Raw genomic sequence first — 55,868 nt, 5'->3', positions numbered from 1 at the left:
GCCTTTTGGCAGACCGCCAATGCCGAGTGCGATGTCCAGACCCAGAGAGCCGGTGGAGATAGCCGGGATCGCCTGACGGTCCTGATCGCCCATACGCATTACGGCACCCTTGCCGAATTGACGTTCGATCTGACCCAGGGCCGCAGCCAAGGCTTTCTTCTTGTTGTCGTCCATTAAAGTCCTCACGTAATCAATAAGGCCTGACGGCCAACACCTGTATAAGTAGCCAGTATTATTCCACAGCGTTCGCGGATCGCCTACCCCTGATTTTCGATTTCTCGTGCCGCTAGTCGCAACAGCCCCTCTAGCGCGGCCTTCACCGTTTGTCGGCGGACTTCATCGCGGTTGCCGGGGAAGTGCTGAACCTCACTGGAAACCGCATCGCCCACGCCCCAGGCCAGCCACACCGTGCCCACCGGTTTGTTCGGTGTACCGCCATCGGGCCCCGCCACGCCGCTGACTGCCACGGCAAACCGCGCCAGGCTGTGCTTCTGTGCGCCACGTACCATCGACTCAACGACTTCGCGACTGACTGCGCCCACCGTGCCGAACAATTCGGCGGGTACATTCAATTGCCGGGTCTTCTGCCGGTTGGAGTAGGTCACGTAACCGGCCTCGAACCACGCCGAGCTCCCGGGAATCCGCGTGATCGCTTCGGCAATTCCGCCACCGGTACACGACTCGGCCGTGGTGACGTGGGCGTTGAGCAACTGCAAACGTCGGCCAAGCTCGGCAGCCAGTTGAGTGATCTCTTTCACGGTGCGCTCCGGATCGGGTGGAATGACTACCACCGTACACGACCCGGTTGCGCTTTCAATACACAGACTCATTCAAAATGTTCGGGCGCCAGCGCTCTGACATAGGCCTGACAGGCCTGTAAGGCAATCAGTCCGCGATCGCCGGTGTCGGTGATGGCGATAATTCGTTGAGCATGCGCCGGGTCAAGTCGGGCGCGTACGGCTGCATGATCCACGCCGCCGGGGCCGGTGGCGGCTGGCACCCCGCAGCCTTGGGCAGCGTCGCCGGCGTCGATGAGGACTGACAGGCGCAAATCAGCAGTGGCAAGACGATCGCGCAGGCGATCCTGATCACGTTGGGCATCACTGAGTGCTCGATAGTGGGTTTGTTCACTGGCCGCGAGGCGTTGCTCAAGGGCCAGACGTTTATCCTGCTCGACCTGCTGCGCGCTGGCTGCGGCCACATTCAGCTGATTGAGAGTGTCGGCGTTTAACCGCGCCTGCTCCGCGAGTTGTCGCCCGTAACGCCAGTCCTGAAACTGCCAGGCCAGCGCAGCGCCTCCCAAGGTCAGTAACAAAAAGCCGGTTAAACGCCAGGAGACGGACATAGCACCGCCCTCGCCCGCGTCCAGATGTCGAGCCGATCCTGCAGGCCATTCAACCCGCCGTTGATTCGGCGGGTGATGCTGTTGAACTGATCGCGGTCGGCCAGATCGTTCAGGCCGTTCTGTTCCCAGAACCATGCCGCCGATTCCGCTGCCCATTGCGGTTGCTCAAGCAATTCCGGCAAGGACAGCAGACGTTCATCGCCGAACAGGCCGAGACTGCACTGCCGATAGTTGCTGCGCCCGGTGATCTGGATCAGCCCGCGACCGCGGTATTTCTGCCCGTCGCCGTCGGCCTCGGGCGTGTTGCCCAGACGCAGCGCCAGCGTGCCGGTGTCGTATTTGCTCAGGTACTGGTTGTTGCCCAGTTCGCGCACGTATTGCAACTGGCCCGACTCGTGGCCGATTTGCGCGAGAAACGCGGCGACGCGTTTTGGCGAGTCGATATGGCGGCGAGTCATTGCGTTATTCAGTGCAGAAACAAAAACGCCCGCTTGGGAGCGGGCGTTGGGCATGATGGTTTTAAGGTTGTCTTCAGTTATTTGCATAATGTTTGATCCTCCCTGGATGCTCCGATTGAATCATGGATAAGAGCGAATGCTTGCCAGCCATTTTTTTCCGGAGTTTTCAGGCAATAGTGCCTTTAATCAGTTGCTACTGTTTCATCCTGCAGCAGCCAACCACCCCGGAGCCACCGGTCGGTGCTCGCTGAACGGAAAGAAAGATCCTTGCGGCCAGTCTCGCAGCGCACGACGATAAGCCTGCAATTGAGCGTACTGCTCGGTGGTCAACGTGGTGCCGTCGCCATCCTCAAGTTCATCCCGGTCGCGCGCCACCAACCAGTCAGAGGCGACCAATTGTGCCGTGCGCCAAGAGCGCTCGGCTGCAGCGGCTTCATCCGACGAGGGCGGCGGCGGGTCAACCAGAATCGGAAAACCATTGTCGGCACGCACACCAATCATTTTTGGAGTGACTGCCAGCTGCTGCAGCAGGGAAATCCAATAGCCCTGAGGAATTTCAATAACGTCGTCAGGGATGTCCGACGAGTTGATACCCGGCACATATGCGCTGCACGTGCTGGCGCTGAACAAAACATTGAAAGTGTTCATTTAATAACCCTTTGCAAAATAGTTCACGGACCAACCCACACTCACTTGACCGGCAGAATTACGGATTTTCAGCGTGCAGCCCTGCTGGCTGAACGCGGTCACTGCGACCATCGCCGCGTCGCCCCCCGAATGGGTTGCCACAACTGAGAAGTAGCCTCGCGGAAACGGGATCGGAAATGTCACATACACATTACCGTCAGCATTCGATACTCCCGAGCCCCACTGATCGATATTCCCACTGGCGTGTTTCTGATACCCAGGGTTACTCACAAGCCCGGAGAACAGCGCGGCATATTTCAGGCTTGCCGTTCCATAAACCGTCCAGATGCCGCTCTCTTTGACAAAGTTGGCACTTTCTCCGCTGTTCATCACAATCGAAGTCAAATAGGAGCCTTGTGGACTGATCTGTGCTCCGGCTTTGCTGGCAACGGTGACCGGGGCACTGTTGCGACAGTGCAGGCCAATCGTCGCGCCATCCGGTACTGAGGCTGCGTCAGGTAAGGTAACGGTATAGGCAATTGTTCCTCCCATTCCGATCGTGCAACCGATATCAGCGACCGACAGTTGCGTTGCGGTGGATATTCCACGTGCACTTGCGTAACTGCCCAATGCACGTTGAACAAACTCAGCAGTGGCTACTGACCGACCTTTATCAAACTGGGGGGCGGTCAAAAACAGCGCTGGACTGCGAAGTGCGCCAAGCAGTTGATCATTGGCCGCCTCATCCGGCGTAATACCCGCTGCCTGCACGACACTCAAAATCTCCTGCGTTACTCCATTGCCCCACACGGCGGGAATCAACGAACCCGGCGCTCCGCTTGTAGGGTTTTCATCCACGAACCTGCCGTTGACCAGTCCGATATTGGGCACACTCTTTGGATAATCCATTTTTGTCTCCGGCTATTACTGAGTCGACGCCGAGTCGCGCACACAACCTGTCCTGTCCCTTGAACGCATTTGCAATAAGCAAATTTCATTGGCGACTTGCATACAGTTTCCAGGCCTGACGCACTCGGCTCCTGCACAAAAGCATTCAATCAGGCTGCGGTGGCCAATCGATCGCACGAGGGAAAGTGGGCTGAGTTTCGACCCTGGAAAGCAGTACCCGGTACTTTCTCCAAAGATCCAGTTGTGCCTGAGTCGTTGGCAATTGCGTGACTTCTGCGTCCGTTGCCATGCCCAGTGCCACGGAGTCCTGAAGCGTGTTCACGTCACCCTGCAACTTCGTGATCATCGACGAGGCCAATGCTGAAAGTCCGGAGGATTTCATTCGTACTGCATTTTTCAGTGACTCTTGATCAGGTTCGGCGATGTCGCCGTATTCCAGCGTAATCGCTCGTTCAAACAACTCTCGACCGTGAGGTTCAGGATCTTTCGGGGAAGCCGTAAATGGCACTTCACCCAATGAGTCCCTGGTCTCTTCGAAGGTAACCAACAGGTTTAGCGAGGTATGTTCCACGTCGTTCCAGCAAGGCTGACGTGCACTCAGAATTGTCATCATTTCAATAAACTCTCAGGCATAGAGTGGTGGAGTCCGGACTGGCACCGTCCGCGTTTCGGATAGCGCCCATAATTCGCCAAGTGCCGGCAGGTGCTCCGCCCCAGGCAGTACCGTCGGTGGCCGTGAACCGGCAATTGACACCGGCAGCGAGCCCCCCCGTGCCTGTAGCACCACCACCGCCAACGACCAGCAAGGCATAAGAGCCGACCACCCCGGCCTCTGCGGTCGATTGCGCGGCAACCGCTTTGGGATTACCGATACCATCGGTCCAGATGCTACCCAGATCGGTAGCATCGACCTGTGCGCGCAGAGAAGTACCATCAGCCGCCCAACCAATCATTACCGTATTGGTCGACTGGAAGTTTCCGCCGCCTTGGCGAACCGGCGTAAACCCGAGACGAGGTTGCAGCAGATAAACACCGTTATCGGAAGTCCGCCGCATATAGGGCTGATTCGGGTCGTTACTGGCAAACCCTGCCCAAGTAATGCCATCACTCAGAACTCGAGCATTGACTTGTCCGGTGATCTCGGCACGGGTCATGCCATCTGTGATGCCATAGCCAGCCAGTGTCGAGGCAGTTTTCGCCAGCATCACAACTTCGTTGTTGTTTTTGTTTCGCATATACGGCGAAGCGGAACTACCACCTGCAAAACCGGCCACCGAACACGCATCCGAACCGATCTTGGCGTCCAGCAAGGCATTTGTTGCCCCCTTGCTGTAAACGTCCGACACGTTGGCCTTGGTGCCTGGATCAAAGTTGGCCGAGCACCACAGGTTGCCAAAACTCGTGGCATCTACCTGGATCAGGATGTTCTTGCCATCCCAGCCAATGGAGACCGAATTGCCAAGTTGCCCGGCACCAGTGCCTTGTTTCACAAAGGCACTATTGGCAGCCACTTTGGTATAAGCATCCGCAATTCCGTATCCATCAAGCGTGGTCGGATTAGAGCCGGCAGTCACCTGCCCGCGTGCATTGACCGTGACCTTGCGGTATTCGCCGGATGCAACCCCGGTGTAACCCGCCAGTAATTCAAACGTCAGCGCCGTGGTTCCGACCTTGATTGGACCCGGCGTGGTCAGTTGCCAAAGACGGGACTTGTTCACTACGCCGTCATCGGTCGCAATGATAAAACTGCTGGTCACTTGATAGTCTTGAGCCGCATCCACTGCACGCGACCATGAGCCGACAGCCACCACGTAAACACCATTTTGCGACGCATTGGGCTGATCCTTGACCAGCACTCGATCGGCTACGGCAAGTTGTACTCCGTCGATGTTTTGCAAGCCGCTGAGGGCAATCGCTCCCGTTGTCGCGACCCGCACCGAGTTTTTGAAATCATGCGCAGCAAAACTCTGGATGGCCTCCAGCAACTGCGTTGAAACATCTTCCTGTGGCTCCATCCCCGCCGCTTTGATCACGTTCAGGATCTCTTGCGTAACGGCATTGCCCCAGGTCGCCGGGATCAACGACCCCGGTGTTCCCGCCACCGGGTTTTCGTCCACAAACTGTCCATTCACCAGCCCGACACCGGGGGTGTTTCTTGGGTAATCCATACTTCTAACCTCTATTCATAGTTGATGTGCACGTGGGTATGCGCAGGTGCACTTCGGTGGATAAGGCATTCCAGGGCACTTCCCGGGTTCACGCCAAAGCGCTCGCCCCAGTAACTGGCGCCAAAACGGCGGCCGATGAATTGCCGCCCGCCGGTATTGAGGGTCCACATGAACTGCGCCTGCCAACTGCCAAAGTGCCCGATACCAAAACGTGAGCGCCCCATTCGCGGCGCCCTCAACTCAGTAACACTGGCGTTGGGGTAGCCTTGACTTCGGGCAATTTCAACGAAATAGCCAATGGTCTGGCTGCCGACTGCGAGCAATCGTCGGCGCACGGCCAGACGCCGATCGTCAAACAACGGTTTCTGTCCCAGGCAGGGGTCAGGCAAATTCATTACCCGCTCCCAGTCCGGTACCAGCTCGCTGACTCCGGCAGGATCCATTTCGTTCTGCAGGTCAACGGCGCGGGCGTCCAGGCGTGCCAGCTCCTGAGAAATGCCCTCAAGCACTGCATCCAGTTCTGGTACTCGCTCTGGATCCCAGGCCGGACCACTCGGCATTAAGTTGCGCAACTGGGCCTGATATTGCGCCGGAGTTCTTATGCCTCCCATACGCAGCCCCCGAAGGTCAACAATTGGTTGGCGGTTGGTACGACATTGCCGACGGGAGCAAACAGTTGGTGGTCGTATTCGCCGGTGGCACTGCTGATTGCTTCGCGGATGTGACTTTGCAGCAAGGTTTCGCCCAGACCGGCTTCCCGGTTGTGCAAGTCGCGTAGCTGCGCTTCCACAGCCGCGCGCACGGCGCTGGTATCCGGGTTCAAACGCATTTTGTAGGTGACGGAGACTTGCTCCGGTGCCAGCACGTGCAACTCGGCTGTTACCGGACGCAACGGATCGATATAGGCCTGAACTTCGGCCAGTTGTTCATCCCCGGGAATCGGCTGGGGATCGTCATCGCGCATGATGAACAGGCTGACAATGCCCAAACCACCATCCCCGCCACGACACCAGGCCCGCGTCACACCCGGCACTTCCAGCGCCCAGGTTTCGTAGTCGCTGGCCGAACCGCCGTGGGGGATCACGCGATAAGAGCGGATCACCCGCGAGCGCAACGACTCCAGGCTTTCTCGCGCCACGCCGCCACTGAGGCCGGGCGCGAGCACCACAAAACTGTTGCCGACTACACCGGCGATCGGCTGCACCGGGTTCAGCGCCAGACCGGCGTCGGCATTACCGAGGCTGCCAGCGTCGAGCGCAGCAATCGTGGTGGTGTTGCTGCCATTGACGGTGGTGCGCGCGGCGGTGACTTTGTAGGTACGGCCATCGCTCGCTTGCAGCAGCGTGTCGACATCCAGCACCGCACCGGCGGTCGCGGTAAAACTGACGCTGCCGGTGGCGACTTGCGCCGGTTTGCGTGGCTGGTTCAGGCGCAGCGCGGCGATGCGTTCCAGGGTCGATTCGTCGGCCTTGTCCGGCAGGATCTGCTCGGCGATCCAGTCGAGATAACCGTACAGACCATAAGCCGCGCCACCGAGTGTGCGGGCCAGCACTTGCGCATCGGACTGGCGCAGCGAATCGCCGGCCAGGTCGCTTTGGGTGCGCTTGATCAGCACCGGCAGCGAAGGGGTTTCAAACGGCATAGATCACCTGCCAACTGTTATCGGGGTTGATGTCCAGACGTTCGCCATCGGCCAGGGTCAGGACCGTGCGCAGGTTCAGGCGCTGGGCGTCGAGGCGTTCGCTGATGATGTCGATGGCGCTGCAGTGGCCGTCGTCGATCAGCCATTGCAGGGCTTCGCGGGCATAGAACTCGGCGTCCATCTGGGTCTGTCGGGTGAGCTTGACCCGACGCAACAGCCACAGCCGCGAACCGATGCGATCGTCGGCGACGGTGGGAAAGCTGTCGCCCCACCAGCCGAAGCGCTCCTCGTCGTCGAGGGCGTCGTCATCGGCGGCGCGGCGCCAGGTGAACAGGCTGATGAGCACGGCGCGAGTCAGTGCGGCGTGGAGGTTCTGGCTGACAAGCATTATTTGCCTCCTGCCGGCGCACCGGTCTGGCCGCTACCGGCCTGCACGCCGACGTGCACGTGTTTGATCTGGCTGATGCCGCCGGCGAGTTGGTCGCCGGTGGAAACGATCTTGCCGGTCTGGTTGATCACCGGCGTGTCGAAGTTCACCGCGCTGCTGGCGCGGATGTTCAGGGTGGCGGTTTCGATGTCGATGATCCGCCCGCGCTTGAAGTGAATTTTGTCGCCCTCGTCGGTGTAGATCGCCACTTCGCCAGAGGCCAGCGACTGCAAGCGATAGCGGCGGTCGGCGACCACCAAGGCGATGGCGTGAGACCGGTCACCGCCGAGAAACGTGACGATGCCTTCGGCGCCGGCCAGCGGGTTGCTGGTGAAACCATAGGGTTCGAAGTGCTCCATGTCGTCGTTCACCTCGCCGGCGGTGAGGCGCATTTGCAGCGATTGCAGCTTGGATGCCGAATGGGCGAGCACGACAGTGCCGCGCGCCAGCAGGCGTGTCAGTAGGCTCATGAATTGTCCTCAGGGAGCAGACCCGACACGGACAAAATGTGGGAGCGGGCTTGCTCGCGAAAGCGGTGGGTCAGTCAATGGGATGTTGGACCTGCCGACGCTTTCGCGAGCAAGCCCGCTCCCACAGGGAATGGGTGTCAGGCCTGGTTTTTTTTCGGTGGGATGGGATCAGGATCGAAGGTATGCGGTGGCGCCACTTGCAGCGTGGTCACCGAGCCCTGCGCCGAGAGCGAATACGTGACTTTGGAGATCAGCATGTCGCCGTCAAAGCCGAGTACCGGATCCGTGACCTTCACCAGCGTGTTGTGGCGCCACAGATCGCCATTGGCCTGACGCCAGCCCTGCACCTGATAGGTGGTGGTCTGCGCCCGGCCCATGCGGGTGGCGCTTTCCCATTGGGCGCGTTGCTGGGCCAACTCGAACGTCAGCGCGGTGCCCTCGTTGATGATCGTGGTGCGTCGGCGCTTGAAGCTCAGATCAGCCGCGCTGGATTGAACCTCGCTGACGGCCGCCCCGCTCTTATTGTCCGAGCCTTTCTGCTGACTGATCACTCGGTATTCAGAAAACACCTGGCTCTGATCCATCGGCGCGTTCGCCGACAGAATGTTCTTGCCCAACTCCAGCGCGTCACTGGCCCGACCACCACTACCGGGCTTGGCCAGCACCAGCCGGCCCTGCTCGTCATCGGTGGAAAACACCCGGAACAGCGAGAGCAATCGGTCGATCGACTGGAACACTGTTTCGCCCGGCACGATGGTGTGTTTGGCGAGCCGCGCGGTCTCGGGAATTTCGTTGACCACGTACAGCGAGTATTCCGCCGCCAGAGCCTGGACGATGCTCAGCAGCGGTTGCTCCTGCCATTGGTTCGGCCGGTTGGTGGCTGCGCAATCGACCAGATCCTGAGTCTTGGAACTGCCCTCGATACTCAAGCTGATCTGGCGTCCGTCATAACTGATCGGCGCCTTGAACACGTAGCCGGTGAGCACCAGGTCCTGGCCAATTTTCACTTCGCACGGGTCACCCGGTTTGATCCGTTGATCCACCGTCTGCCCCGGCCACTGCCAGGTGATGTCGAGTTTGAAGGTGCGGAACTGGCGCTCAAGATCGGCGGTGATTTCCACACTTTTCCAGCCACCGTATTCCATGTTGTTGACGGTCAGCGTGACATGGTTATCCATCTCGCTCATGACTCACTCCCTGGACACTTTTACGTCGTTGGGAGAAAAGCCCGGATGGTTCATCGCGTTGCTCTGCGTCACTTGAGTCACCCGTGTGGCATCGGCAAATTGCTTGTAGGCCACCACCAGCGCCGGCAGGCTTTCCTGAAACGATTTGGTGACCTGGCGCACACCGGATGACGCCACTGCCTTGAGATGCGCAATCAGCGCTTCCTTCACATCGTTAATTGCCTGGTGATGTTTGGGATCGGCCTTGTCCAGCATCGGGTCAATTGCCACCCCGACCGCCTTCTGCAGTGCTTTCATTTCTTCGGTCACCGGCACTTCCTGACGAGTCACCGGTTGATCCGCCTGATGCGCCACCGAAGGTGTCGACGACAGCTTCACCGCCGGAGTCGCCACCGGCATCGACGCCACCCATTGCGCGACTTTGACCAGCACCGTGTCCTGCACCAGATCGGCCATGGCTTGCGCCGCCGCGTTGGTGTCCTTACCGGTGGTGATCTTCGGCGCATCTGCCTTGCGGATGGCTTCGAGTTGTTGGGACACGTCGGCAATCACGCCACGGTAGCCCTCCTTCGCGAATGCCTTGAGCTCCTTGATATCGCCGAGCAAGCCCTTGAACTCCGCTGCCACTTCCTTGGGCAACTCCTTGACCGCTTTGACCAGTTCGGTGATCTGCCGATACTGCTCGATCAGCGGTTTGAGCTGCTCTTTGATCACCTCATACACGCCGGTCAGGCTGTTGCGCAGATTGGCAATGCCAATCCGCGCAGCCTTGATCAACGTCATCGCCTGCTCAAAGCGCGCCACCGCCGAACCCAGCAAAGTGTCAGCCTTGGCCAACAGAACTTTTTGCGTACTGACCGTGGCAGTCGGAAACGGCAGCGGCCGGTCCGGGTAAAACTTCAGACTGAACGTCACCAGCCCGCCGTCCTGGCGGGTGTGGGTCATGTCGCATTCGCCGACCTTGACTTGCAGGCGTCCGAGCCACGGGTGCACCAGTTCACCACTGCCCGCCTCCAAGGCCTTCAGCAGCTTGTCGCGCTGCTCCAGGCAATCGGCGCCGATGATGAACGCCGTCAGGTCGTGGGTCTTGGCCTGCTGGCCGAGATCCTCGAAATACGGCAGGTCGCGTTGCGGGTATTCGTGCAACTGACCTTTGCGACCGACCGGGGTTTTCGCCTGATCGATCCAGAATCCGACACCGCGAAACGATGCCGGCAACAAGCGGTCACGCCAGTTCATTGGAACCTCCTGCCGACAGCGAGCGATAGCCGATGCGCGAAGACAGCGCCAGGCCCGGTTGATTGCTTTGTGGTTGATCGGTGCGCAGCCCCGCCGGTGCATTTTCGAAGCGCACGGTCAGGCCGCCTTCGAGTTGCGTACGGTTGTTGGCCGCGCTTTGCTGGATCAGGGCGCTGGAGGTTTGTGGCAGCGAACTGCTTAACTTCGGGGCACCGGCAGGCGCTGCCGGGGCGGTACCGGTGAGGGTTGCAAAGACACCGGAGAAATTGCCACCGAACAGTTCTTTAAGCTGCCCGAAAATCCCTTGCAGGTTTGTCCACATGTCGCTGAACCAGATCAGTACCGGCTGCCATTTCTGCTGGATCGACTCCAGCGGCGACTGGCTGAACAGATCGCCGAAGATGCTCTTCACCACTTGTGCATCCGTGGTCAACGATGCCCACAGACCGGAGAAGTACGCGCTCACGCCATTCCACTTCGCCATGACCGCTTCCACAGGCGCGCTGCCAAACAGGTTTTGAAACTCGTCTTTCAACGGCTGGGCTCCAGCCCTGAGTACGTCCCACAGCGCGAAAAAAACCGGCGCCAAGGGTTGCCATGCCGATTCAATCATCGCCACCGGCGATTGCGTGAAGATCGATTTGACCTGCTCCCACTGCGCCGCGGCGTTATCGGCAACACCGCCAACAAGATTGCCAAACACATTGTTCAGCGAACCCCAGGCGTCAGTAATCGTCTGCACTGGCGACCAACTGAACTTCGCCTTGAGCGCGTCCACACCGGCAGCAGCTTTGGCCTGTGCGCCAGCGAAGAAATCACTGACGACATTGCTCGCGGTTGCAAAAGCCTTGCTCATCACTTCACTCGGCGAGAAATCGAATTTCGCCCTGAGCCTGTCGATACCCGCTTGCGTATCCGCCATGGTGCCAGCGAAGAAATCACTGACAACGCTACTGGCCTTCGCCAACGCCTTGTTCCACACCTCACGCGGTGAGAAATCGAACTTCGCCCTGAGCTTGTCGATCCCTGCTTGTGCATTCGCCATGGTGCTGGCGAAGAAATCACTGACAACGCTGCTGGCTTTCGCCAACGCCTTGTTCCACAGCTCACGCGGCGAGAAATCGAATTTCGCCCTGAGCTTGTCGATCCCTGCTTGTGCATTCGCCATGGTGCTGGCGAAGAAATCACTGACAACGCTGCTGGCTTTCGCCAACGCCTTGTTCCACAGCTCACTCGGCGAGAAGTCGAAAGCCGCCACGAGCTTGTCAGTGCCTGCCTGCGCTTTCGATACCAAGCCGTTGTAAATATTGACGACGCTGTCGACGCCGGCAAAAAATTCCGCGCTGATCTCTCCCCACGTTTTGCTGATCAATGCGCCCATCGATTCGATTGCCTGCGTGGTCGCCGCAACTCCAGCGTTGAATTTCGTCGAAACGTAGTCCCACATCCTGCCGAAGAATCCGGAAATCGACGCCCAGTTATTGGTAATCAACCGTGCGCCAATCACGATGATGGCCACCGCTGCCGCGATAGCCGCCGCAATCAGCCCGATGGGCGAGGTCAGAATCCCCAGCACCGCGACCAGCCCCATCGCCCCGACCGTGACCACCGTAAACGCTACGGCAGCGGCCGCCAGCCCTTCGACCAGATACGGATTGTTGGCGACAAACTGGCCAATCGAAGTCATCACCGGTGTCAGCGCCGTGACGATGCCGTTAACCGCCGGCAACAACGCCTGACCGATTTTCAGCGAGATGTTATCCAGCGCCTTGTTGAATTTTTCCAGGTTGGCCGAGGTTTCCCCCTGGACCACCTTCGGCACTTTAAGGCCCTTGAGTGCCCTGGCTTTCTTCGCCAGCGCATCCTGCGCTTCGATGGCTTTTTTGATGCCGTCCTGAAACGGCTTGAGCAAACCACCTTCGGCAATAAAACCGGCCACGTCCAGCGGCTCGAGGCCGCTGTCTTCCATGCTTTTCTTGAATGCTGCGACCTTGCCGCGCAGCCCCTTCATCTCGGTCTCCATTTTCTCGGCGCCCTTGAGCACCACGAGCATGTTGACCGTGACGGGAAAGTTCTGCGGGATCAGGCTCAAATTTGTATTCGCCATCACTGCACCTGCTGCATCGCATTGATCCGTTGCGCGTGCTCCAGCGATTCGCGGAGCACATCCAGTGGCCTGGCCATCATCTGTTCGGGGTCAACCTTCCAGAACCAGGCCAGGTCATAGGCGACTGCGATCAGGTCGGTGATGGCTCCGACGCCGCACTCATGAAAAAACTCGCAACGGCCCAGCTCAGCGCGTTGAGGTCAGCCAGATCGAGCTGGTTGACCGACGACGGTGGAATACCGGCGCACACGGCGATGTATTTGGCCGCCACGTCCATGTCGAGGCTGACTTCTTCGCTCTTGTCGATCTTGTACGGCAGCGCCTTGATCGCTCGCACTTCCTGCACCGTCGGACGGCGCAGGACGAGTTCGGTCAGAGGCTCGCCGTGAGCTTCGATCGCAACCTGAAGCTTCACGGCGCCGCTCATTGCCAGGTCCCCTTGATGCCTTCGAATTTCAGTTCGATGGTGGCGTCATCGCCTTTGGAAACCGGCTCTTCGACCAGATAGGCACCGGCCAGCACGTAGACTTTGCCGTTGCTGAATTCGCAGGTGACGGTAATGTCGGTGCCTTCGATCAGCTTCTTCAGCGGGAAGTCGGCGGTGTGCAGCGCGGTCACTTTGAACGACGGCGCGACGTCGGTTTCCTTGTAGAAACCCGGTACGACGGTTTCGCGTTTGACGGCCATCAGCGGGGCTTCGCAGCCGCCGTTGATAGTCAGTTGTGCACCGTCGACTTTGACGTAGCAGGTGCCTGCAATCACTTGACCCATGGTGTTACTCCCTTCAAATAAAAAAGCCCACCGGAGTGGGCTGAATGCTTACGGCCAAACGCGGCGATCAGGCCGCGTCGTCGTATTGCAGACGGAATTGGTTGAGCAGTGCGAACACGCGCAGACCGTTGATGTAATCCGGCGGGAACAGCACGTTCACGCGGCTCGGGTCCTGCACGTCGCGCTCGACGATCAGGTGCTCGGCGAACAGCTCGGCGTTCTCCACGTGGCCTTCGAGTTCCAGCTTGGCGTACTGCGCGATCAGCTCGCCGCGAATGGTCGCCGGAGTGACGATCGGCTGGCCGGCGCCGAAACGGGTGCCGTCGGAAGCCAGTTTGTGGCGGCCATACTTGCTGGTGATCACGCTTTGCAGACGACGCACGATGAACGCCGACTGGTGCATGGTTTCGCTGTCCAGATAGGAGTTGTCGGCCTGACCGTAAGCGTTCTTCTGGTAGGTGGTGATCGAACGCTGAATGCGCACGTAACCGCCTTCGTAGTAGGCAGTGGCGATGCCGTAGTTGAGCAGCGACTGCCGCTCGGTCAGGGTGAATCGCTCGCTGGCCGGCGCCGGATCAACACCCGGCAGGCTGCCGCTTTGGGTCGGACGGCTGGCGTCGGCGGAGATGAACACCGCGGTGCGCGCAGCCAGTGCTGCCGCCTGGACCCAGAACGGTTGCGGTACGCCCGGCTCCAGCGCCTGGATGGTCATGTGCTGATCGTTACGTGCCTGGCCAGCAGCAACCAGGGTGCCGACGGTACCGCGCTTGGCGCTGTAGACGTGACCGAACAGTTGCTTGGCCCAGGACCAGCGACCGGTGCTGTCATCCATCACTGCTTGCCAGGTATTGAGGGTCGACAGATCCGACCACGGCAGAGCGATGAACTCGAACGGCTCGTCACCCAGTGCAGCCACGGCTGCGACTTGGTCCGGTACACCGGCGCCGCCGGTCATGGCGGTGATCGCAGTGGTCAGGCCGGCCGGGGTTTCTTCGCCGTTGCTCTTGCCCAGGCGATTGAACTGCAGGCTGATGTCGTTAGCGCTGTCGCCGGTCCATTTGGCGGTCAGAGTGACCACGCCTTCAGCAGCCGCAGCGCTCACCGGCAGATCGGCGGTGGCGTTGATTTTCTGTGCCAGTGCGGTAGCCGCTTGAGCAGCGGTGGCACCGTTGACCACGGTGGCCTGCACACGCACACCAGCGACGTACAGGTTGAGCACGCCAGCCTGAGTCGCAGTGCCAGTCAGGGTCAGCACGCCTTTGGCGATGGCGCCTTCAGTGTTGTGCAGTGGCAGGCACCAGATCTCGCCGATCGGGTCAGCCTTGCGGAAGGTCTCGTACATAGAGGCGAGCATCGAGCCCTGACCGCCGATGCTTTTTGCCAGCGCGACGCTGGAGACCAGCACCAGTTTGCCGACTTCGGTCGGGGCGATGTTGTCGTTGACCTGAGCGACGATCAGACGGCGCATGGCCGAGGTCGCGCTATTGGCGGCCGAGTTGTCCATTTCGGCATAGAACAGCGGTACACGAATGTCCGCGGGGATGTTGCTGAATCCGATCGCCATTATTTGGCTCCCTGTGCTTTGACTTTTACGGTTTTGAGAGTGATATCGCCGTCGGCCAGACGTCGGCGCCACCAGGCGCTGTCCAGCACTTCACGGCCTTCTTTGGGCAGCAGATCGCCCGCTTCCGGGTCAGGCACGGCACGGCCAGCGGCCGGCAGTACGGTGATGCGATTGCTCATGGGGTTACGTCTCCAGAGAAAGTCAGTTCCACGCGCCCGTCAGGGCCCGGGTGTTTCAGATTGGGGTCGGCCGGGTCGATCGCATCGACCCGCACGGTGACCCCGGTAAAGGACGACAAACCGTCCAGTTCACGTTCGTGCCAACTCTCCGCAGGCTGACTCGGCAGATTGCGGCCGAGCTGGAACTCGGTAAAAAAGCACAGCCGATAGAAGGCCCGGCTGCTGTTGATCGAGACCATCTCGCCGCCGTCGTAGACGATGGCGCTGTAGTCATTGCCCGGTTTGAATCCCACCAGCGCGCGCCACAGTTCGGCGCGCAGGTCGTGCAACAGATCCAGCGCTTTTGTGCTGTCGCTGGCGTCGAGCGCCAGGACGATTTCGAAGCGGTCGCGGATCGGTTGCGCGGTGAGGTTTTGTGCGGTGCTGGTGCTGGCGAGATCCGCCAGGGGCAGAACATGGGCCGAGGGTGTCGGCAGATCAGCATTGCCTTGCAGCAACGCCAGATCGACACCCACCGCAATGTGGTTGGCAAGGCTTGGGCATTGCCCACGCAGTTGCGTGAGGATCGGGGTGATCTTCATGGTGGTGTTCCAGAGTTGAAATGAGGTGCAGAAAACACCGCGAATCCACTGTAGGAGTGAGCCCTGCTCGCGATGGCGGTGCCACATCCACAAGCAATGTGCCTGACACACCGCTATCGCGAGCAGGCTCACTCCTACAGGGGGCTCGCGGGCTGTGAGATCAGTCTTTGGACTCGGCTTTGGGATCGAGGCATGCGGCATCGATCACACAGCGATAGCTGTTCTCGCGATTGCCGCTGGCGGTGACTTTTTCGATCGACCAGCGACCGCGCATGAAGTCTGGCCAGGTGTCATCGAGCAGCACAAGGCCTTCGGCGGCCAGCAGTGGATTGCCGGGGCAGGTGACTTTCACCTTGTACTTCTGCCGGAGCATCTTGCGCACTTCGCCCTCGCCGACGGCGATCGCATCGGCTTCGCTGGGTTGTTTCTGGCGGAGGGTCTTGAACGGTGCAAGTCCCGTTTCAACCCAGCGCAACACACCTGCAGCACCATCCCAGAAACAGGTCTTGCAACCCTTGGTCTGCTCGCGGGCAGACTCCTCCAGCGTGGCGCTGACGAACGCGTGATCGCCGGGACGGTTGTTGCTGGTCACCGACAAGGTCACGTCCGCCAGCACCTGGCCCGACAACGATTTGGTCTGGCCGGGACGGGCCAGCACGTACACGTCGTTGTAGGGTTTGGTTACCGCGTTGTACTTTTTCGCCAGGCGCGTCAGAAAGCTCATGTCGGTTTCGTTGGACTGGTCGACGTGCTCGATCCTGATCATCGCCACCTCGGGCGCAACGCGCGGTGAAAAGCCATGGCTCGAAACCAGTTTGCGAAACAGCGCACCCAAGGTGGTCGGGCCATGACTGGCCGTGCGGCGTTGCTTGAAGCCTGTCTCATCATCCTTGCTGAACGGCGCCGCCGTGGCCACCAGCGTCAGGCGGAACGGGAACAGCGTCGGCGTCAGGCGCGTCACTTTGAACTGGCCCTTGTCGACCATTCCCGATTCCAGATAACCGACCTCAAGGCCGATTTTCCCGCCCAGATCCGGCAGCCCTTCGAGGCCTTCAAGATCGATCGTCAACGTCAGCTGATCGGACTCGAAACCGGCTGCATCGATGTGTTCCCAACTGATCAGGCGTTGATTGAGCAGGGCCGAATGGGCCCCGTAAAGTCTTACCGCCGGGGTGAAACCCAGTGCCATGCAACCTCCTTAATCCCAGGCCGTGAGCGGTTTGATCGTGACCGGTTTCGAGTCGAGTTCCGGCAACGTGACCCAGACGCCCGCAGGCAGGATCGGGCCGTGTTCGGCCAGGGTCGGATTGAGTGTCCACAGAGCTTCTTCGGCGGCGTCATCACTGCGCCCGGTTTCGCGGTAGAGCAGCAGATTCACTGAATCACCGGCCACGCTTCGTACCTTACGCATTGTTGAACTCCGTTAATCCGACCACCCACTTGATCACCATCGCGGTACCGTCATCGATGACCTCGCTCTGGTTCTCGTCGATGCTGTTGATCCGCCACAAACCCCAGTTGCGGCCGATGCCGTCAATCAACGGCAACGGTGTACGCAGTGCTTGCAGCGCACGCAGTTCATCGAGCCGTTCCATCCCCACGGCATACATCGAGGTGCCGCTGATGGTCAGCGATTCCGCTTTCTGCCCGGTCTGACTGGACTTGGGTTTGCTGGTCAGGATCTGGATGTCGCTCCAGCCACCGTCGGACTTTCGCGCCAGCGTGCTGTAGGCGAAGTTGCGCGACAGGCCGAAGATGAAACTGCCTAGAGCCATTTGTTGTTTCATCAGTCGACTCCATCGGTCAGGGCTGCGTCACGGCGGGTGGCGAGGCTGTTGGTGTTCATCAGTGGAATGAATTCGTTGCTGAATTGGGATCTCAGGTGAAAGTCGACCAACTGACCGATCTTTTCCACACTGCCCGGGTCGCTGCAATACACCTGAACAGTGGGCGCATAGGGGGCTGGCACCGTGGGCGCCTGGGCGCTGGCCAGCGCCTGACTGACCTGAGCCGGTGCTGCAAGTTTGTCCGGTGGGGTACTGCCGAGTTTTTCACCCAGAAGGGAACCGCCCTCACTGCCCAGCCAACCGCCAAGCAATCCACCGAGAAGGCCGCCTATGGCCATGCCGGGTGGGCCACCCACGGCTCCGAGTGACGCACCGAAAGCAGAGCCTGCAAGAGCGCCGGCCATTCCACCGCCCGCTGCGCCGACGCTTTTGGCTATCTGGGTTTCGTCACCAGTGGCCACCCCGGCCGCCAGGCCTGCGAGGGCAGCGACGGTTTTTACAGGCCAGGGCATTGCGCGTGACAGAGGGCGCATGGCAGCGGTGGTCGACTCCAGGAGCGGAGCCCGCACCCGCGAAGTTTGCTCGAGGATCTTCAAACCGCTGCCAGCAGCGGCGGCCCCCGCTGTGCCGGTGGCGGCGCCGGTGAAAACGGACAGGCCCTTATCCACGACTTTCTTGCCAACCCGGCCTTTGATATCGCTGCCAATGGCATCGAGCGCTTGATCGAACAACGGTTTGAGAAACGCGCTCACCGTCAACACCACGCCAGCAGTTTTCGGATAGGTTTCAGTCAGTTCACTGAGCTTGTCGACCCCGGCAGAGGCCAGCGAATCGCTGGTGGGTGCCAACGCGTTGCCTTTGGCGACGGCCAATCGTTCGCTACGGGCATTCAGAATATTCAGCTGTCCTTGCTGAGTACCGGAAAGCGCCAGGGCAGCCTGTTTTACCGACCCTTTCTCGCCCAGCTCCGACGTCGCGTATCGCTGCTTGTCCTTGACCTGCCAGAACGTCTCATTAACCTCGCCGAGGTTTTGCGAGAGCTTCTGCGCAGCATCACCGCCATCGGAGAACAACGTCCTGGCCAACACTGCGCGTTGTTCTGGCGGTCTGGCGTTCAATGCGGCCAACACTGTCAGCAACGCACCTTGCGCATTGTCCTTGTTCGGATCACGCATCGCCGCAGACACGGCCTTGGGATCGAGCCCCAGTTGTTTCCACGCACCCTGTTCGGCGACAGAGACCTGGTCTCCCTTGCTCAAGGCTGTGGAAATGCTCTTCAACGCGACGCTTGCTTCACCTTCTTTCGTTCCGGTGTTCAGCAAGGCTGCCGACAACGCTGCGGCTTGCTCGGGTTGCAACCCCGCAGCAATTGCCGTGTCGCCGGAATGCTGCAACACCGAGCCGATGTCTGCCGCGTTTACATCTCCGGGCATTTTGCCCAAGTGGTGAGCCGCATCTGCCAGATCGATGGCCTGATCACGGGTCAGTTTCATCGAGGTACGCCAGGCCGCCATCATCTCGGCGACTTGTAGCGCAGGCACCTTGAATGCTGACGCGGTGAGCGCAGCGTCATCGGCAAACTTCAGCAGTTCGAACTGCTTGTCCGAGGCATTGGGCAAGTCGATGCCAATCCCCGCCTTGGCACCCAACGCCGCGGCATTGAGCAATTCAACCCCGGTGGTTCCTCCGGCAGCCACCAACGGCGCACTGGCCGTGATCAGGCTTGCCTGAGCCATTTCCTTGCCCTGAACCGGAGTCAGTCGAGCGACTTCGCTCAGGTTCGCAGCGGCTGTGTCCATCGCGACAGCGGCTTTGAGCAACTCGGGAGGGGCGGCGCCAGCTACCTTGTCTGCAGCCTTCTGCGCGGAAGATCCGCCGTCGCCATTGACCGCGCTCTTCGACAAAGAACGTTGGGTCGCCAAGGTGAGGATCAGCGAATCGATGGCTGCAGTCAGCGAAACGATTCGGTCACTTGCCGTGCTCAACGCTTGCCTCAGATCGGTGACCTTATCCCGATCCAGGCCTGCTGTAGTCGTGCCCGTTGCTGCAGTGGTCAAGCCGATATTGCGGCTCGCGGAATCCGTGCTCTCACCGGCGTACATGAGCGCGTTTTTACTCTCTGCCATGCCGCTCTACTCCTGTTTCACGCCAAGGCGAGTGATCGCTATGTCGTAGCGGCGCAACGCCTTTTCGGCGTCCCATTCCAGAATCTCCGCTTCACTTACCGGGTAAATGAGCGGGACGATATCGAGGATTACTTCGATGTCGCGTTCCGAAAGTAGGCCGCCGGCTGGTTTAAAAAATCGTCGATGCGCACCTGCAATTGCGTCCAGTCAGGCACGCTCAGCTGGGCCAGATCGGGGATCATCAGACCGGTGCAGTGGGCAGTGATGAACTCGGCGCGTTCCTTGGCCGTTTTCAGTTTCTTCATCACTTTGGTGGCGCGCAGTGCCGGCATTTCCAGCGACAGCGAGGTCACGGTGCGACCGGTCACGGCGAGCGGTTGCAGCAACTGCACTTCGTCAGGATCGGCGGGCTTTTCAGCGTCCTCGACCTGCTCCAGAAAGTACGACGCCGGACGGGTCGACATCTCGTGCACGTACTGGGCGATGCTCACGTAGTCCGGGCGTTTGAGCTGGTCGAGTTCCTTGACCGACAGGCCGGTGGCGAGCAGCGCCAGTTCGAAGAACTGATCGTCTTCATCATCGCCGGCGCGTTCCAGCGCTTCTTTCTGTGCGGCGTAGAACAGTGGCTTGAGCTGAATCTGCTCGATCTGCGCGCCGTCGTCGCCGGTGATCGGCGACAGCAGGTCATGCTTGGGTGGCATCCACGACATGTATGAATTCCTTGGTGATTCTTTTTTAGGGGGTGTCGCTATTCCCTTGTAGGAGTGAGCCTGCTCGCGATAGCGATCTTTCAGACACATTGATGTTGCCTGTGCTGACCTCATCGCGAGCAGGCTCACTCCTACAGGGTTTGTGGTGTATCGAGGGTTACGGCATCAGCACCGCACGGCGCGCATCACCAAGGATGTCGACGCCGTTGAGCACGAACTTCTGGGTGCGCACGTCGATGTCGATCACCGGGATGCCGTTTTCCAGGCGGTTGTAGGTGCGGCAGGAGAACTCCAGAGTCGTCAGGGCTTTGCCGCCCATCTTGATCGCGTCTTCACCCATGGTTTTGAGCTTGCCGCCGATGGTGTGATAGGTGAACCAGGTGTTGCCGTCCTGATCCTGACCGGCTTCACGCACGTTCAGCAGGATGTCGTCGCCCAGCTTCACACCCATCGCCAGCAACACTTCTGCACCGGTGCCTTGCAGCTTGAGCGTGGCGTTCAGCGGCTTGGCGCTCTTGGCCATTTCCTCAACGATGAAGCGCCCGCCCGTCATGCTTTCCATGTCGAAATCGATTTTCGGCGGGGTGAACTCCTCAACGGTCGCCGACAACGGCAAACCTTGCAGGGTGGCCGCGATGGCCTGTCTTACGCGGTTGGTAAACATTAGAGAACGTCCTCCAGGAACTGCTCGATGATTTCATCGCGGGCGTTGAGTTGATAAACCATGTGTTCGTTCGGCGCGTAGCGGCCGTAGTCGATGACCACGTACCAGGTGCCGTTCTTGTACTTCTCGACGCTGTTGAGTTCCGGGTGCAGATAGACGCTGCCGCCAGGAATGGTTTCGTCGGCGACCAGGGTCTGCAGCCAGTCGTTGATGCGTTTGACCTCCTGATCCATGAACGACTTGGTCAGGTTCTTGGCCATGGCTTTCTGGCCGGCCTTGACCAGCTTGCGGCTGATCGCATCTTCGAGGCCGACGTAGCTGATGAACTTGCCGGTGATCGAGCGGTTACCCAGCAGCGAGAAGCCGCCCAGCACGGTGCGGGCGTAGTAGCTGACGCCGTAGCGGTTGAGCAGATCGCCCTCGGTGGAGGTATCGAGGATGTTGTACTCAACGACGCGGGACACGTCTTCGGCGTAGGTCACCTGGTTGCCCGGGCTCTCCCACTGCTTGACCTTGGCCAGCGCGGCAATCGCCAGGCTGGACGGCGCGAGGAAGACGTTTTTCTTCGCGGCTTTCGAGTACACGGCGGGCATGTTGTGCACCACCAGGCAACGGTCGAAACCGAGGTCGGCACCGCCCAGTTCCTGGCTGTAAGTCACTTGATCAGCGACCGAGGCGTCCTTGCCATCCAGTACCACACGGGCCTTGATGCGTTTGCCGAACGAAGCGAACTCGCCGGCCACCGCTTTGGTGCCGGTGAAGCCCGGCGCGCCGATGATGGTCAGGTCTTCCGGGACACTGCCCAGTGCGGCCAGACCGAGCTTGCGGCCGGTGGTTGGATCGACACCGCCGATCACTGCGTTAACGGTGTCGGCCGGAGTTGCGCCCGCTTCGACGATCACCACGTAGACCGGCACCTTGACCACTTTGAGGATCTGGTAAACCGCGTGGTACAGGGTGCCCTCTTCGGCGCCGGTCGGATCGAGCAGCGCGTGGGTGGTGAAGCTGTTGATGCGGAACGGTGCGTTACGCGGAATCAGCGGATCAGCCTTCGGCGCGGTGCCGACCAGACCGATGACGTTGTCACCCAGGCCACCCATGGCCTCGGGGGATTCAGTGGCATTGACGGTAATGCCGTTGTGCTCGAAGTTCAAAACCTCAGCCATGGTTAGTCAGCCTTCTTGGCAGCGGCCTTTTTGGCCTGGGTGGAGGGTGTTTTCAGTTCCAGTCGACCGGCGCTGTGCAGCGCACTGGCCTCGACGTCGAGCAGATCAAGGTCTTGACCGACGCTCGACCAATGCCCACCGCCGGTGGGGAATGGAACGAGCACGGTGTAGGTTTGGCGGGTTGCCATTTTTCGTTTCTCCATAAACGGGAAAGCCCCTCGTGGGGAGGGGCTTGGCGGGTAAGAAAACGCCCCGACGGTGCTGGGCGTTTATTGAAGCGTCACAATCCGGGCTCAGGCGCTGGTGGTACATCCGGCCAGCCCTCAGTCAGCATTTCAGGACGATAATTTCCACTATCGATTGCCAGCAGCAGCTCGCGCTCGCGATCAAAGCAAGCCTGAACATGAGCGCGTACAGCTTTGGCAATTTCGAGAATTCGCGGCACATCAATTTCGACAAAGCCATTGGCTGTCTTGAAGTTGCATCGATACTCGGGGTCGACAATTGCCGACAAGCCCATTCCGGCAATCAGCGTCTGGCTCTCGCGAGTGGTTTCGATGGTTAATCCATCGACGATGACGCCACCGGCTTCGTGCATAAAGCGTTGGGCGGCAATAGCGACCGCTTGAGTTTCAGGCGTGGCTGTTATCGGTAGCTCGGGCGAAAACAACCACTCACCGTCTTGCTCCTTCGCCAGCCAGCCTTGCCGGGGAAGTGGGTCGAGATGATCGACACACACCCACACCAGCGTCGGTGGGTATAGCGTCGAAATCTCGTCGTTGGTCTCGATTTGCTCGACGACCGTGTCGGCATAAATGCGTACATAAACGCTCATCAGGTCCACTCCTCGATAATCACGATGCCGTCACCACCATTGCCACCTTTGAAGTTGTACGGACACGACGGCTTGGCCAACGCACCTCCGCCACCCGCACCGGGATTCACCGCCCCCTCACCTTCACGACTAGCGCCGCCCGAGGGGTTGCCACCCGGCCCAAACATGCTGAGACCTCCTTCGCCGGAGGTACAAAGCGACAATGTCGGCCCGGTTACCCCGCCGCCGCCTTGGCCATTGGCATTGATCGTTGAACCACCTGTTGCGAGCTCGGAGTTGGGGCTTCGGCCAAGTTGCAGAGGCGGCACAATGTTGGCCGAGAATCCTCCACCGTATCCTCCTGGTGCAGCGATTCCGGCAAAAGAGGTTGTTCCCCCATTCAAGCCAATATTGGCAACAACGCCCGCGCCCCCCTTACCGAGAGTGATCTGCTGACCGTCGAAACCCTGAGTCAGCCAGCCCTCGGCGTAGGCGCCAGCAGATCCTCCGCAACCGGCGGAAAGCTGAGTATTGGCAGTAGAGACTGAACCACCGCCGGCACCACCTCCACCTTGCAGTCTGTATTTGATCTTTTTGGTGCCGGGCCCCGGCAGATAAATCTCGTTTGCCTTGAAAACCCGGGTTCTGAGATAGCGACCCGAAACGTTGCGAACTTCGTCAACCAACGAAGCGATATCGATGCTTCCCTGATTGATCGGTGCGTTCCAGGCTTTGATGCACCACATGACGGCGAGGTTTCGAGGCCTTGACCGCATGAAGTCCACGCCGATATAGGCGGTACCCGGAGTCTGCACTCCATCCATGTTGAGCCCTTGCGAGGCAGCAGTAGTCGTGCCATTAACCGTCACGGACTCGACAACCGCCGGAGTCGTGTCGTACTCAAGCCCAAGAACCCTCACATGTTTGGGGTCATTCAGGTTCGGGATCGGCAGATTGACACCATCACCATCGCCATAAGTTGCGGTGCCTACTTGCCAGCTACCAATTGCCCGCCCCGTGTCAGCACCACGCCCATGATCCCAACCACGGAGAAACTCACCGCGCGAATCCGGCAAGCGGAAGTTGCCCGCGCCCTCATCTCCCTTGTTGTAAGTGGTACCGAGAAAAGCCGCCAGATCCGGATAAGTCGCAATGCTCTGCACACTGCCATCCAGTTCCAGATAACCCGGCGCGACGATCCCCGTCGGGAATGCCAGAACGGCCCCCACCGGAACAGCGGATTTGAGCCGTTCGACTTCCTTGGCCAGTGCGGCTACATCGATGGTTCCCTGATTGACCGGGGCGTTCCAGGCTTTGATGCACCACATGACGGCGATGTTGCGTGGGCGAGTTTCATTTCCCCCTGCATTGACGGTAGTTGTGGGCGACGTCAGATTGTTTGAATCAGGCCCTGAAGTTGCCAGATACCCACCCGTAGCGGGAGGTGTTACGACACCGTTAACAACTCCAGCGCCCGTACCCCCAAAAGGGTCAATGTTTGCAGCTACGCTGTCAAAGTACCGGTGACTGTGACTTTTATAATCATCAGCCTGAAGGCTACCGACTTGACGTCCCAGGTCGACTCCCCGTCCATGATCCCAACCGCGTAAAAATTCCCCACGCGCTTCCGGCAAACGGAAATTCCCGACGCCCTCATCACCCTTGTTGAACTTGCCTCCCAGATAAGCGCTCAAGTCCGGGTAAGTCGCACTGCTCTTGACGCTGTTATCCAGCTCCAGAAAACCCGGCGGCGGTGCATCCACCGGGAACGCAACAATCGAACCCACCGGCAACGCCGAGGCCTTGGCGATCAGCGCTTCAACTTCCGCCTTGGTGTAGGAATCCTTGATGCCAAACCCGGCCAACGTTTCAGGATTCGCACCTGCCGTCGCTCGACCATATTCATCAACCGTCAGGCTCTTGTAAGTCCCGGCAGCAATCCCCGTGCGCCCGGCGAGCATCTTGAACGTCAGCGCGGTGGTGCCGAGGGTGATCGGCGCGTTGGTGGTCAGGTGCCACAGCGAATCGCCGTTCGCCGTACCCTCCTCGACCATGACCGTCAGGCCCGGCGTGACCTTGGCGCTGGTATTGGCATCAGTCGCCCGCACCCAGTCGCCATTGGCGACGATCCACAGGCCGTTGTCCTTGACCAAGGTCTGGTTCGCCAGCAGCACACGGTCGCCGGCAACCACGGCGACACCGTCAATTTGCTGCGCACCGTTCAACACGATGTTGGTGGAGGCCGCAACGCGCACCGATTGCTTGCCATCGAGTTTGCCGAGTTCTTCGGCGAGATAACTCATGACCCAGGCACGTGTGGCCTTGACCACGGTGTCGTCGATCAGCAGCGTTACCAGCGACGCATTGCTGGTCTCGAAAATCGAGCGAATGTAGAACTCTTTGCCCGAGCCCGAAGTCGCCAGAACCGGTTTGAACGACTCCGGATATTTGACGATGGCGTAGAGAATCCCGGTGTCGGTCCACAGCCCGGCTTCACGCACGTACCAACCGCCAACGTCCGGCGGAATGGTCACTTCGGCGAGCAGCCAGCTCGGGTTCTTCTCGTCCTGGAACAGGGCGTTGAGCGGCCCGCGCCAGACTTCGCGTTTCAGCGCGGTGGCGGTCGCGGCCGGGTTGTAGACCGCGCCGCCGCCGTCGCCGACAGAAATCTGCGTCAACTTGATCGGCACGCCCGCGGCCTTGCACGCCGTTTCGTAGGCAATCCCTGCGTTGGTGAGCAGGGTGTAATAGTCAGCCATTCAGGCCCCCTGGGGATAAATAGTGGATGTTTCGACGGTGTACAAAGCTGCGGCCATGAACGCCTCGCCAGAGGTTTCAAGCCCTTCGATGAACACCGGATAAACCGTCGTCAACTCACCGCAGAAAGTCGCGGCGGCGATGGAGTGGCTGCCGAATGCGCTCAAGCCAACCGTCACCGAAAGGATGTCCCGTTCGCTCTTGGCATCCGCCAGACGACGGTCGAGACGGGCGTCGATTTCTTCGCTGTAGGGTTGGTCGCTGAAAGCGCGCACCCTGAAGCTGTAAGGCACGCCGGGAGGCGTCTGTTCGTACCAGGCGCGGACTTCGGGGCGCAGTTGCAAGCCCTTGGCCGCGTTTTCCAACGCCTTGCGAGTACCGGCCTGGCGTGCGGTGGGCCAGGCCAGTTCGACGGTCAGGCGCTTTTCCGCTTCCGGTGCGCTGGTGCTCCATTCGGCGACACCGCGATCCGCTGCCAGATACGGCAGGAATGCGACCGGTGTTTCGCTCGGATTCATCAGTTCGGGGAACGGCGGCGCGATGCGATCCAGCAGTGCGCCAAAGCCCAGATCCAGTCCACGTTCGAGTGCCGAGCTGTTGGCTGGCAACAAGGTCGGGCGTTGTGTCGGCTCACTCATAACGTCAGTACCTCGACCTCGACTGCCGTGCAGTACGGCGCCTGAAACGCCGTGGTGACGATCGGCGCCAGCGGTTCAAGAATCTGCAGTTGCACGGCGCCGGCGCTGTGCAGCGTGTAGTCGATCCAGCTCGGATCGACTCGCCCTTCCAGGCGATGGCAACTGTCGGCGTAGGCCTGCAATTGTTGCTGCGCGGCGACTTTGGTCAGGCCCGAGTCGGGGCCGGAATTGATCTTCGCCACCACGCGAATCTTGTAGCGGTGAATGTCGGCAGCCTTGACCGTGACCAGGTCGGTTTCCGGCCGCACATCAGGGCGGGCGAAGTGCTGACGCACGCCATCCAGCAACGTTGCAGACGGGGTGCCATCGCCGTCGCGGGACAACACCGTGACCTGCACTTCGCCCGGCGCAGTACGCCGACCGTTGCCGTCCTTGACCTGTGCCGCGAGGCCGTCCGGGTTGAAGGTGTAGGTGACGTTCACCACACCGCCATCGCTGGATTCGACCTTCACCGTTGGCCGTTCACCGAGGGTGAATACCTCGCGGCGATACTGCATTCGCGAACCCGCAGCCGGGGCATGCGGCGCCAGGTAATAGCGCAGCCGGGCGTCGTCATCACTTTCATAAATCGGCGGTACCGGCGGAAATGCCGCCGGGTCGCCGGGGTCGAGCAACTGCCGCTCCAGGCCCATGTCCGCCAGCCGTGCGTCGAGGTTGCTGCCAGTGGCCCACCACGCCAGCATCTGCTTGATGCGGGCGTTGTATTTGCGTTCGTGGGTTTGCAGACGCACGCAGAAAGCCTCAAGCGCCAGGGTCAGCAGTTCGCTTTCGTTATCGAGGCTGGTCTTGAGTTTCGCTGCGCTGTCCGGCGCCCGGGCGCCGACGTATTCGACGACGAAGGTCTTGAACTCGGCGAGCAGGTCTTCGAAGGCGTCGACGGTGATCAGCGCCGGTTCGGCCAACTGATTCTGGCCGGGGATCAACATGCTCATGTCACGACCTCGAATGTCTGTTGACGGTTTTTCCAGGTGCCGGCGAAACGCAGCAGCAGACCGGCGCCCTTACGGCTGGCGACGATCACGCTCGGCTGAAAATCGCTGATCCCGTTCTGCGCGTTGTAGAACGCCTGAGCCGCGTGGCTCTGGGCCATAAGCAGAACGTCGTCACCGAGGTTCTGCCCCAGCAGCGTGGGGATCAGTGAGCCATAAAGGGGCCTTTTTTGCCGGGTGCCCAGCGGCGTGGTCAGGGCTCGTGTCGCGCGCTGCACGAACTGCAGCCAGTCGTCGACCGTGGCCCCGGAGTCTCTATCGATTCCGATCATGGGAAGCTCTTGATTCAGGGGCTGATGACGCGGCCCTGGTGATCCACCAATGGGCCGCTGAAGTGCACGCCCGAGGCGTCGATGCTCAGGCCGACGGCGCCGAGTTGCAGGCTGATCAGCTGTGGCGTCATCGTCAGTTGCGCCGGGCCGATGCTCAGTGCAAGCGATTCGCGAGAGCCACTGAATGTGGCCGGGCCGTTCTGCCAGTGCAGGGTGTGCGTAGCGTCGTCATAGCCGCTTTCGCTGCCGTCGACATGCACCCGGCGCGTCAGCGTCGGTACCGTCGCCGTGGGTGGAAAGCGGTCACTGTTCAATCCGAACAACGCCACGCTTTGCGCGCCACTTTCACCGCTGCCGTAGTTGAACAGCAGGCACTGCTCGCCCACGCTCGGAATCCGCGATTCGCTCTGCGCTCCGGCGCTCGGGTTGAAGAACTTGATGGCGGGCGTCAGCAGTCCACCGTGGCTGACCTGACAAGTGTTGCTCGCGGCATCGACTGCCTGACAGACGCCGATGCGACAGAAACTCTCGGCGCGTCGGTGCAGGTCGTCGATTTCCGCTTCCATCTCGGCCAGCCGCTCGATGATCGGCCCCAGTTGCATGCGCAGTAATGCGTCGAACATCGGTCAGGCCTCCAGCGCGGTGTATTGGTCCGGATCGTCGATATTGCTGACTTCCCAGGTGCGGGCGAATTTCGGCGTGCCGAGCGGGTCGTCGAGCAGCGTCGGACCGAGGTTGAGGGTCTGGGTGAAAGTCAGAGTCCACGCCTTGTATTGCTGATCGGCGCGGATGAGCACTGACGGCAGACCATCAAGGTTCATCGGCAGATCACATTGAGCACCGGGCAGGCCCCAGCGGTTGTCGGTGATCAGGTTTTTCAGCACGGCGATCAGATCGCAGGCGGCAAATGCACTGGCGGACAGTGCCGGAATGACTTGCAGCGACACCGTCATGACGTGGGCGATACGTCCGTCGGCGCCACGCACACCGGGCGCATTACGGTCGAAGTCAATCAATGCCCAGGCCTGAGCGCCGGGGGCGGTGAAGTCGTCGTGATTGCCAACCTGCAGATTCAGGCCGGCGCTGTTGCGCAGGGTTGTCGCCATCGCCGTGAACAGCTGCGAAGGCTGCTGGATCGGTGCGGGCATGCATGACCTCCTTTTCAATTGTCCACGCGCAGCCCCGCCGCATCAGTTGCAGCGAGGCAGGAAAGTGTTGAGTTACTGGGGATCGCGCGGCGGGGGAACTTCGCAGACGCCGATGCGCTTGGCGGCCCAGCGTTCGTACAGACCGATGGCGACGTCGGCACCGGCCATGGCGGTCAGGCAACCGAAGGCTCCGGCGGCCCAGATCGAAAGCCCTGCTGCATACAGCAGCATGATCGCCGAGACGCCGCAGATCATGCAGGCGCCGGAGCGCAGGGCCAGACGCCGCAGCAATGACCAACCGCGGGCGCCCTCCTTGTCGGCGCGCCACATTTCGCCGGACACCCCGCCCACTACAGCGAGGAGGATGACCAGCCAGATCGGCATGTCCGCCAACGCTTGTTGCTCGTTTGTCATGTCACGCCTCCTGGTTTCAGTTGATGAGTGATGTATGTCGGGTTCAAGCGATGTCTCTTCAGGTAGGCATTCCAAAAAGCCCGGCGCGGGGCCGGGCTTTTGAGTAATACAGACCAATAAAATCACACAGCCGACTCAAACCAGCGGAAAAGGCACTGTCGGCCAAATGATGGTGTACGGGTAACCTGGTTGATTCTTGAAATCGCACAGCGCGACGACGTATTGCTTATAAGCCAATAGCGCCGCTTCCTCCTCCGGCGTTGCAATGCCCAAATCCTTCTTGTAATCCAACGGGTTGATGCTCAGCCAGCCTCTGGCATCCGACAACCTCTCAATCGCAAGAACTTTGACTTCAGCGGCTACCTCCTCATAGGTGGGTGCATGCAACTCCCATTGATTGTTGACAATTCTAGCGTTCCATCCGACCACAACTTCGGTATTTCCAGTGGCATCCACCCATTGCCCCCACACGCCATCGGGAGGAGTGGTCGGCATCCCCTCATCAGTATCGAGTACCCGATAAACTTTGAAAGTGCTCAATGAAATAAAGACATATCGATTCATGTGTTTCTCCTTGGTTTAAGTTTTTCAACACTCACCGCTTGGTGTTTCGATCTCGCGTCCACCGCGCCTGAACGCTGTGGGCGCGCCAAGCGTTGTTTATGGAACTTGAGGCCAGCTAACAGTCAGCGGGTAGCCCGGCTGTTTGTTGACGTTGCTCATCGCGATGAAGAACTGCTTGTATTCCAGCAGTGCGGCTTCCTCTGCCGGCGTGGCCAGCCCCAGCTCAACCTTCTGCACCAGCGCCGACGACGCCAGAGTGGCGTTGACTTTGTCGAAACGAATAGCTCTTTCATTACGCATTTGAATGGCCAACGAGGACGGTTGCCCCCACATATCGCTGTCGGTAAATGTCCAGACGCCGTCGGTGTTCACCGCGTTCCAGGAATAGTCGATCTTGGGCAATGCGCTGACATCCACCCAGACTTGGTTCGCCGGAAACTCTTCGGTGATCGGGTTAGCGGTTTCAAAAATGTTGTCGACTTTGCCTTCGACGACACGTGCGTACTTCTTCATGCTCATCATCCTGATTGATTGCCGGCATCCCGGCTTTTCAGTTCCTGCCCGGGTAGGCATTCCAAAAAGCCCGGCATTACGCCGGGCTTTTCAGTAATGCGCTCCTTCGCCTTCCTTCAAATCCTGTATTCGAGAAGGAAGCTGACTTTTCGGCGCTACTGGCGCGGTACGAGTCCATTCAAATTGTTTTTCCGACCGCGGTCCCTGCCCGCCGGATAACTGCTCTTGGTGCTTTACGCTGCACACCCGGGTCAGTTGCCAACCCTCTGAACCGTTGAGGCCGGTTCATCGCTGCCTGTTCTTGTGGAACTAAAGAGCTGTTGTTGCCAGCCGCTTTGTCGGGCGGCTTGGTGGCAAGAATATGCATGGATGCATACACAGTCAATGCATAAATGCATTTATTTATGCGCGAGAAATGCACGGACGCATGCAGACCGCATAAATCAAGGCGCCGAGGGTTTTGTTCAGGCGAAAAAAAACCCGCCATGAGGCGGGTTTTATGCGAAGGGGAGTACCTATCGAGCGTACATGCCCCACCAGAAGACGTGACCAAGGATGACTATCTGCTCGTCCTGCATATCCTGGAAGCTGTAGTCCTCGTCCGGATGTTCATCACGGTTGAAACTGCGCAGACGGATACCGGTCGGCAGGCGGTAGAGCTGCTTCACGCGCAACTGACCGTTGTGGTTGATCGCATACAGATCGCCATCGATGATATCGCCGATGCCGCACTTGCCGGCATTGACTCCGACCGTGGCGCCGTCACGCAACACCGGCATCATGCTGTTACCGCGCACCGTCACGCATTTGGCTTGGTCGAACTGCACACCGTTATGGCGCAGGCTGCGTTTGCCGAAGCGCAGGCTAGAGCGTTCGCTCTCTTCGATGACGAATCTTCCTGATCCAGCAGCCAATTCAACCTCACGAAGAAAGGGCACCGACACCTCGTCGTCATCGACAGGGGTATCGTCGTCCCACAGGCTTATGTCCTTGAGTTCCGCATGCACGTCATCGCGCGCGCCACCGGTCGCGATCGCGACATCGGCGCGGCCACGCAATTGATCGGTGCTCACATTGAAGTATTCGGCGATCTTCGAGATATGTTTATCCGAAGGATCGACGATCTTCCCGCTGAGAATCCGCGAGAGCGTTGATTGAGGCACGCCGGTGCGACGGTGGAGCTCCGTGGGGGAGATCCCGTGCTGGTCGAGCAGTGCTCTTAAGACGGAGGATACGTTGCGTTTTTGCATAACGCGCATAGTGCTTGAAGTTTTTTGCGAAGACAAATGCTGATTTGCATAAATCGTGCATAAATCACAATTAAACGCAAAAAGTGTCAGCCGGCCGTCATGCCTGCGTCGAGCCGACCGCCCATGGTAACCTTGCGCCCATCGCGGAAAAGCCCGGCGGTTGCCCTCGCTTTTGCCCTACATCATTTAACGAGTTACCTGACAATCCGATGAATAAAGCCGTCTCCGACCTGTCCTCCCACACCCCGATGATGCAGCAATACTGGCGCCTGAAGAATCAGCACCCGGATCAGCTGATGTTCTATCGCATGGGCGACTTCTACGAGATCTTCTATGAAGACGCGAAGAAGGCGGCCAAGTTGCTCGACATCACTCTGACCGCGCGCGGCCAGTCGGCGGGGCAAGCGATCCCGATGTGCGGGATTCCTTACCACGCGGCGGAAGGTTACCTGGCGAAACTGGTCAAGCTCGGTGAGTCGGTGGTGATCTGCGAGCAGGTCGGCGATCCGGCCACCAGCAAGGGCCCGGTAGAACGTCAGGTGGTACGGATCATTACCCCGGGCACGGTCAGCGACGAAGCGCTGCTCGATGAACGCCGCGACAACCTGATTGCCGCCGTGCTAGGCGACGAGCGCCTGTTCGGTCTGGCAGTGCTGGACATCACCAGCGGCAACTTTACTGTGCTCGAGATCAAGGGCTGGGAAAACCTGCTGGCGGAGCTGGAGCGAGTCAACCCGGTGGAACTGCTGATCCCGGACGATTGGCCGAAAGACCTGCCGGCGGAAAAGCGCCGTGGTGTGCGTCGTCGCGCGCCGTGGGATTTCGAGCGTGATTCGGCGCTGAAAAGTCTCTGCCAGCAGTTTTCCACGCAAGATCTCAAAGGCTTCGGTTGCGAAACCCTGACCCTGGCCATCGGCGCTGCCGGTTGCCTGCTGGCCTATGCCAAGGAAACCCAGCGCACCGCCCTGCCCCATCTGCGCAGCCTGCGTCATGAGCGTCTGGACGATACCGTGGTGCTCGACGGCGCCAGCCGCCGCAACCTCGAACTCGACACTAACCTGGCTGGTGGTCGCGACAACACCCTGCAATCAGTGGTTGATCGCTGCCAGACCGCAATGGGCAGCCGTTTGCTGACCCGTTGGCTGAACCGTCCGCTGCGCGATCTGACCGTGCTTTTGGCGCGGCAGACCTCGATCACTTGCCTGCTCGACGGCTACCGCTTCGAAAAGCTGCAGCCGCAGCTCAAGGAAATCGGCGACATCGAGCGGATTCTGGCGCGGATCGGCCTGCGCAATGCGCGCCCCCGTGACCTCGCGCGTCTGCGCGATGCTCTCGGTGCCCTGCCGCAACTGCAAGTGGCGATGACCGACCTCGAAGCACCGCACCTGCAACGCCTGGCGACCACCACCAGCACCTATCCGGAACTGGCGGCGCTGCTGGAAAAAGCCATCATCGACAACCCGCCAGCAGTGATCCGCGACGGCGGCGTGCTGAAAACCGGTTACGACAGCGAACTCGACGAGTTGCAATCGCTGAGCGAAAACGCCGGCCAGTTCCTTATCGATCTGGAAGCCCGGGAAAAGGCCCGCACCGGTCTGGCCAACCTGAAAGTCGGTTACAACCGCATTCACGGCTACTTCATCGAACTGCCGAGCAAGCAAGCCGAATCGGCTCCAGCCGATTACATCCGGCGCCAGACGCTCAAGGGCGCCGAGCGCTTCATCACGCCTGAGCTGAAAGAATTCGAAGACAAGGCGCTGTCGGCCAAGAGCCGTGCCCTCGCCCGCGAGAAAATGCTCTACGAGGCGCTGCTGGAAGATCTGATCAGCCAACTGCCACCGCTGCAGGACACTGCCGGCGCATTGGCCGAGCTGGACGTGCTGAGCAACCTTGCCGAGCGTGCGCTGAACCTTGATCTGAACTGCCCGCGCTTCGTCAGCGAGCCGTGCATGCGCATCACCCAAGGGCGTCACCCGGTGGTCGAGCAAGTGCTGACTACGCCATTCGTGGCGAACGACTTGAGCCTGGATGACAACACCCGGATGCTGGTGATCACCGGCCCGAACATGGGTGGTAAATCCACCTACATGCGCCAAACCGCATTGATCGTACTTTTGGCGCACATTGGCAGCTTCGTACCGGCGGCCAGTTGCGAGTTGTCGCTGGTGGATCGGATCTTCACCCGAATCGGTTCGAGCGATGACCTGGCCGGTGGCCGTTCGACCTTCATGGTCGAGATGAGCGAAACCGCCAACATCCTGCACAACGCCACCGAGCGCAGTCTGGTGCTGATGGACGAAGTTGGGCGCGGCACCAGCACCTTCGACGGTCTGTCGCTGGCATGGGCGGCCGCCGAGCGTCTGGCGCATCTGCGTGCCTATACTCTATTTGCCACGCACTATTTCGAACTGACCGTGTTGCCGGAAGCCGAGCCGCTGGTGGCCAACGTGCACCTCAACGCCACTGAGCACAACGAGCGCATCGTGTTCCTGCACCACGTGTTGCCGGGGCCTGCCAGCCAGAGCTACGGCCTGGCGGTGGCGCAACTGGCCGGCGTGCCGAGTGAAGTGATCGTGCGGGCCCGTGAGCACCTGAGCCGACTGGAAGACACCGCATTGCCGCATGAAGCGCCCAAGCCTGCCGTCAAAGGCAAACCGGCCGTTCCGCAGCAGAGCGACATGTTCGCCAGCCTGCCGCACCCGGTGCTCGATGAGTTGGCCAAAGTGGATCTCGATGACCTGACCCCGCGTCGAGCGCTCGAATTGTTATATGCACTTAAGAACCGGATCTAAGCAGCGAAGAACCGGATATAACGCAAACGGCTTCAAGCTGTTAGAATCTCGCGCGGTTTGGGATGCTGCTGGCTAATAGCCTGGCTGGCAGACATCGCTCCCGAACCTGGCGACCCCAACCGTGAAGGGGCTACGCTGCCGCCGCCTGAGGAGAAAATTAGAAATGACCTTCGTCGTCACCGACAACTGCATCAAGTGCAAGTACACCGACTGCGTAGAAGTCTGTCCGGTGGACTGCTTTTACGAAGGCCCGAACTTCCTGGTGATTCACCCGGACGAGTGCATCGACTGCGCCCTGTGCGAACCGGAATGCCCGGCCGTCGCGATTTTCTCCGAGGACGAAGTTCCGGAGGATATGCAGGAGTTCATTCAACTGAACGTTGAATTGGCCGAAATCTGGCCGAACATCACCGAGAAGAAAGAATCGCTGCCGGATGCCGAAGAGTGGGATGGCGTCAAAGGCAAGATCAAAGACCTCGAACGCTGATCTGTCGCGCGTTACCAAAAGGCCCCTTGCGGGCCTTTTTGCTTTTTCGGATTTTACTTTTCTACAGACAAAAAAAGGGGCGGTTTGACCCGCCCACATTTTTTCCCTATTCCCTGTATTCCTTTTCATCGTCCTGATGAATCGCGTCCTGCGATGTCCATTCCCCTCTTCCCTGAAGGGCGTGTCTGTCCGTCGACACAGTGCTGATACTAGAGAGTTCCCTGCCGAGAGCAATCGGCCCGGCGGGGTGAGAGTCGCTGTAATAAACACTTCATATTAAAAAATAATCATATAAATCAATTGGTTAAAAACGACTCTCGGCAGAAGTCGACGTCTACCGTCCTGCAAAAATGGGGAACGCTTACGAAAGAGTAAGCCAAGGCTTACACCGCAAGACTACAAACGATGGAAATGCTGACCATTTGTCCGGCAATGAACTTTGTGGCGAGGGAGCTTGCTCCCGCTTGAGTGCGCAGCGCTCATGAACCTTTAGGGTTGCTGCGCAACCCGGCGGGAGCAAGCTCCCTCGCCACAGACAGTCATCAGCCAATATCCGAGCAATAAAAAAGCCCCGAACCAGTCGGGGCTTCTTGCGGCAGGCGTGTGAGGCGCTTACTGAAACAGCGACTCGCTCGACAGGCCATTCTTCTCGAGGATTTCGCGAAGGCGCTTGAGGCCTTCCACCTGGATCTGCCGCACCCGTTCACGGGTCAGGCCGATCTCCAGGCCTACGTCTTCCAGCGTGCTGCTCTCATGGCCGCGCAGGCCGAAGCGGCGTACGACCACCTCGCGCTGCTTGTCGGTCAGTTCCGAGAGCCATTGATCGATGCTCTGCGACAGGTCGTCATCCTGCAGCAGTTCACATGGATCGGTCGGACGGTCATCCGTCAGGGTGTCCAGCAGGGTTTTATCCGAATCCGGACCCAGCGAGACATCGACCGAAGAAACCCGCTCGTTCAGGCCGAGCATGCGCTTGACCTCGCCCACCGGTTTTTCCAGCAGGTTGGCGATTTCTTCGGGTGAAGGTTCGTGATCGAGCTTCTGCGTCAGCTCCCGTGCGGCCCGCAGGTACACGTTGAGCTCCTTGACCACATGGATCGGCAACCGGATGGTCCGGGTCTGATTCATGATCGCGCGCTCGATGGTCTGACGGATCCACCAGGTCGCGTAGGTCGAGAAGCGGAAGCCACGTTCGGGATCGAACTTTTCCACTGCGCGGATCAGGCCGAGATTACCCTCTTCGATCAGATCCAGCAGCGACAGCCCCCGATTGACGTAACGCCGGGCGATCTTCACGACCAGCCGCAGGTTACTTTCAATCATGCGCTTGCGCCCGGCAGGGTCGCCACTTTGCGACAGACGCGCAAAATGAACTTCTTCCTCCGGGGAGAGCAGTGGTGAAAAGCCGATTTCGTTGAGATACAGCTGCGTGGCATCGAGTGCCCGAGTGTAGTCGATGTACTTGTGTTGTTTAAGTGAAGCGGATTGTCTGGATTTGGAACGAACGGAAGGTGGAGCAGCCCCTTCATCATTCGACATCGAAGATTCCGAATCGATGCCGGCCTCCATAAGGAGAACCTCATCGTCGATGTCAAACTCCGGCACTTCTTTACTGAGAGCCATTGTTATAGTCCTTTGGTGAGTTCGACCCCAAGCTCAAGCGACGCCTTTATCCTTGGCAGCGCTGGAGCCTGTCCCCTCTACGCGACGGAACAGGCTGGCCTCAAATCAACGTTTGGGCAGGAACTGCAGCGGATCTACAGGTTTACCTTGGCGGCGAATCTCAAAATGCAGTTTCACCCGGTCTGTACCCGTGGACCCCATTTCGGCAATTGTCTGTCCGACCTTGACCTGCTGCCCCTCCCGTACCAACAGCCTGCGGTTATGTCCGTAGGCACTGACGTAGGTTTCGCTGTGTTTGATGATGACTAATTCGCCGTAGCCCCTTAAGCCACTCCCGGCGTAAACCACCGTCCCATCAGACGCAGCTAAAACAGGCTGTCCCAAATCTCCGGCGATATCAATTCCTTTATTCAAACTACCGTTTGAAGAGAATTTTCCAATCAGAATGCCATTAGATGGCCATCCCCAGCCGGTCGGGGCCGGGCCCGGTGGAGGCATCGGAGCCGGGGCCGATTTGTTCGCGACGGACGGTGCAGCCCCCGCAGCAGCTGCCCCGGAGCCGGTCACGGTGGTGGTCGTCGTGCCATTCGCCTGGCGTCGGATTACCGTGGTTTTGCTCGACGATGATGGCGCGGAACTGCTGTTGCTCACTACGGCCGTCGGTGTTGAACCAGTGCGCCCGTCAAAGCGAATTGTCTGACCCGGATGGATCGTATACGGCGTAGGAATATTGTTCCGGGCCGCGAGGGCTTTGTAGTCCCAGCCGTAGCGAAAAGCGATGGAAAACAGCGTATCGCCCGGACGGACTACATACTGCCCGGTCGTGACGGCCGGACGCTGGGCCGCCGCGCTGTTGCGATCGACCACCCGCACGTTGCTCGATTTGGTGCTGGAGCAACCGACCAGCAGGGTGCTCAATACAAGGCCAGTCACCAGGCGCTGAAAGCTCGTGTTACCCATACGCTGCGCAATGACTGTGAGACTCACCCGCCGCTCCCTTTGTGGTGGCTGAAATATGTGGAATGCCGAATCGCGGCAAGTAGTGTCGCAAGTATAACGGGCCGAACAGGCTTTACCGTTAAAGATGCGAAAACGCTTCACGCACACGTTTGCCCTTGGACAATTCGTAGCGTTTAAACCATCGCTGCCGATGTAAGACACAGGCCAGCGCGAGGAATTCAGCGCCCGCAAATAAATGCTCAGGCCAGCGGGCCATTGAGCAATGGCACGAAGCGCACGGCTCCCAATACGTGACGGGAAAAGCCGTGTTCTTCACGCACAATCAGCATCAGTTGCTGCACTTCCCCCGAGCCAACCGGAATCACCATCCGCCCACCCGGTGCCAGTTGATCGAGCAAGGCCTGCGGTACATCAGTCGCGACTGCGGTGACGATGATGCCGTTGTACGGCGCCAGCGCCGGCCAGCCTTCCCAGCCATCGCCCCAGCGGAACACCACGTTGCGTAGGTTGAGTTCGACCAGGCGTTCCTTGGCCCGATCCTGCAGGACCTTGATGCGTTCGACCGAAAATACCCGCTCGACCAGTTGCGACAGCACTGCGGTCTGGTAACCCGAACCGGTACCGATCTCCAGCACCTTGTCCAGCGGTCCCGCCTCCAGCAGCAGCTCGCTCATGCGCGCCACCATATAAGGCTGGGAGATGGTCTGGTTGTGGCCGATTGGCAGTGCGGTATCTTCGTACGCGCGGTGCGCCAGCGCTTCATCGACAAACAGATGACGCGGCGTACGGCGGATCACTTCCAGCACCTTGGCGTTGGACAGGCCTTCTTCATACAGCCGCTGGATCAGACGTTCACGGGTGCGCTGCGACGTCATGCCGATGCCACTGCGCAGTCTGTCTTCGTGTTCACGAGCCATCAGCGCAGTTCCTCCAGCCAGCCGTCGAGACTTCTGAAGGCATCATTGAAAGTGCGATCGAGCTGCAACGGCGTGATCGACACATACCCCTGCATCACCGCATGAAAGTCAGTGCCCGGGCCGCCGTCTTCGGCATCACCGGCCGCAGCAATCCAGTAGCCGGCCTTGCCACGCGGGTCGACCACTTTCATCGGCGCCGCGGCCCGGGCGCGGTGGCCCAGACGGGTCAACTGAATGCCGCGAATATGGTCGATCGGCAGATTGGGAATGTTCACGTTCAGCACCGTGCGCGGCGGCAGGTCCAGCCCGGCGTGGGCCTCGACCAGTTTGCGCGCGAAATGTGCGGCTGTCGCCAGGTTGTCCACCTGTCGTGAGCACAGCGAGAACGCAAACGAAGGGCGCTCGAGAAAGCGCCCTTCGAGGGCAGCCGCCACGGTGCCGGAATACAGCACGTCATCGCCCAGATTGGCACCGAGGTTGATCCCGGAAACCACCATGTCCGGCTCGCGCTCCAGCAGGCCGTTGAGGCCCAGGTGCACACAGTCGGTCGGCGTACCGTTGAGGCTGATGAAACCGTTTGCCAGGTATTGCGGGTGCAACGGACGGTCGAGCGTCAGCGAACTGCTGGCGCCGCTTTTGTCCTGCTCCGGGGCGATAACCACGCACTCGGTGTAATCCGCCAGCGCAGCATAAAGCGCGGCGAGACCGGGTGCGGTTACCCCATCGTCGTTAGAAATCAGAATACGCATGGGCTGTCCGTCTGCCCCACCGGCACCAGATCAACGAGTTCGCGCACCAATACGGTGGCGAAGCATCCGGCCGGGAGGACGAATTCCAGTTGCAGAATGTCAGGCTGGGGATAATGCCACGACAACCCGCCAATGGGCAGCCGCAGGATGCGACGTTCGTGGCTCATTCCGGCATTGATCAACCAATCGCGCAGATCCGCCTCACGCTCGGCAATCCCCTGCTCCAGATCATGGACAGCGCCAGCGGTCGGTGAGTCACCTTCGCCCCACTGCGGACCGGTCGGGTGCAGGTCGAGAATCGCCAGACGCGGGTCACTGCATTCGGCAACACCCGCCGGGAAGAAACTGCGGCTGTCGGTGAACGCCAGCAGATCGCCGACCTGCGCCTGCTGCCAGGTGCCGTCGGCAACCCGCGCCGCCAGCACTTGATTGAACAGAAAACTGCGCGCCGTCGACAGCAGCCGCGAACGCACATTGCGCTGCTCGGGCAATGCCTTGCGCGCCGCCCAGGCACGCGCATCAACGACGTTACCGCCGTCATGGCCGAAACGCTGGGCGCCGAAATAATTGGGAATGCCTTGCTTGGCGATCAGTTGCAGACGCTGCTCGATCGCATCCTTGTCGCCGGCAAACTGGGTCAGGCGCAAGGTGAAGCCGTTCGCCGAATGCGCGCCGCGTTGCAGCTTGCGCTTGTGGCGCGTGGTCTTGAGGATCTTCAGCGTGTCGTTTTCCGCCGCCGAGAGATCCGGATCAGCCTTGCCCGGCAGTTGCACGCTGAACCACTGACGGGTCAACGCCTGACGATCCTTCAGCCCGGCATAACTGACGGTGCGCAACGGCACGCCGGCGGCCTTGGCAATTCGGCGCGCTGCTTCTTCGGTATTCAGGCCACGTTTTTCGACCCAGATCCACAGGTGCTCACCATCGCCGCTGAACGGGATGTCGAGCACTTCATCGACCTGAAAATCTTCGGCAATGGCTTTCAGAACCGCAGTGCCGAGTGGTTCGCCATAGGCCCGCGGGCCAAGCAATTGCAGTTCGTTCATGCGCGCAGCAACAAGGCAACGGAATGCACGGCGATGCCTTCTTCGCGACCGACAAAGCCGAGCTTTTCGGTGGTGGTAGCTTTCACGTTCACTTGATCCAGTTCAACTTGCAGATCGGCGGCGATCAACGCGCGCATCGCTTCGATATGCGGGGCCATTTTCGGTGCCTGAGCGACGATGGTGTTGTCGACGTTGCCGACTTTCCAACCCTTGGCGTGGATCAGCGCGACCACATGCCGCAGCAGCACACGGCTGTCGGCGCCCTTGAATTGCGGGTCGGTGTCCGGAAAGTGCTTGCCGATATCGCCCAGCGCGGCCGCGCCGAGCAAGGCATCGCTCAAGGCATGCAGCAGGACGTCACCGTCGGAATGAGCGAGCAGCCCGAAGCCGTGTGCAATACGCACGCCGCCCAGAGTAATGAAATCGCCTTCAGCGAAACGGTGAACATCGTAGCCGTGGCCAATACGCATAAAAAAACGCCCCGATTTTTGTCAGGGCGTGATTCTACCTGCATTAACCGCGCAGGGCGCGTGCGTGATGCTGCAAGTGGTCGTCAATGAAGCTTGAGATGAAGAAATAGCTGTGGTCGTAGCCCGGTTGCAGGCGCAGCGTCAGCGGATGACCCGCTTGTTTTGCAGCTTGTTGCAGGGCTTCGGGTTTGAGCTGCGTGGCGAGGAAGTCATCGCGATCCCCCTGATCGACCAGCAACGGCAGTTTCTCGTCGGCTTCAGCAATCAGCGCGCAGGCATCCCATTCTTTCCACTTGGAACGGTCTTCGCCCAGATAGCGGGAGAATGCTTTCTGCCCCCACGGACAATCCATCGGGTTGTTGATCGGCGAAAACGCCGACACCGACTGATAACGCCCCGGGTTGCGCAGCGCGCAGACCAGTGCACCGTGACCGCCCATGGAGTGGCCGCTGATGCTGCGTTTGTCCGACGCCGGGAAATGCGCTTCAACCAATGCAGGCAATTCCTGCACGACATAGTCATGCATCCGATAGTGACGCGACCACGGTTCCTGCGTGGCATTCAGGTAGAACCCGGCACCGAGACCAAAATCCCAGGCGCCATCTGGATCACCCGGCACATCCGGGCCGCGCGGACTGGTGTCCGGCGCGACGATGATCAGGCCGAGTTCGGCAGCCCTGCGCATCGCCCCGGCCTTCTGCATGAAGTTCTCGTCGGTGCAGGTCAGACCGGACAGCCAGTACAGCACCGGCAGCTTGCCGCCCTGCTCCGCTTGCGGCGGCAAATACACGGCAAACACCATGTCGCAGCCGAGCACGTCGGAACGGTGGCGATATCGCTTGTGCCAGCCGCCGAAACTTTTCTGACAGGAGATGTTTTCCAGACTCATGTAAAGACTCCTACGCGGCCCCGGCTATAAACCTTCAAGGTCTGTAGCCGTGGCGTCGCGATTGATCAGAAATGAATGACGGTGCGGATGCTCTTGCCTTCGTGCATCAGATCGAAGGCCTTGTTGATATCTTCCAGACCCATGGTGTGGGTAATGAAAGTATCCAGCGGAATCTCGCCGCTCTGCGCCATGTCGACATAGCTTGGCAGCTCGGTACGGCCACGCACGCCACCGAACGCCGAACCACGCCAGACGCGACCGGTCACCAGCTGGAACGGACGGGTCGAAATTTCCTGACCGGCACCGGCAACACCGATGATCACCGATTCGCCCCAGCCCTTGTGGCAGCATTCCAGCGCCGCGCGCATCAGTTGCACGTTGCCGATGCACTCGAAAGAGAAATCGACGCCGCCGTCGGTCATGTCGACGATCACTTCCTGGATCGGACGATCGAAGTCTTTCGGGTTGACGCAATCGGTGGCGCCCAACTGCTTGGCGATCTCGAACTTGGCCGGGTTGATGTCGATGGCGATGATCCGCGCGGCCTTGGCTTTCACTGCACCGATGACTGCCGACAGACCGATGCCGCCGAGACCGAAGATCGCCACGGTGTCACCTGGCTTGACCTTCGCAGTGTTGATTACCGCGCCGATACCGGTGGTTACGCCGCAACCGAGCAGGCAGACCTTTTCCAGCGGCGCATCCTTGGCGATTTTCGCCACGGAGATTTCCGGCAGTACCGTGTATTCCGAGAACGTCGAAGTACCCATGTAGTGGAAAATCGTTTGGCCCTTGTAGGAAAAGCGCGAAGTGCCGTCCGGCATCAGGCCTTTGCCCTGAGTGGCTCGAATCGCCTGGCACAGGTTGGTCTTGCCCGACTTGCAGAATTTGCACTGGCCGCATTCCGGGGTGTACAGCGGAATCACGTGGTCACCGACGGCGACCGAGGTGACGCCCTCGCCGATGGCTTCAACGATCGCCCCACCTTCGTGGCCAAGGATCGACGGGAAGATGCCTTCCGGATCCGCACCGGACAGGGTGTAGGCATCGGTGTGGCAAACCCCGGAAGCCACCACGCGCAGCAACACTTCACCGGCCTTGGGCATGGCCACATCGACTTCTACGATTTCCAGCGGCTTCTTGGCCTCGAAGGCAACGGCGGCGCGCGACTTGATCATGCTGACTCTCCAGTGAATCCAATGAATAAAAAAACCAGACCGGCAGTGTAGTTCAGCACCATCTGATTAATAATCCGGACAAATGCAAAATATTATTGCTGTACAGGGATAATTAAATGTCCGAAAACCGCTGGGAAGGTATTGATGAGTTCGTCGCCGTCGCCGAATGCAGCCAATTCACCGCTGCGGCCGAACGCCTTGGAGTTTCTTCCTCACACATCAGTCGACAAATCGTACGGCTGGAGGATCGATTACAGACGCGCCTGCTCTACCGCAGCACCCGTCGTGTGACCCTGACCGAAGCCGGTCAGACCTTTCTGCAGCATTGTCAGCGCCTGCAGGACGGTCGCGAAGAAGCTCTGCGCGCGGTCGGCGACCTGACCAGCGAACCGAAAGGCATGCTGCGCATGACCTGCGCCGTGGCCTATGGCGAGCGGTTTATCGTGCCGCTGGTGACGCGGTTCATGGGGCAATACCCGCAACTGCGCGTTGATATCGAGCTGAGTAACCGCCAACTCGATCTGGTGCATGAGGGACTGGATCTGGCGATCCGTCTGGGCCGATTGCAGGATTCTCGATTGGTCGCCACCCGCCTGGCGCCGCGTCGGATGTACCTGTGCGCGTCTCCGTCCTACGTGGAACGGTATGGCCGCCCACACAGCTTGTCGGAACTGAGCCGGCACAATTGCCTGATCGGCAGTTCGGATCTGTGGCAACTGGAACAGAACGGCCGGGAATTTTCCCAGCGCGTGCAGGGAAACTGGCGCTGCAACAGTGGGCAAGCAGTGCTGGATGCGGCGCTACAAGGGGTAGGCCTGTGTCAGTTGCCGGACTATTACGTGCTGGAGCATTTGCACAGTGGTGCGCTGATTTCGCTGCTGGAGGCGCATCAGCCGCCGAATACGGCGGTGTGGGCGTTGTATCCACAGCAGCGGCATTTGTCGCCGAAGGTGCGCAAGCTGGTGGATTTCTTGAAGGAAGGATTGGCCGAGCGGCCGGAGTATCGGGGCTGAGTGATGGGTTGTCCGTGCGACCGCCTTCGCGAGCAAGCTCGCTCCCACAGGGGATCGGCGGTGCATGCAAAATTTGTGTTCGGCGCAATTCAAGGGTGGGAGCGGGCTTGCTCGCGAAAGCGATCGAACAAGCGCCACAGCAATCAGCGACGGTTAGCCCAACGTTGACGCAACCACTCCAGGTCTTCCGGCCGGGTGACCTTGAGATTGTCCGCCCGCCCTTCGATCAGGCGCGGCGCCAGACCGGCCCACTCCATCGCCGAGGCTTCATCGGTAATCACCGCATCCGCCACCAGACTGTCGGCCAACGCCCGATGCAAGGCACCGAGACGGAACATCTGCGGCGTATAGGCTTGCCAGATCACGCTGCGATCCACGGTTTCAAGCACACGACCGTGCTTGTCGACCCGCTTCAGGGTATCGCGCGCCGGCACGGCCAGCAGACCGCCGACGGCATCATCCGCCAGTTCAACCAGCAACTTGTCGAGATCGTCGCGACTCAGGTTGGGCCGTGCCGCATCGTGCACCAGCACCCAGTCATCGTCATCGGCACCCTGCGCATGCAAATGCAGCAAAGCGTTCAGCACCGACCCGGAACGCTCCGTGCCGCCCTCGACCCGCTGAATCCGCGAGTCGCTGGCGCAAGCCAGGTTTGGCCAATAAGGATCATCAACAGCCAGACTGACCACCAGCCCCTTGAGGCTCGGGTGATCAAGGAAACAGCCGAGGCTGTGTTCGAGAATTGTGCGCCCGCCCAGTTGCAGATATTGCTTGGGACGGTCCGCGGCCATTCGGGCACCGACGCCCGCGGCAGGAATCACGGCCCAGAAGGCCGGCAAGGAATCGATCATTGCGCGAGCTGGTAAAGGGTTTCACCGTCCTTGACCATGCCCAGCTCATGGCGAGCCCGTTCTTCAACGGTCTCCATGCCTTTTTTCAACTCGCTGACTTCGGCGTCCATCACCCGATTGCGCTCCAGCAGGCCTTCGTTCTCGGCGTGCTGATCAGCAATCTGCTGCTTCAGCTCGGCGACCTGCGCCAGACTGCCATTGCCCACCCACAGGCGGTACTGCAGACCGGCCAGCAGCAAGAGCAAAACGAGAAACAACCAGTAAGGACTGCGCATCGAATATCAGGTATCCAGTGAAAAAAGACAGCCACGCCAAAACTTTGAAACGTCTGATAGCACGAAGCCTGGAAGATCCAGGCTTGTGCATGTAAGGCATCAGATTAGTGGCAAATCCATCGCTGTCACGACTTTTCCGACACAATCCGGTGTCTTTTTAACATCTACAGCTTAACCGCGGAACTCGGAGCGACCGTTGTACTTGGCTTTGCCATTCAACTGCTCTTCGATACGCAGCAGTTGGTTGTACTTGGAAACGCGGTCGGAACGGCACAGCGAACCGGTCTTGATCTGGCCAGCCGAAGTGCCCACGGCCAGGTCGGCGATGGTCGAATCTTCGGTTTCGCCCGAACGGTGCGAGATCACCGCGGTATAACCGGCAGCCTTGGCCATCTGGATGGCTTCCAGGGTTTCGGTCAGGGTGCCGATCTGGTTGAACTTGATCAGGATCGAGTTGGCGATCTTTTTATCGATGCCTTCTTTCAGGATCTTGGTGTTGGTCACGAACAGGTCGTCGCCGACCAGTTGGGTCTTCTCGCCGATCTTGTCGGTGAGGATCTTCCAGCCAGCCCAGTCGGACTCGTCCAGACCGTCTTCGATCGAGATGATCGGATAACGTTCGGTCAGGCCTTTCAGATAATCGGCGAAACCTTCAGCGGTGAACACCTGGCCTTCACCGGACAGGTTGTACTTGCCGTCTTCGTAGAATTCGCTGGCCGCGCAGTCCAGCGCCAGGGTCACGTCGGTGCCCAGCTTGTAACCGGCGTTGGCCACGGCTTCGGAGATCACTTTCAGCGCGTCTTCGTTGGACGCCAGGTTCGGTGCGAAACCGCCTTCGTCGCCAACGGCAGTGCTCAGGCCACGGGCCTTCAGCACAGCTTTGAGGTGATGGAAAATCTCGGTGCCCATGCGCAGACCTTCCGAGAACGTCTTGGCGCCAACCGGCTGCACCATGAATTCCTGGATGTCGACGTTGTTATCGGCGTGCTCGCCACCGTTGATGATGTTCATCATCGGAACCGGCATCGAGTACACACCCGGGGTGCCGTTCAGGTTGGCGATGTGTGCGTACAGTGGCAGATCCTGGTCCTGTGCAGCCGCCTTGGCCGCAGCCAGGGATACGGCAAGGATGGCGTTGGCGCCCAGGGTTGCCTTGTTTTCGGTACCGTCGAGCTTGATCATCGCGTGGTCGAGGGCTTTCTGGTCGCTTGGGTCGGTGCCCAGCAGCAGATCGCGGATCGGACCGTTGATGTTGGCTACCGCCTTGAGCACACCTTTGCCCAGGTAACGGCTCTTGTCGCCATCACGCAGCTCGAGCGCTTCACGCGAGCCAGTGGATGCACCGGAAGGCGCACAGGCGCTGCCGATGATGCCGTTGTCGAGAAGCACGTCCGCTTCCACGGTGGGATTGCCACGGGAGTCGAGAACTTCACGACCTTTGATGTCGACGATTTTTGCCATTGTTGTAAACACTCCAAAGTTGACGAAAACGACGCAGCTAGAGGAAATCTTTTGACCGTCGGCAAGTGGTGTGCAGCGGGCAGCTTGCAGACGACAACGCACATGCCCGAGGGCATGTGCGACAAATCGTGCGGTACTTTACCGGAGAAATGAGCTTTACGCGGTTTCTACCGTCGGAAAACTCTTCACCAGTTCGTCCAAAGCTTTGAGCTGGGCCAGAAATGGCTCCAGTTTGTCCAGACGCAAGGCGCAAGGGCCGTCGCATTTGGCGTTGTCCGGATCCGGATGCGCTTCGAGGAACAGACCGGCCAGCGACTGGCTCATGCCGGCCTTGGCCAGGTCGGTGACCTGGGCGCGGCGACCGCCGGCGGAGTCGGAACGACCGCCAGGCATTTGCAGCGAGTGAGTCACGTCGAAGAATACCGGGTACTCGAACTGCTTCATGATGCCGAAGCCGAGCATGTCGACCACGAGGTTGTTGTAGCCGAAGCTCGAACCACGCTCGCAGAGGATCAATTGATCGTTACCCGCTTCCACGCACTTGTTCAGGATGTGTTTCATTTCCTGAGGCGCGAGGAACTGGGCTTTCTTGATGTTGATCACAGCGTTGGTCTTGGCCATCGCGACGACCAGATCGGTCTGGCGCGACAGGAAGGCCGGCAGCTGAATGATGTCGCAGACTTCAGCGACGACCGCGGCCTGATCAGGCTCGTGGACGTCGGTGATGATCGGCACGCCGAAGGCTTGTTTGATGTCCTGGAAGATGCGCATGCCCTCTTCCAGGCCAGGGCCGCGATACGAAGTCACAGAAGACCGGTTGGCCTTGTCGAAGCTGGCCTTGAACACGTAAGGGATGCCGAGTTTCTCGGTGACCTTCACGTACTCCTCGCAAACCTGCATGGCCATGTCACGGCTTTCCAGCACGTTCATGCCGCCGAACAGCACCATGGGTTTGTCGTTGGCGATTTCGATGTTGCCAACGCGAATGATCTTCTGTGCCATCGGGTTACGCCTTCTTCTGGTGTTGAGCCAACGCAGCTTTTACGAAACCGCTGAACAGCGGGTGACCGTCACGTGGCGTCGAGGTGAACTCCGGGTGGAACTGGCAAGCGACGAACCATGGATGATCCGGTGCTTCGACCACTTCAACCAGCGCGGCATCAGCGGAGCGACCGGAGATTTTCAGGCCGGCTTCGATGATTTGTGGCAGCAGGTTGTTGTTCACTTCGTAGCGGTGACGGTGACGTTCAACGATCACGTCCTTGCCGTAGCAATCGTGCACCTTGGAGCCGGCTTCGAGCAGGCATTCCTGAGCGCCGAGGCGCATGGTGCCGCCCAGATCGGACGCTTCGGTACGCACTTCAACCGCGCCGGTGGCGTCTTCCCACTCGGTGATCAGACCCACGACCGGATGGCCGCTGGCGCGATCAAACTCGGTGGAGTTGGCGTCTTTCCAGCCCAGCACGTTACGGGCGAACTCGATAACCGCCACTTGCATGCCCAGGCAGATGCCCAGGTACGGAACCTTGTTTTCACGAGCGTACTGAACGGCAGTGATCTTGCCTTCCACGCCACGCAGACCGAAGCCGCCCGGAACGAGGATCGCGTCGACACCTTCGAGCAGCGCAGTGCCCTGGTTCTCGATGTCTTCGGAATCGATGTAACGCAGGTTGACCTTGGTACGGTTGGTGATGCCGGCATGACTCATCGCTTCGATCAGCGACTTGTAGGCGTCCAGCAGTTCCATGTACTTGCCGACCATCGCGATGGTCACTTCGTGCTCTGGATTGAGCTTGGCATCGACGACCTTTTCCCACTCGGACAGGTCGGCGCCATTGCATTGCAGGCCGAAACGCTCGACGACGAAATCGTCCAGACCCTGAGCGTGCAGCACGGCCGGAATCTTGTAGATGGTGTCGACGTCTTCCAGGGAGATCACCGCACGCTCTTCAACGTTGGTGAACAGCGCGATCTTGCGACGCGAGGACACATCCACCGGATGGTCGGAGCGGCAGATCAGCACGTCTGGCTGCAGGCCGATCGAACGCAGCTCTTTGACCGAGTGCTGGGTTGGCTTGGTTTTGGTCTCGCCAGCGGTGGCGATGTACGGAACCAGCGTCAGGTGCATCAGCATCGCGCGCTTGGAACCGACTTCCACACGCAGTTGACGGATGGCTTCGAGGAACGGTTGCGATTCGATGTCGCCAACGGTACCGCCGATTTCCACCAGGGCCACGTCGGCATCGCCGGCACCCTTGATGATGCGACGCTTGATTTCGTCGGTGATGTGCGGAATCACCTGGATGGTTGCACCCAGGTAGTCACCACGGCGCTCTTTACGCAGCACGTGCTCGTAGACACGGCCGGTGGTGAAGTTGTTGTTCTGGGTCATGGTCGTGCGGATGAACCGCTCGTAGTGGCCCAGGTCCAGGTCGGTCTCGGCGCCGTCGTGGGTGACGAACACTTCACCGTGCTGGAACGGGCTCATGGTGCCCGGGTCGACGTTGATGTACGGATCCAGCTTAAGCATGGTGACCTTAAGCCCCCGCGCCTCCAGGATGGCCGCCAATGAAGCCGAGGCAATGCCTTTCCCCAATGAAGAAACAACACCGCCCGTGACGAATATGTAGCGCGTCATGAAAAACCCTAGAAGTCTGCGTTAAAGCGGTACGAGCCGCCGGGGAAAGCGAAGGAAGGCCGAAGCCCCCGATCACCTGCATTAATCACAGTGCACCTTTCAAAAAAACCGCCGCGTTGGGACAGACCGGCAGATGAAACACCGGTACGTTGCTCGCTACACATTTTTTGGAATCGCCCAGCAAAGACTGCTTGGTAATCGGCAACTCCTGCAATTCAGGCGAATCCACAGAAGTTGTATCAAGAAGGGAGCGTAGTCTACCGGAATGCCCCTTTCATCTCAAACCTTGATCTTCGTCTGTTGGCTGCCAATGCAATGTCCAGCCGTCCGACTCCTGCCCGTCAAGCCCCGGCAGGTTCGCCACGGCGAGCAATTCTGCGCCGCGAAACAGCAGCGGCAATCTGCCACGGACGAAGCCCGGCACCGCGCGCTCATTGAGCAGGCGCTTGAGATCGCGGTGGCCGCGCCCCGCCAGATGCATCAGCTCGCCGCCCTGCCGATAGCCAATGCGCAGCGGCCCGACGGGAGTCTGCCCGCTGAACATGACACGCCCGTTATTCGCCAAGCGTAGCGGCGTCGACGGGTCAGGCCACTCGACGCTGACCGCTGGCGCGCGCAGCCAGCCTCCGCTCAACCACCATACCCGGCCGGCGCTGCGATGCAGCTCACCGTCGGCCAGACACCAGACCGGGGATGCATCGTTGGCAGCACCACACAGGTCGTCCCAACCCGACCAATGGTCAGTGTCGGGCAACCGGGTCAGCGGTTCGAGCCAGTGGCTGAGTGCATTGCGCTGACGAGCGGCGGACAGACTCGTCAGCGGCGCCAGCTCCAGCGACGGCAGGCCCAGCCATGAAAACTCGCTCGGCGTGGCGGCTTGCGCGAGATCGAGCTGCGCCAGCTCATCGAGCAGGCCTTGCGCCTCACGCAGGTGCACCGCGCTGCGGGCCATGCTCGCCTGCGCCTGCGGCCAGCGCGCGGTGAGCAACGGCAGCACCTGATGGCGCAGGTAGTTGCGCGAGAACTGCCGATCCTGGTTTGACGGGTCTTCGATCCAGTGCAACTGATGCACGCGGGCGTAAGCCTCAAGCTCGGAGCGCGTGACGTCGAGCAATGGCCGCACCAGCGTGCCCTGCCCCAACGGTCGCTGCGCCGGCATCGCCGAAAGTCCGCGCACGCCGGCACCGCGCATTAAACGAAACAATAGGGTTTCGGCCTGATCATCACGGTGCTGCCCGGTCAGCAGCAAATCCCCGGCCTCGGTCAGCGAGGTGAACGCCGCATACCGCGCCTCCCGCGCCGCCCTTTCAAGACTGGCGCCGGGTTGCACCGTCACCCGCATCACGTGCAGCGGCACACCCAGCGCATCGCAGACCGACTGACAATGCGCCGGCCACGCATCAGCCGCAGCCTGGAGGCCATGGTGGATATGGATGGCGCTGAGCGCCGGCAGGGAATGGTGTTTAGCGAGATGCGCAAGCAGATGCAGCAGGACGGTGGAATCGAGACCACCGGAGAAAGCCACGCGCCAGGTCCTGGCATTGCGCCAGGCTGCAACGTTCAGCAGAAGCCGGGACGGCAGATCACTCACGGACTGACCCCTATCTAACTGTTTGCCCAAATCAAATGTGGGAGCGGGCTTGCTCGCGAAGGCGTTTCAACAATCAACACATCTGTCGACTGTTATACCGCTTTCGCGAGCTAGCCCGCTCCCACATTGGGTATTGCGAGATCTGTCAGAGACCGTAGCTCATCAGACGATCGTAACGACGCTTGAGCAACGCTTCGTTGTCGAACTTCTTCAGCATCGCCAGTTGCGAGCTCAGCTCGGCACGGATCGACGCAGCGGCAGCGGCCGGATCACGGTGGGCGCCGCCCAGAGGCTCGCCGATCACCTTGTCAACGATACCCAGGCCTTTCAGACGCTCAGCGGTGATGCCCATCGCTTCAGCGGCATCCGGTGCCTTTTCGGCGGTTTTCCACAGAATCGAAGCGCAACCTTCCGGCGAGATCACCGCGTAGGTCGAATATTGCAGCATGTTCAGCTGATCGCAGACACCGATCGCCAGTGCACCGCCGGAACCACCCTCACCGATTACGGTGGCGATGATCGGGGTCTTCAGACGCGACATCACGCGCAGGTTCCAGGCAATCGCTTCGCTCTGGTTACGCTCCTCAGCGTCAATGCCCGGGTAAGCACCCGGGGTGTCGATGAAGGTCAGGATCGGCATCTTGAAGCGCTCGGCCATCTCCATCAGACGGCAGGCCTTGCGGTAGCCTTCCGGACGCGGCATGCCGAAGTTGCGGCGCACCTTCTCGCGCACTTCACGGCCCTTCTGGTGGCCGATGATCATCACCGGCTGATCTTCCAGACGTGCCACGCCGCCCACAATGGCCGAGTCGTCGGAGAAGTGACGGTCACCGTGCAGTTCGTCGAACTCGGTGAAGATGTGCTCGATGTAGTCGAGGGTGTACGGGCGTTTCGGGTGACGCGCCAGGCGTGCGATCTGCCAGCTGGTCAGCTTGCCGAAGATGTCTTCGGTCAGCGTGCGGCTCTTGTCCTGCAGGCGGGAGATCTCATCGCCGATATTCAGCGAATTGTCATTACCGACCAAGCGCAACTCTTCGATCTTGGCTTGCAGGTCGGCGATCGGCTGTTCGAAATCTAGAAAATTCGGGTTCATAGGCGTCCGTCTTGGGTCGTGTCCCAAATGAGCTTGGGCCGGCCGGTTGTCTATTCGCGCCCTACCTTAAGGGAGAGGCGCGCTGAGGTCGAGATTAAAAATTCAGGTTGTGGGCAAGCGCAATGATGGCACTTGCCGGTCAACGGTATTGGAGGAAGACGTTGTCTCGCCCGAACTGGTCACGCAGGGCTTGAATCAACGCATCCGCCGGGTCGATTCGCCAGGTCTCGCCAAACTGCAGCAAGGTCTTCGCATCCGGGCTGGTGTACTCCATGGTGATCGGGCACGCCCCGCGGTGACGCTTGAGCAGCTCACCCAACCAGCGTAGCTGATCGCCTTTCAAGTCCTGAGTGTGCAGCTTCAGGCGCAGGCTCTCGGCCAGATTGGTCCGTGCATCTTCCATGCTCATCACCCGTTTGACCCGCAGGCGCAGGCCACCGGAGAAGTCGTCGTTGCTGACCTCGCCTTCAACCACCACCATCGCGTCGGTCTGCAACAGCGACTGCGCAGAGTGAAACGCATCGGCAAACAGCGACGCCTCGATCCGCCCCGAGCGGTCGTCGAGGGTGATGAAGCCCATCTTGTCGCCCTTCTTGTTCTTCATCACCCGCAGGGCAATGATCATCCCGGCCACGGTTTGTGTGTCGCGGGCCGGTTTGAGGTCGATGATGCGCTGCCGGGCGAAACGGCGAATCTCGCCTTCGTACTCGTCGATCGGGTGACCGGTCAGGTACAGGCCCAGAGTGTCTTTCTCACCCTTGAGCCGCTCCTTGAGGGTCAGCTCCTTGGCCTTGCGGTGCGTCGCGTAGACGTCCGCATCTTCCTCGACAAACAGCCCGCCGAACAGGTCGGCATGGCCGCTGTCGCGGGTGCGCGCGGTCTGTTCGGCCGACTTGATCGCCTCCTCCATCGCCGCCAACAGCACCGCGCGGTTGCGGTCGATGTTGGCCTGATAAGCCTTCTGCTCGTCATGGAAGTACGGCCCGAGGCGATCCAGCGCGCCGCTGCGGATCAAACCGTCCAGCGTGCGCTTGTTGATGCGCTTGAGGTCGACCCTGGCGCAGAAGTCGAACAGATCCTTGAATGGACCGGCCTGACGAGCCTCGGTAATCGCTTCCACCGGACCTTCACCGACACCTTTGATCGCGCCCAGGCCGTACACGATGCGGCCTTCGTCGTTCACCGTGAACTTGAACTCCGAAGTGTTCACGTCCGGCGCGTCGAGGCGCAGCTTCATCGTGCGCACTTCCTCGATCAAGGTCACGACCTTGTCGGTGTTGTGCATATCCGCCGAAAGCACCGCCGCCATGAATGGCGCCGGGTAGTGGGCTTTCAGCCAGGCAGTCTGGTACGACACCAGGCCGTAAGCAGCGGAGTGGGACTTGTTGAAGCCGTAACCGGCGAATTTTTCCACCAGGTCGAAAATGTTACCGGCAAGATCCGCGTCGATATTGTTCGACGCACAACCTTCAATAAAGCCGCCGCGCTGCTTGGCCATTTCCTCGGGTTTTTTCTTACCCATCGCCCGACGCAGCATGTCCGCACCACCGAGGGTGTAACCGGCCATGACCTGGGCGATCTGCATCACCTGTTCCTGATACAGAATGATGCCGTAAGTCGGCGCCAGTACCGGCTGCAGGCCTTCATACTGGTAATCCGGATGCGGATAAGCCAATTCGGCGCGACCGTGCTTACGGTTGATGAAGTCATCCACCATGCCCGATTGCAGCGGGCCCGGACGGAACAGGGCCACCAGTGCGATCAAGTCTTCGAGACAGTCAGGCTTGAGCTTTTTGATCAGCTCTTTCATGCCCCGGGATTCGAGCTGGAATACCGCGGTGGTTTCAGCTTTTTGCAGCAACTGATAAGTCGGTTTGTCATCCAGCGGGATAAACGCGATATCCAGCGGCGGCTCGTTGACCTTGGCGCGGTCACGGTTGATGGTTTTCAGCGCCCAGTCGATGATCGTCAGGGTCCGCAGGCCGAGGAAGTCGAACTTCACCAGACCGGCCGCCTCGACGTCGTCCTTGTCGAACTGGGTCACCAGGCCATCGCCGGCCTCGTCGCAATAGATCGGCGAGAAGTCGGTCAGCTTGGTCGGGGCGATTACCACACCACCGGCGTGCTTGCCGACGTTACGCACCACGCCCTCAAGCTTGCGCGCCATCTCCCAGATTTCCGCCGCTTCCTCATCGACCTTGATGAAGTCGCGCAGGATCTCCTCCTGCTCGTAGGCTTTTTCCAGGGTCATGCCGACTTCGAACGGAATCATCTTCGACAGACGATCCGCCAGGCCGAATGACTTGCCTTGGGCCCGCGCCACGTCGCGCACCACAGCCTTGGCGGCCATGGAACCGAAGGTGATGATCTGGCTTACCGCGTTGCGACCGTATTTCTCGGCCACGTAGTCGATCACCCGGTCACGACCGTCCATGCAGAAGTCGACGTCGAAGTCGGGCATCGAGACCCGTTCCGGGTTAAGGAAACGTTCGAACAGCAGGTCGTATTCCAGCGGATCGAGGTCAGTGATCTTCTGCACATAGGCCACCAGCGAGCCGGCACCCGACCCACGGCCCGGGCCCACCGGCACACCGTTGTTCTTGGCCCACTGGATAAAGTCCATCACGATCAGGAAATAACCGGGGAAGCCCATCTGGATGATGATATCCAGCTCGAAATTCAGCCGGTCGACATAGACCTGACGCTTGGCCTCATAGTCTTCGGTGGTGTCCTTGGGCAGCAATACGCTGAGGCGGTCTTCCAGACCGTCGAACGACACCTTGCGGAAATATTCGTCGATGGTCATGCCATCGGGAATCGGGTAGTCGGGCAGGAAGTGCTTGCCCAGCTTCACGTCGATGTTGCAGCGCTTGGCGATCTCGACGGTGTTTTCGATCGCGTCGGGAATGTCGCTGAACAGCTCGGCCATTTCCTCGGCGCTTTTGAGGTATTGCTGGTCGCTGTAATTCTTCGAACGCCGCGGATCGTCGAGGGCGCGGCCCTCACCGATGCACACGCGGGTTTCGTGGGCAGCGAAGTCTTCCTGCTTGATGAAGCGCACGTCGTTGGTCGCCACCAGCGGCGCGCCGAGCTTGTCGGCCAGGGCCACGGCACCGTGCAGTTGCTCTTCGTCGTTGGGACGATTGGTGCGCTGGATCTCCAGATAGAAACGATCCGGGAACACCGCCATCCATTCGCGCGCCAGCGTTTCGGCTTCGTCCGGGTTGCCACTGATCATGGCCATGCCGATCTCGCCTTCTTTGGCGGCGGACAGCATGATCAGGCCTTCGTTGGCCTCGGCGACCCATTCACGCTCGATGATGATCATGCCGTTGCGCTGGCCGTCGATGAAGCCGCGCGAGATCAGCTCGGTGAGATTGCGATAACCCTTGGCGTTCATCACCAACAGGCTGATCCGGCTCAATGGCCCGTCCGGATCCTTGTTCGACAGCCACAGGTCGGCACCGCAGATCGGCTTGATGCCGGCGCCCATGGCGTTTTTATAGAATTTGACCAGGGAACACATGTTGTTCTGATCGGTGACCGCCACGGCCGGCATGTTCATGCCGGTCAGCGCCTTGACCAGTGGCTTGATCCGCACCAGCCCGTCGACCAGGGAGTATTCAGTGTGCAGGCGTAGATGAACGAATGAAGCCGGCATAGTGATCCTGTCCAGTTACATAGAGACAACAAGGCCCGGATTGTACCGGGCCTCGAACAAAACATCAGCCTTGCGCCTAAACCTGCGTCAGGCCTTCGAGCGCCTCGTAAGCCTGACGCACCGGGGCGAAGGAGCGCCGGTGAATCGGGGTCGGGCCAAGGCGCACCAACGCTTCCAGATGAACGGGCGTCGGGTAGCCTTTATGACCGCCGATGCCGTACCCCGGGTAGATCAATTCGAATGCAGCCATTTCACGGTCGCGGCTGACTTTGGCCAGAATCGACGCGGCAGCGATGGCCGGTACCTTGCCGTCACCCTGCACCACCGCTTCGGCGCGCATCGGCAGTTTCGGGCACCGGTTGCCGTCGATCATCGCCAGTTTCGGCTGAATATGCAGCCCGGCCACTGCGCGTTGCATGGCGAGCATGGTCGCGTGGAGGATGTTCAGCTCGTCGATTTCCTCGACTTCGGCGCGTGCAATGCACCAGCTCAGGGATTTCTCGATGATCTCGTCGTAGAGCTTCTCGCGCTTGGCTTCAGTGAGTTTCTTCGAGTCGTTGAGGCCGAGGATCGGCCGGTTCGGATCGAGGATCACCGCCGCCGTCACCACTGCGCCGCACAACGGGCC

Annotated in this window: 59 protein-coding genes (2 of these 59 only partly in view); 3 read left to right on the top strand and 56 right to left on the bottom strand. The window is 59.9% G+C overall.

The features are described 5' to 3' along the window. From recA to V3W27_RS07915, 39 genes are all read right to left on the bottom strand, one after another. Positions 1–174: the beginning of a recombinase RecA gene (gene recA, locus V3W27_RS08105; RefSeq protein ID WP_003222269.1), read on the bottom strand. Its footprint begins 885 nt before the window's first position; 174 of the gene's 1,059 nt are visible here — the first part of the coding sequence; the start codon lies at positions 172–174; the stop codon falls past the left edge of the window. An 83-nt stretch (positions 175–257) separates the two neighbouring features. Beyond that, positions 258–758 (bottom strand): CinA family protein, encoded by a 501-nt coding sequence (locus V3W27_RS08100; RefSeq protein WP_330206358.1) that lies wholly within the window; start codon positions 756–758, stop codon positions 258–260. Between the two features lie 68 nt (positions 759–826). Then, positions 827–1,345 (bottom strand): lysis system i-spanin subunit Rz, encoded by a 519-nt coding sequence (locus V3W27_RS08095; RefSeq protein ID WP_123587008.1) that lies wholly within the window; start codon positions 1,343–1,345, stop codon positions 827–829. Beyond that, entirely contained in the window at positions 1,324–1,890 is a 567-nt protein-coding gene (locus tag V3W27_RS08090) for a glycoside hydrolase family 19 protein (RefSeq protein ID WP_330206357.1), read from the bottom strand. The genes V3W27_RS08095 and V3W27_RS08090 overlap by 22 nt, the downstream gene beginning before the upstream one ends. A gap of 114 nt (positions 1,891–2,004) precedes the next feature. Next, the gene (locus V3W27_RS08085; RefSeq protein WP_247269377.1) at positions 2,005–2,451 is read right to left on the bottom strand and encodes a phage tail assembly chaperone; all 447 of its coding nucleotides are present in this window, start codon (positions 2,449–2,451) and stop codon (positions 2,005–2,007) included. Continuing rightward, a complete protein-coding gene (locus V3W27_RS08080; protein WP_123587011.1) occupies positions 2,452–3,339 on the bottom strand; it encodes a gp53-like domain-containing protein in 888 nt (295 codons plus the stop codon). A 145-nt stretch (positions 3,340–3,484) separates the two neighbouring features. Continuing rightward, a complete protein-coding gene (locus V3W27_RS08075; protein WP_274621276.1) occupies positions 3,485–3,952 on the bottom strand; it encodes a tail fiber assembly protein in 468 nt (155 codons plus the stop codon). A 1-nt stretch (position 3,953) separates the two neighbouring features. After that, positions 3,954–5,507: a phage tail protein gene (locus V3W27_RS08070; protein ID WP_330206356.1), complete on the bottom strand. Its 1,554-nt coding sequence runs from the start codon at positions 5,505–5,507 to the stop codon at positions 3,954–3,956. A gap of 11 nt (positions 5,508–5,518) precedes the next feature. Next, positions 5,519–6,118 carry a YmfQ family protein gene (locus V3W27_RS08065; protein ID WP_330206355.1) on the bottom strand — a complete coding sequence of 200 codons (600 nt, stop codon included), beginning with the start codon at positions 6,116–6,118 and terminating at the stop codon, positions 5,519–5,521. Beyond that, complete coding sequence (locus V3W27_RS08060; RefSeq protein ID WP_123587014.1) at positions 6,106–7,149, bottom strand: baseplate J/gp47 family protein; 1,044 nt, start codon at positions 7,147–7,149, stop codon at positions 6,106–6,108. The genes V3W27_RS08065 and V3W27_RS08060 overlap by 13 nt, the downstream gene beginning before the upstream one ends. Further along, complete coding sequence (locus V3W27_RS08055) at positions 7,139–7,537, bottom strand: phage GP46 family protein (RefSeq protein WP_007964342.1); 399 nt, start codon at positions 7,535–7,537, stop codon at positions 7,139–7,141. The genes V3W27_RS08060 and V3W27_RS08055 overlap by 11 nt, the downstream gene beginning before the upstream one ends. Next, on the bottom strand, positions 7,537–8,046 hold the full coding sequence (locus V3W27_RS08050) for a phage baseplate assembly protein V (protein WP_027611071.1): 510 nt from the start codon (positions 8,044–8,046) through the stop codon (positions 7,537–7,539). The genes V3W27_RS08055 and V3W27_RS08050 overlap by 1 nt, the downstream gene beginning before the upstream one ends. A 137-nt stretch (positions 8,047–8,183) precedes the next feature. Continuing rightward, a complete protein-coding gene (locus V3W27_RS08045) occupies positions 8,184–9,233 on the bottom strand; it encodes a phage baseplate assembly protein (protein ID WP_330206354.1) in 1,050 nt (349 codons plus the stop codon). Positions 9,234–9,236: 3 nt separating this feature from the next. Beyond that, positions 9,237–10,472 (bottom strand): DNA circularization protein, encoded by a 1,236-nt coding sequence (locus tag V3W27_RS08040; RefSeq protein ID WP_135295075.1) that lies wholly within the window; start codon positions 10,470–10,472, stop codon positions 9,237–9,239. Further along, positions 10,459–12,579 carry a hypothetical protein gene (locus tag V3W27_RS08035; protein WP_330206353.1) on the bottom strand — a complete coding sequence of 707 codons (2,121 nt, stop codon included), beginning with the start codon at positions 12,577–12,579 and terminating at the stop codon, positions 10,459–10,461. The genes V3W27_RS08040 and V3W27_RS08035 overlap by 14 nt, the downstream gene beginning before the upstream one ends. 130 nt (positions 12,580–12,709) lie before the next feature. Further along, the gene (locus V3W27_RS08030; protein WP_003222226.1) at positions 12,710–13,006 is read right to left on the bottom strand and encodes a phage tail assembly protein; all 297 of its coding nucleotides are present in this window, start codon (positions 13,004–13,006) and stop codon (positions 12,710–12,712) included. After that, a complete protein-coding gene (locus V3W27_RS08025; protein WP_007964335.1) occupies positions 13,003–13,350 on the bottom strand; it encodes a phage tail tube protein in 348 nt (115 codons plus the stop codon). Before V3W27_RS08025 ends, V3W27_RS08030 begins: the two co-directional genes overlap by 4 nt. A gap of 67 nt (positions 13,351–13,417) precedes the next feature. Beyond that, complete coding sequence (locus V3W27_RS08020) at positions 13,418–14,914, bottom strand: phage tail sheath subtilisin-like domain-containing protein (RefSeq protein WP_225137729.1); 1,497 nt, start codon at positions 14,912–14,914, stop codon at positions 13,418–13,420. Then, positions 14,914–15,093: a DUF2635 domain-containing protein gene (locus tag V3W27_RS08015; protein WP_027611066.1), complete on the bottom strand. Its 180-nt coding sequence runs from the start codon at positions 15,091–15,093 to the stop codon at positions 14,914–14,916. The genes V3W27_RS08020 and V3W27_RS08015 overlap by 1 nt, the downstream gene beginning before the upstream one ends. Continuing rightward, positions 15,090–15,674: a phage tail terminator protein gene (locus V3W27_RS08010; protein ID WP_330206352.1), complete on the bottom strand. Its 585-nt coding sequence runs from the start codon at positions 15,672–15,674 to the stop codon at positions 15,090–15,092. The genes V3W27_RS08015 and V3W27_RS08010 overlap by 4 nt, the downstream gene beginning before the upstream one ends. A 160-nt stretch (positions 15,675–15,834) precedes the next feature. Continuing rightward, a complete protein-coding gene (locus V3W27_RS08005) occupies positions 15,835–16,863 on the bottom strand; it encodes a phage late control D family protein (RefSeq protein ID WP_330206351.1) in 1,029 nt (342 codons plus the stop codon). 9 nt (positions 16,864–16,872) lie between these two features. Continuing rightward, the gene (locus V3W27_RS08000; RefSeq protein ID WP_330206350.1) at positions 16,873–17,085 is read right to left on the bottom strand and encodes a tail protein X; all 213 of its coding nucleotides are present in this window, start codon (positions 17,083–17,085) and stop codon (positions 16,873–16,875) included. Further along, a complete protein-coding gene (locus V3W27_RS07995) occupies positions 17,078–17,461 on the bottom strand; it encodes a phage tail protein (protein ID WP_330206349.1) in 384 nt (127 codons plus the stop codon). The genes V3W27_RS08000 and V3W27_RS07995 overlap by 8 nt, the downstream gene beginning before the upstream one ends. Beyond that, positions 17,461–19,587 (bottom strand): phage tail tape measure protein, encoded by a 2,127-nt coding sequence (locus tag V3W27_RS07990; protein WP_330206348.1) that lies wholly within the window; start codon positions 19,585–19,587, stop codon positions 17,461–17,463. Before V3W27_RS07990 ends, V3W27_RS07995 begins: the two co-directional genes overlap by 1 nt. A 128-nt stretch (positions 19,588–19,715) precedes the next feature. After that, entirely contained in the window at positions 19,716–20,297 is a 582-nt protein-coding gene (locus V3W27_RS07985) for a phage tail assembly protein (protein ID WP_330206347.1), read from the bottom strand. Between the two features lie 157 nt (positions 20,298–20,454). Beyond that, positions 20,455–20,961: a phage major tail tube protein gene (locus V3W27_RS07980; protein ID WP_103367835.1), complete on the bottom strand. Its 507-nt coding sequence runs from the start codon at positions 20,959–20,961 to the stop codon at positions 20,455–20,457. Further along, positions 20,961–22,127 (bottom strand): phage tail protein, encoded by a 1,167-nt coding sequence (locus V3W27_RS07975; RefSeq protein ID WP_330206346.1) that lies wholly within the window; start codon positions 22,125–22,127, stop codon positions 20,961–20,963. Before V3W27_RS07975 ends, V3W27_RS07980 begins: the two co-directional genes overlap by 1 nt. Before the next feature lie 2 nt (positions 22,128–22,129). Next, positions 22,130–22,315, bottom strand: a complete 186-nt coding sequence (locus V3W27_RS07970) for a hypothetical protein (protein ID WP_007964321.1) — start codon at positions 22,313–22,315, stop codon at positions 22,130–22,132. Between the two features lie 92 nt (positions 22,316–22,407). Then, a complete protein-coding gene (locus V3W27_RS07965; RefSeq protein WP_330206345.1) occupies positions 22,408–22,962 on the bottom strand; it encodes a DUF4376 domain-containing protein in 555 nt (184 codons plus the stop codon). After that, positions 22,962–25,700: a phage tail-collar fiber domain-containing protein gene (locus V3W27_RS07960; protein WP_330206344.1), complete on the bottom strand. Its 2,739-nt coding sequence runs from the start codon at positions 25,698–25,700 to the stop codon at positions 22,962–22,964. The genes V3W27_RS07965 and V3W27_RS07960 overlap by 1 nt, the downstream gene beginning before the upstream one ends. Next, a complete protein-coding gene (locus V3W27_RS07955; RefSeq protein ID WP_330206343.1) occupies positions 25,701–26,336 on the bottom strand; it encodes a phage tail protein I in 636 nt (211 codons plus the stop codon). Beyond that, a complete protein-coding gene (locus tag V3W27_RS07950; protein WP_330206342.1) occupies positions 26,333–27,328 on the bottom strand; it encodes a baseplate J/gp47 family protein in 996 nt (331 codons plus the stop codon). Before V3W27_RS07950 ends, V3W27_RS07955 begins: the two co-directional genes overlap by 4 nt. Then, positions 27,325–27,657 carry a phage baseplate protein gene (locus V3W27_RS07945; RefSeq protein WP_247269390.1) on the bottom strand — a complete coding sequence of 111 codons (333 nt, stop codon included), beginning with the start codon at positions 27,655–27,657 and terminating at the stop codon, positions 27,325–27,327. Before V3W27_RS07945 ends, V3W27_RS07950 begins: the two co-directional genes overlap by 4 nt. 14 nt (positions 27,658–27,671) lie before the next feature. Further along, positions 27,672–28,280 carry a phage baseplate assembly protein V gene (locus V3W27_RS07940; RefSeq protein WP_330206341.1) on the bottom strand — a complete coding sequence of 203 codons (609 nt, stop codon included), beginning with the start codon at positions 28,278–28,280 and terminating at the stop codon, positions 27,672–27,674. 3 nt (positions 28,281–28,283) lie between these two features. Beyond that, positions 28,284–28,805, bottom strand: coding sequence for a hypothetical protein (locus tag V3W27_RS07935; RefSeq protein ID WP_330206340.1), 522 nt, complete (start codon positions 28,803–28,805; stop codon positions 28,284–28,286). Positions 28,806–28,877: 72 nt separating this feature from the next. Further along, positions 28,878–29,219 (bottom strand): phage holin family protein, encoded by a 342-nt coding sequence (locus V3W27_RS07930; protein WP_003222183.1) that lies wholly within the window; start codon positions 29,217–29,219, stop codon positions 28,878–28,880. A 135-nt stretch (positions 29,220–29,354) separates the two neighbouring features. After that, positions 29,355–29,783 carry a tail fiber assembly protein gene (locus V3W27_RS07925; protein ID WP_330206339.1) on the bottom strand — a complete coding sequence of 143 codons (429 nt, stop codon included), beginning with the start codon at positions 29,781–29,783 and terminating at the stop codon, positions 29,355–29,357. 96 nt (positions 29,784–29,879) lie between these two features. Next, positions 29,880–30,296: a tail fiber assembly protein gene (locus V3W27_RS07920; RefSeq protein ID WP_247269394.1), complete on the bottom strand. Its 417-nt coding sequence runs from the start codon at positions 30,294–30,296 to the stop codon at positions 29,880–29,882. Positions 30,297–30,811: 515 nt separating this feature from the next. Further along, on the bottom strand, positions 30,812–31,546 hold the full coding sequence (locus V3W27_RS07915) for a LexA family transcriptional regulator (RefSeq protein WP_027611049.1): 735 nt from the start codon (positions 31,544–31,546) through the stop codon (positions 30,812–30,814). 209 nt (positions 31,547–31,755) lie between these two features. Here V3W27_RS07915 and mutS point away from each other — a divergent pair, with 209 nt between their 5' ends. Both mutS and fdxA read left to right on the top strand, forming a co-directional pair. Beyond that, positions 31,756–34,338, top strand: a complete 2,583-nt coding sequence (mutS, locus tag V3W27_RS07910; RefSeq protein ID WP_027611048.1) for a DNA mismatch repair protein MutS — start codon at positions 31,756–31,758, stop codon at positions 34,336–34,338. Positions 34,339–34,501: 163 nt separating this feature from the next. Beyond that, the gene (fdxA, locus tag V3W27_RS07905) at positions 34,502–34,825 is read left to right on the top strand and encodes a ferredoxin FdxA (protein ID WP_003222178.1); all 324 of its coding nucleotides are present in this window, start codon (positions 34,502–34,504) and stop codon (positions 34,823–34,825) included. Between the two features lie 612 nt (positions 34,826–35,437). Here the strand turns inward: fdxA and rpoS are convergent. The 8 genes from rpoS to V3W27_RS07865 all read right to left on the bottom strand — a co-directional run bounded on the left by rpoS (position 35,438) and on the right by V3W27_RS07865 (position 42,657). Continuing rightward, the gene (gene rpoS / locus V3W27_RS07900; protein ID WP_007964304.1) at positions 35,438–36,448 is read right to left on the bottom strand and encodes an RNA polymerase sigma factor RpoS; all 1,011 of its coding nucleotides are present in this window, start codon (positions 36,446–36,448) and stop codon (positions 35,438–35,440) included. 105 nt (positions 36,449–36,553) lie between these two features. Further along, positions 36,554–37,435 carry a peptidoglycan DD-metalloendopeptidase family protein gene (locus tag V3W27_RS07895; RefSeq protein ID WP_247269395.1) on the bottom strand — a complete coding sequence of 294 codons (882 nt, stop codon included), beginning with the start codon at positions 37,433–37,435 and terminating at the stop codon, positions 36,554–36,556. 212 nt (positions 37,436–37,647) lie between these two features. Beyond that, a complete protein-coding gene (locus tag V3W27_RS07890) occupies positions 37,648–38,283 on the bottom strand; it encodes a protein-L-isoaspartate(D-aspartate) O-methyltransferase (RefSeq protein WP_169841266.1) in 636 nt (211 codons plus the stop codon). 41 nt (positions 38,284–38,324) lie between these two features. Then, positions 38,325–39,074, bottom strand: a complete 750-nt coding sequence (surE, locus tag V3W27_RS07885) for a 5'/3'-nucleotidase SurE (protein WP_047601272.1) — start codon at positions 39,072–39,074, stop codon at positions 38,325–38,327. Beyond that, positions 39,062–40,120 (bottom strand): tRNA pseudouridine(13) synthase TruD, encoded by a 1,059-nt coding sequence (gene truD / locus V3W27_RS07880; RefSeq protein WP_247269397.1) that lies wholly within the window; start codon positions 40,118–40,120, stop codon positions 39,062–39,064. Before truD ends, surE begins: the two co-directional genes overlap by 13 nt. Further along, positions 40,117–40,590, bottom strand: coding sequence for a 2-C-methyl-D-erythritol 2,4-cyclodiphosphate synthase (gene ispF, locus V3W27_RS07875; RefSeq protein WP_027611044.1), 474 nt, complete (start codon positions 40,588–40,590; stop codon positions 40,117–40,119). The genes truD and ispF overlap by 4 nt, the downstream gene beginning before the upstream one ends. A 43-nt stretch (positions 40,591–40,633) precedes the next feature. Next, complete coding sequence (fghA, locus tag V3W27_RS07870) at positions 40,634–41,479, bottom strand: S-formylglutathione hydrolase (RefSeq protein ID WP_330206338.1); 846 nt, start codon at positions 41,477–41,479, stop codon at positions 40,634–40,636. Between the two features lie 65 nt (positions 41,480–41,544). Further along, positions 41,545–42,657, bottom strand: a complete 1,113-nt coding sequence (locus V3W27_RS07865; protein ID WP_027611042.1) for an S-(hydroxymethyl)glutathione dehydrogenase/class III alcohol dehydrogenase — start codon at positions 42,655–42,657, stop codon at positions 41,545–41,547. A 116-nt stretch (positions 42,658–42,773) separates the two neighbouring features. On the opposite strand from V3W27_RS07865, the gene V3W27_RS07860 reads away from it, so the two are divergent. After that, the gene (locus V3W27_RS07860; protein WP_007964295.1) at positions 42,774–43,670 is read left to right on the top strand and encodes a LysR substrate-binding domain-containing protein; all 897 of its coding nucleotides are present in this window, start codon (positions 42,774–42,776) and stop codon (positions 43,668–43,670) included. A gap of 143 nt (positions 43,671–43,813) precedes the next feature. Here V3W27_RS07860 and ispD read toward each other — a convergent pair whose 3' ends face one another. The 9 genes from ispD to rnhB form a co-directional block, all read right to left on the bottom strand. Further along, positions 43,814–44,521: a 2-C-methyl-D-erythritol 4-phosphate cytidylyltransferase gene (ispD, locus tag V3W27_RS07855; protein ID WP_027611041.1), complete on the bottom strand. Its 708-nt coding sequence runs from the start codon at positions 44,519–44,521 to the stop codon at positions 43,814–43,816. Continuing rightward, on the bottom strand, positions 44,518–44,796 hold the full coding sequence (ftsB, locus tag V3W27_RS07850) for a cell division protein FtsB (protein ID WP_007964293.1): 279 nt from the start codon (positions 44,794–44,796) through the stop codon (positions 44,518–44,520). Before ftsB ends, ispD begins: the two co-directional genes overlap by 4 nt. 171 nt (positions 44,797–44,967) lie before the next feature. Next, a complete protein-coding gene (gene eno, locus V3W27_RS07845; RefSeq protein ID WP_003222156.1) occupies positions 44,968–46,257 on the bottom strand; it encodes a phosphopyruvate hydratase in 1,290 nt (429 codons plus the stop codon). A 156-nt stretch (positions 46,258–46,413) separates the two neighbouring features. Continuing rightward, the gene (gene kdsA, locus V3W27_RS07840; protein WP_098967470.1) at positions 46,414–47,259 is read right to left on the bottom strand and encodes a 3-deoxy-8-phosphooctulonate synthase; all 846 of its coding nucleotides are present in this window, start codon (positions 47,257–47,259) and stop codon (positions 46,414–46,416) included. A 4-nt stretch (positions 47,260–47,263) separates the two neighbouring features. After that, on the bottom strand, positions 47,264–48,895 hold the full coding sequence (locus V3W27_RS07835) for a CTP synthase (RefSeq protein ID WP_003222153.1): 1,632 nt from the start codon (positions 48,893–48,895) through the stop codon (positions 47,264–47,266). A 274-nt stretch (positions 48,896–49,169) separates the two neighbouring features. Further along, positions 49,170–50,486: a tRNA lysidine(34) synthetase TilS gene (gene tilS / locus V3W27_RS07830; protein ID WP_330206337.1), complete on the bottom strand. Its 1,317-nt coding sequence runs from the start codon at positions 50,484–50,486 to the stop codon at positions 49,170–49,172. 145 nt (positions 50,487–50,631) lie between these two features. After that, positions 50,632–51,579, bottom strand: a complete 948-nt coding sequence (locus V3W27_RS07825) for an acetyl-CoA carboxylase carboxyltransferase subunit alpha (protein WP_330206336.1) — start codon at positions 51,577–51,579, stop codon at positions 50,632–50,634. A 139-nt stretch (positions 51,580–51,718) separates the two neighbouring features. After that, complete coding sequence (gene dnaE / locus V3W27_RS07820; protein WP_097086450.1) at positions 51,719–55,240, bottom strand: DNA polymerase III subunit alpha; 3,522 nt, start codon at positions 55,238–55,240, stop codon at positions 51,719–51,721. Positions 55,241–55,316: 76 nt separating this feature from the next. Beyond that, positions 55,317–55,868, bottom strand: partial view of a ribonuclease HII gene (rnhB, locus tag V3W27_RS07815; protein WP_027611036.1) — the 3' portion only. 75 nt of this gene lie beyond the right edge of the window; the window shows 552 of its 627 coding nt (coding positions 76–627); its start codon lies off the right edge, out of view; the stop codon is at positions 55,317–55,319.

The sequence above is a fragment of the Pseudomonas sp. AM14(2022) genome (genome assembly GCF_036346455.1).
In the GTDB taxonomy this organism is placed as follows: domain Bacteria; phylum Pseudomonadota; class Gammaproteobacteria; order Pseudomonadales; family Pseudomonadaceae; genus Aquipseudomonas; species Aquipseudomonas putida_A.
The sequence above is the reverse complement of the archived record's forward strand: the minus strand, read 5'-3'. Positions and strand labels throughout refer to the sequence as shown.

Bases quoted from the DNA above. Each gene is read 5' to 3' on its own strand.
- V3W27_RS08095 (WP_123587008.1), bottom strand. From the start codon at position 1,345: ATGTCCGTCTCCTGGCGTTTAACCGGCTTTTTGTTACTGACCTTGGGA.
- V3W27_RS08090 (WP_330206357.1), bottom strand. From the start codon at position 1,890: ATGCAAATAACTGAAGACAACCTTAAAACCATCATGCCCAACGCCCGC.
- V3W27_RS08085 (WP_247269377.1), bottom strand. From the start codon at position 2,451: ATGAACACTTTCAATGTTTTGTTCAGCGCCAGCACGTGCAGCGCATAT.
- V3W27_RS08080 (WP_123587011.1), bottom strand. From the start codon at position 3,339: ATGGATTATCCAAAGAGTGTGCCCAATATCGGACTGGTCAACGGCAGG.
- V3W27_RS08075 (WP_274621276.1), bottom strand. From the start codon at position 3,952: ATGATGACAATTCTGAGTGCACGTCAGCCTTGCTGGAACGACGTGGAA.
- V3W27_RS08070 (WP_330206356.1), bottom strand. From the start codon at position 5,507: ATGGATTACCCAAGAAACACCCCCGGTGTCGGGCTGGTGAATGGACAG.
- V3W27_RS08065 (WP_330206355.1), bottom strand. From the start codon at position 6,118: ATGGGAGGCATAAGAACTCCGGCGCAATATCAGGCCCAGTTGCGCAAC.
- V3W27_RS08060 (WP_123587014.1), bottom strand. From the start codon at position 7,149: ATGCCGTTTGAAACCCCTTCGCTGCCGGTGCTGATCAAGCGCACCCAA.
- V3W27_RS08055 (WP_007964342.1), bottom strand. From the start codon at position 7,537: ATGCTTGTCAGCCAGAACCTCCACGCCGCACTGACTCGCGCCGTGCTC.
- V3W27_RS08050 (WP_027611071.1), bottom strand. From the start codon at position 8,046: ATGAGCCTACTGACACGCCTGCTGGCGCGCGGCACTGTCGTGCTCGCC.
- V3W27_RS08045 (WP_330206354.1), bottom strand. From the start codon at position 9,233: ATGAGCGAGATGGATAACCATGTCACGCTGACCGTCAACAACATGGAA.
- V3W27_RS08040 (WP_135295075.1), bottom strand. From the start codon at position 10,472: ATGAACTGGCGTGACCGCTTGTTGCCGGCATCGTTTCGCGGTGTCGGA.
- V3W27_RS08035 (WP_330206353.1), bottom strand. From the start codon at position 12,579: ATGGCGAATACAAATTTGAGCCTGATCCCGCAGAACTTTCCCGTCACG.
- V3W27_RS08030 (WP_003222226.1), bottom strand. From the start codon at position 13,006: ATGAGCGGCGCCGTGAAGCTTCAGGTTGCGATCGAAGCTCACGGCGAG.
- V3W27_RS08025 (WP_007964335.1), bottom strand. From the start codon at position 13,350: ATGGGTCAAGTGATTGCAGGCACCTGCTACGTCAAAGTCGACGGTGCA.
- V3W27_RS08020 (WP_225137729.1), bottom strand. From the start codon at position 14,914: ATGGCGATCGGATTCAGCAACATCCCCGCGGACATTCGTGTACCGCTG.
- V3W27_RS08015 (WP_027611066.1), bottom strand. From the start codon at position 15,093: ATGAGCAATCGCATCACCGTACTGCCGGCCGCTGGCCGTGCCGTGCCT.
- V3W27_RS08010 (WP_330206352.1), bottom strand. From the start codon at position 15,674: ATGAAGATCACCCCGATCCTCACGCAACTGCGTGGGCAATGCCCAAGC.
- V3W27_RS08005 (WP_330206351.1), bottom strand. From the start codon at position 16,863: ATGGCACTGGGTTTCACCCCGGCGGTAAGACTTTACGGGGCCCATTCG.
- V3W27_RS08000 (WP_330206350.1), bottom strand. From the start codon at position 17,085: ATGCGTAAGGTACGAAGCGTGGCCGGTGATTCAGTGAATCTGCTGCTC.
- V3W27_RS07995 (WP_330206349.1), bottom strand. From the start codon at position 17,461: ATGAAACAACAAATGGCTCTAGGCAGTTTCATCTTCGGCCTGTCGCGC.
- V3W27_RS07990 (WP_330206348.1), bottom strand. From the start codon at position 19,587: ATGGCAGAGAGTAAAAACGCGCTCATGTACGCCGGTGAGAGCACGGAT.
- V3W27_RS07985 (WP_330206347.1), bottom strand. From the start codon at position 20,297: ATGTCGTGGATGCCACCCAAGCATGACCTGCTGTCGCCGATCACCGGC.
- V3W27_RS07980 (WP_103367835.1), bottom strand. From the start codon at position 20,961: ATGTTTACCAACCGCGTAAGACAGGCCATCGCGGCCACCCTGCAAGGT.
- V3W27_RS07975 (WP_330206346.1), bottom strand. From the start codon at position 22,127: ATGGCTGAGGTTTTGAACTTCGAGCACAACGGCATTACCGTCAATGCC.
- V3W27_RS07970 (WP_007964321.1), bottom strand. From the start codon at position 22,315: ATGGCAACCCGCCAAACCTACACCGTGCTCGTTCCATTCCCCACCGGC.
- V3W27_RS07965 (WP_330206345.1), bottom strand. From the start codon at position 22,962: ATGAGCGTTTATGTACGCATTTATGCCGACACGGTCGTCGAGCAAATC.
- V3W27_RS07960 (WP_330206344.1), bottom strand. From the start codon at position 25,700: ATGGCTGACTATTACACCCTGCTCACCAACGCAGGGATTGCCTACGAA.
- V3W27_RS07955 (WP_330206343.1), bottom strand. From the start codon at position 26,336: ATGAGTGAGCCGACACAACGCCCGACCTTGTTGCCAGCCAACAGCTCG.
- V3W27_RS07950 (WP_330206342.1), bottom strand. From the start codon at position 27,328: ATGAGCATGTTGATCCCCGGCCAGAATCAGTTGGCCGAACCGGCGCTG.
- V3W27_RS07945 (WP_247269390.1), bottom strand. From the start codon at position 27,657: ATGATCGGAATCGATAGAGACTCCGGGGCCACGGTCGACGACTGGCTG.
- V3W27_RS07940 (WP_330206341.1), bottom strand. From the start codon at position 28,280: ATGTTCGACGCATTACTGCGCATGCAACTGGGGCCGATCATCGAGCGG.
- V3W27_RS07935 (WP_330206340.1), bottom strand. From the start codon at position 28,805: ATGCCCGCACCGATCCAGCAGCCTTCGCAGCTGTTCACGGCGATGGCG.
- V3W27_RS07930 (WP_003222183.1), bottom strand. From the start codon at position 29,219: ATGACAAACGAGCAACAAGCGTTGGCGGACATGCCGATCTGGCTGGTC.
- V3W27_RS07925 (WP_330206339.1), bottom strand. From the start codon at position 29,783: ATGAATCGATATGTCTTTATTTCATTGAGCACTTTCAAAGTTTATCGG.
- V3W27_RS07920 (WP_247269394.1), bottom strand. From the start codon at position 30,296: ATGAAGAAGTACGCACGTGTCGTCGAAGGCAAAGTCGACAACATTTTT.
- V3W27_RS07915 (WP_027611049.1), bottom strand. From the start codon at position 31,546: ATGCAAAAACGCAACGTATCCTCCGTCTTAAGAGCACTGCTCGACCAG.
- mutS (WP_027611048.1), top strand. From the start codon at position 31,756: ATGAATAAAGCCGTCTCCGACCTGTCCTCCCACACCCCGATGATGCAG.
- fdxA (WP_003222178.1), top strand. From the start codon at position 34,502: ATGACCTTCGTCGTCACCGACAACTGCATCAAGTGCAAGTACACCGAC.
- rpoS (WP_007964304.1), bottom strand. From the start codon at position 36,448: ATGGCTCTCAGTAAAGAAGTGCCGGAGTTTGACATCGACGATGAGGTT.
- V3W27_RS07890 (WP_169841266.1), bottom strand. From the start codon at position 38,283: ATGACGTCGCAGCGCACCCGTGAACGTCTGATCCAGCGGCTGTATGAA.
- surE (WP_047601272.1), bottom strand. From the start codon at position 39,074: ATGCGTATTCTGATTTCTAACGACGATGGGGTAACCGCACCCGGTCTC.
- truD (WP_247269397.1), bottom strand. From the start codon at position 40,120: ATGAACGAACTGCAATTGCTTGGCCCGCGGGCCTATGGCGAACCACTC.
- ispF (WP_027611044.1), bottom strand. From the start codon at position 40,590: ATGCGTATTGGCCACGGCTACGATGTTCACCGTTTCGCTGAAGGCGAT.
- fghA (WP_330206338.1), bottom strand. From the start codon at position 41,479: ATGAGTCTGGAAAACATCTCCTGTCAGAAAAGTTTCGGCGGCTGGCAC.
- V3W27_RS07865 (WP_027611042.1), bottom strand. From the start codon at position 42,657: ATGATCAAGTCGCGCGCCGCCGTTGCCTTCGAGGCCAAGAAGCCGCTG.
- V3W27_RS07860 (WP_007964295.1), top strand. From the start codon at position 42,774: ATGTCCGAAAACCGCTGGGAAGGTATTGATGAGTTCGTCGCCGTCGCC.
- ispD (WP_027611041.1), bottom strand. From the start codon at position 44,521: ATGATCGATTCCTTGCCGGCCTTCTGGGCCGTGATTCCTGCCGCGGGC.
- ftsB (WP_007964293.1), bottom strand. From the start codon at position 44,796: ATGCGCAGTCCTTACTGGTTGTTTCTCGTTTTGCTCTTGCTGCTGGCC.
- eno (WP_003222156.1), bottom strand. From the start codon at position 46,257: ATGGCAAAAATCGTCGACATCAAAGGTCGTGAAGTTCTCGACTCCCGT.
- kdsA (WP_098967470.1), bottom strand. From the start codon at position 47,259: ATGGCACAGAAGATCATTCGCGTTGGCAACATCGAAATCGCCAACGAC.
- V3W27_RS07835 (WP_003222153.1), bottom strand. From the start codon at position 48,895: ATGACGCGCTACATATTCGTCACGGGCGGTGTTGTTTCTTCATTGGGG.
- V3W27_RS07825 (WP_330206336.1), bottom strand. From the start codon at position 51,579: ATGAACCCGAATTTTCTAGATTTCGAACAGCCGATCGCCGACCTGCAA.
- dnaE (WP_097086450.1), bottom strand. From the start codon at position 55,240: ATGCCGGCTTCATTCGTTCATCTACGCCTGCACACTGAATACTCCCTG.